Genomic DNA, 57671 nt, shown 5'->3' with positions numbered 1-57671 from the left:
TGGCGTAGAAGAACGATATTCGGGACAATATGGGCTGTATTACAGTCTGCTTGGTATATTGAAGCTATATGCAGTTTATACCCCGTTCATAACTGAGTATATTTATCAGGGTTTTTATCGGCGTCATGAAGAAATGTTGTCCATCCACCAGACGCTTTGGCAATGGAAAGAAGCCAATCAGACTTATCTGGAATTTGGGGAAGAGGTGAAGGAGCTGATCGGAACGGTTCGGAAGGAAAAGACGGAAAAGCAGCTGTCCATGAAAGATGAGATTCCTGAACTGATTATTACCAGCCCCAAAAGATTCTGGGAATTTTTTAAAGCTACAAAGCTGGATATACAGGCTTGTACCGGTGCAAAGAAGGTTATAATAAGGAGCTGAATGATTCAGAAAAAAGGTTGAGGTTGCGTGAGTCCCCCATCCGCGATATTCTTATGAAAAGGGGATTGAAACGTTGACAGGAGAGGTTAATATGGAACGGATGGAGGATTTTTTCGCAGCACGGGTTGATGAATATGAAGAGCACATGCTTTCTGGGGTAGAAGGATGTGAACAGGCTTATGCGCTGATCCCATCGCTGCTTTCTGTATCATGCAGAGATTTACTGGATCTGGGATGTGGAACAGGTCTGGAGCTAAAACAGGTTTTTAAAAGGTTGCCGGATATTTCGGTTACAGGCATTGATTTAACCAGGGAAATGCTTGATCAATTAAAACACAATTTTCCAGACAGGAAATTGCATTTAATATGCGGAAATTATTTTGATGTTGATCTGAAAAGGAATACATTTGACTGTGCCATTTCATTTCAGACAATGCATCATTTTAAGCATGAAGCAAAGATCGGGTTATATCAGAAAATTTTTGAAGCCCTAAAAGGTGACGGACGTTACATTGAATGCGACTACATGGTAGAAGATCAGGAAGAGGAAGATCTTCATTTTGCTGAGAATAAAAGGCTGAGAGATGAGCTGGGCATTCCAGAAGAGGAGTTTTACCATTATGATACACCATGTACTGTCACAAATCAGATTGCCATGTTAAAAAAAGGCGGATTTGAGAGGGTAGAAATGGTATTCCGTATTGGTAATACCACCATTCTTGCAGCCTATAAACAAGTGGTTCCTGATAACGATTGACATATATTATAATATGGGGTAATATCAGATTATTATAAAGAAAAGAGAGGTAAGTGTATGTTACGTGTGTCAGTATTGGAGATCGCAACTAACTAAATAGTTGAAAAGGAAAGACGAAGATGATTTACGTGATTAGTCTGCCCTTTTTCGGCTGCCATGCCGATAAATCTGCCTTACTGAATGCTTGACTTTTGCATTGCAAAAGCGCATACCTTCCAAATATATGTCTGTTCCAGAATGACATTTTGAAAGCATAACGGTAAAGTTATGCTTTTTTTTGTCTTTTTACCCAATCTGTCTGGATACAGGTCTTATTTGAGATCGCTAAAGCATTATGCCTGTGGGGCAGATGAACCGGCGGTCATTTTTATTGATTGAAGGGGAAAACACATGGAGATTATTAAAACGGCTGGGTTAACCAAAAATTTTAAAAGATTTAAGAAACAGGCAGGTATGATAGGAAGTATTAAGGGGCTGATCAGACGGGAATATGAAGTGAAACAGGCGGTTGGCAATCTGGATCTTACCATCCGGGAAGGGGAATTTGTAGGCCTGATCGGACCCAATGGAGCGGGGAAGACAACGCTTGTGAAGATGCTCACCGGTATTATTGCACCCACTAGTGGTTCTGTAAGTGTACTGGGGTATTATCCCAATGATCTGGAGCATGAATTTAAACAGCAGTATGCAGTCGTTATGGGCCAGAAGAGTCAGCTGTTCTTTGAACTGACCGTGGAAGATACGCTTCGCCTGTTTAAAGAAATCTATGGATTACCGGAGGGGGAGTATGAGAGTTCCAGAGATTATTTTGTGAAACTGTTTCAGGTTCAGGATCTGATGCATGTTCAGGTGAGGACGCTGTCTCTTGGAGAGAGGATGAAGATGGAGCTCATTGCTGCACTGCTTCACAATCCAAAGATTATATTCTTAGATGAACCCACCATTGGGCTGGATGCAGTTGCGTCGAAACAGATCCGGGGATTTCTGGCAGAGATTAATGAAAGAAGGGGAACCACCATTATCCTCACTTCCCACTACATGGAGGACATAAAAGCTTTGTGCAAACGGTCAATTGTCATCAATCATGGCTGCAAGATCTATGATGGTGACACTGAAAAGCTGTTTGAACGGTTTCAGAAGTTTAAAAAAATAACCTTTACCTTTTCGGAACCGACGCTGCTGCCCAATCTGGAGTTTGACGCCAGGATTCTGGAACAGACACCTTATAAAAAGGTGATTATGGTGCCGAAAGAAAATGCGGCAGGATTGCTGAGAGAACTAATGAATCTGCTTCCCACTGATATAACGGTTGAAGAAGAGGAGATTGGAACCATAGTAGAGCGAATCTATCAGGAGGGGGGAGATGGGCTTGCGTAAATATCTGGAGATACTCAAAATTTTTATTAAGACCCAGCTTGCCTGGCGGGGAGATTCGGTCATTCAGATTTTATTTTCACTAACAAAAATTCTGTTTGCCTCTTTGCTGTGGGGAACCATATTTGCAGGCAGAGATAAGGTGGCGGGGTTTACCTTAAGCAGCATGATGTCCTACTATATTATCAGCTCTTTCCTTACCCAGCTGGATATGTCTTCTAAAGTAAGCATGGAGATCAGCCAGAGAATCAGGAATGGAACCTTTTCAAAATATATGGTACTGCCGGTAAATATTCAGGGGTATTTTGTTGCCATGGAAATGGGGATTGTGCTATTTCATCTTATTATTTACTTTATTACGTCTGTTCTCTGGATTATTGTATTCCGGATCAGATTTGTTTTTGCACCAGATCCGGAGATTGTGGCAGGGATAGGTATTTTAATTTTACTAGGGCTGTTTTTCATGGCTCAGCTTAATTATTATCTGGGGCTGCTTACTTTAAAATATGAGGAAATCGGAACCTTTCTTATGATAAAAGATAATCTGGTGGCGTTTGTCACAGGCAGTATTATTCCACTTACGCTGCTGCCGGAGCGTTTCCTCTGGATTATGAAAGCATTTCCTTTTTACTATGTGACATATCTGCCCTCCATGCTGTTGATCGGGCGGCTTAATGGAGAACTGGGAATGGGACTTCTGGTTCTTTTGTGCTGGTGTGTGATACTTCAGGCAGTCATTCATGTTACATGGCAAAATTACAGGATTAAATATGACGGGGTGGGAATATGATGGGCAGAATAAAAAGAAATTTACGGATAGTAAGAGTTTTAATTAATTTGCGCCTTCAGAATTTAATGATGTTCCGGCTGGGATTTTTTGGCCCATTCTTTGTGGACAGCTGCGTTTTTCTCGTCCAGCTGTGTGTGTTTGAGGTGATTTATTCCAATGTGAACCGGATCGGCACATGGGGGAAGGGGCAGATGATTCTTTATATCGGAACATTTTCCATGATTAATGCCATTAATATGGTAATCTATTTTTTCGGGATTAACAGCATTCCGGATAAGATTAAAAATGGAGATATGGATTTGTATCTGACAAAACCGGGAAGTCCGCTGCTTCGGCTGACGTTTGAACGAATCAATCCCGGGTCTGTTCCACTGTTGTTTTTGAGTGGAGTGATTATTACCTACGGAATTAAAGCGGGGGGAATTAAGATCACCCCCATCCTGGTACTGGGTTATGTATTCTGGGTGGCTATTATGACTGTATTGTATTATCTGGTTGAAGTACTGATCCGGTCTTTTACGTTTTTTATATTGACCAGTGGAAATACAATAATTCTGGAGGAAGCAGGGCTCACCTTATGTATGCAGCTGCCTGGAATTGTGTTCTACGGAGTCTACAAAGTGATTTTTTATGTGATTCTGCCTTATGGGATCATGGCGACCATACCGGTTCAGTTTCTCACAGGGGAGCTGACGTTTGCCGGGGCTGTGTGGGGAATCCTGGTTGCAGCAGGCTTTACCCTATTGACGGCTTTTGTGTGGAAGCAGGGAATAAGACATTATAATAGTGCAAGTTCATAAAAGGAGAAAAGTTAGATGAGAGATGGTTACGAGTTAAGAAAAGGATATCAGGAGGACGAAAGGGCAAGAAATAGTTTTAACCGGCTGGCTGGGCAGATATTTGGTCTGGATTTCGAAAACTGGTATCAGAACGGTTACTGGAAGAATAATTATATCCCTTATTCCATTCTTAAGGAAGATGAGGTCCTGGCAAATGTTTCGGTAAGTCCTATGGTGTTTCGGGAAAATGGAGTACAGCGGCGATACATTCAGCTGGGGACGGTTATGACCAGCAAAGCCTGCCGCAATCAAGGGCTGATCAGGCAACTGATGGAAGAGATCCAGCGTGATTACGAAGGAAAGACGGAAGGCTGGTTTTTATTTGCCAATGAAAGTGTACTGGATTTTTATCCGAAATTTGGTTTTAAGAGGTCAGATGAATTTGAATATGCAAAGAACGTGACCATTGATCAGGAGGCAACTGCTGTTAAGATACAGATTGGAGAAAATGATGAGCTTTTCAGGCTTAAGCGGGGTATGAAAGAAAGTTGCCCTCTGAGCAGCCTGTGGTTGGAAAGCCATGAAGAGCTTACCATGTTTTATGCACTGGACTATATGAGTAAAAATATTTATTTTATTCCGGATCAGGAGGCATATGTATTTGCTGTTCTTAAGAAAGGCCAGCTGCATCTGCAGCAGGCTTTTGCCCCGGGAAAGGTGGATTTAGACCGGATTGCAGCAGCCTTTGGCAGAGAGGTAAAGAGTCTGGTTCTGGGATTTTCGCCAATTGATAAACAGGGTTTTACCTGCTCGAAGATAAAAGACAGCGATACGGTACTGCATGTAAAGGGATCAGCGTTAGACATAATTGAAGGGGATTTCTTACGGATTCCTGAGCTGGCTCATACGTAACTATTTATAAATAAACGATTTGTTATAATTACTAACCGGCTGCCATGAAAGAAATTGACGGTTTTACTGACTGGTGTTACAATTTCAGAATATAAGGAATGAAACTAGCAGGAGAAACCTATGGCAGCCGAACCAAATGAAACCGCCCAAGTGAATGAGATACAAAAGGAATATACCAGGATTGATAAAGACTGGCTCAGCCTTCATTATAAGATATCCATCGGAATGGTCCTGTTTGCTCTGGCAGTAGAATGCATTATGGGTCTCATACTGGTGAATTCAGACATGCTTAATACGACGGTTCCCAGATTTGTTTTTAAATTCATACTGGTACCAAGTGGCGTGAATGGATTGTGTGCAGTGATAGACCATATGGTGGTAAAATCAGAAAAAATTTCTCAGACCGCTAAGATTTATATTGTATCCATAATTAACACAGTCATCTGCTTTTCCCTGTTTACGGCCCACAGTGCATTCACTGTTACGTATTATGTGTTTGTAACAGCGATAATTTTAACCACAGTCTATGCAAGTTATCTGGTTACACTTTGTACATCTGTCAGTGGACTGGCGTTACTGGTGATATCTGAGCTGTTTATTACCTGGGATGTGGACAAACCCACAATTTTTCAAAGTACGCTCAGATTGGGAAATTTTCTCATTGCGTTGTTTATTATGTTTTCCGTATCAATGATCTGTATGGTGGTGATTCACTATGAGAAGCGGAAAAACCGGGCCAGTATCCGCATTGAAGAAGAACGGGTCATTTTGACAAAGCGGCTGAAGATGGACGAGCTGACGGGAATTTATAACCGGAAAGCACTCCATGATGCCATGAGAGATTTAGAAGACTGCAATCCCCAGGATAATTATATATTCGGAATTACGGATATTGATAAATTTAAAAACATCAATGACAGCTGGGGGCATCAGACCGGTGATAAATGCCTGATCGCTTTTGCGCAGCTGTTAAAAAACAGCTGTATAAAGGCAAATGTTTACCGATATGGCGGGGATGAATTCTGTATAATCTTTCACCATACTGATATAAATGAAGCATATGAGGTGGCGGTTTTAATTCAGGATCAGTTAAAGAAAGTGGAATTTACGGAGTACCCGGAATTACAGATGACAGCTAGTTTTGGACTGGCACAATATGGGAGCGGTATGAATGCTGCCCGATTGTTTATGAGTGCTGATCAGGCATTATATCAGGCTAAAATAACAAGGGATGCCATACGGATACATGAAAAAGAAATATAGTCAGAGAGAAAGAAGGGAGGTAATTGGCATGTTTGATTTTTTAAAAAAGGAAAACACAAAACATCACAAACCAAAGTTTGGACTTAAGGAATTGCTTCATTATGTAGGACCGGGGCTTTTAGTTACGGTCGGATTTATCGATCCGGGAAACTGGGCTTCCAATATCGCGGCAGGGTCAGATTATGGATACACGCTGCTTTGGATGGTCACTCTTTCAACCATTATGCTGATTATACTCCAGCACAATGTGGCACACCTTGGAATTGTAACAGGAGACTGTCTGGCAGAGGCAGCCCATAAGCATTTAAAACCCTGGCTTTCAAAGATTGTTTTATCAACCGCAGTTCTGGCGGCCGTTTCGACCGCTATGGCGGAAATTCTTGGAGCAGCCATAGCGCTTAATCTGCTGTTTCGGATTCCGGTAAAGCTGGCCTCTGTACTCATACTGGCTTTGATTTTATGGATGCTGTTTACCAATTCCTATCAGAAGCTGGAAAAATGGATCATTGGCTTTGTATCCATCATTGGTTTGTCATTTATTTATGAGCTTAGTATGGTAAATGTAGACTGGAATCAGGCAGTAAGGGGCTGGACTACCATAGAGTTTCCCAAAGGTTCCATGCTGATTATCATGTCGGTGCTGGGGGCAGTGGTTATGCCTCATAATTTATTTCTCCATTCGGAAATTATTCAGAGCAGACAATGGAATTTAGAGGATGAGTCCATTCAGAAGCTTCAACTGAAATATGAATTTGCTGATACATTACTATCTATGATAATTGGTTGGGCAATCAACAGCGCGATGATTATACTGGCAGCCACCACATTTTTCACCAAAGGCGAGCATGTCTCAGAGCTGGGGCAGGCTGCACAGATGTTAAAACCACTGGTGGGACGGGGAGCAAGTATTATTTTTGCTGTTGCGCTGCTGTTTTCCGGAATCGCATCTACTACCACAGCAGGTATGGCAGGGGGGTCCATATTTGCGGGAATGTTCGGGGAACCTTATGATCCCGATGACCCCCATACCAGGTTTGGAGTAACGTGGATTTTAGTAATTGCTGCATTTATAATCTTCCTTATCCGTGATCCATTTAAGGGGCTGGTATACAGCCAGATGCTTTTAAGTGTGCAGCTTCCGATTACCGTATTTTTGCAGATTTATCTTACGTCCTCAGAGAGAGTTATGGGTAAATATAAAAATGGACTTCGGGATAAGATTTTTCTCATTGCCATTGGTGTGATCTTAACGATTTTAAATATAATGCTTTTCATTGCTGCAGGAAAGGGCTAATTTATGAAAAACCCATTAAGCTATCAGGTGACAGAATTTGATTGCGGACCCACTACATTACTGAATGCCATGAGTTTTCTTTTCCGCAGAGAGGAAATACCGCCTGATATCATCAAGCATATCATGTTATTTTGTCTGGATTCTTACAATACAAAAGGGGAATTCGGCAAAAATGGAACCTCCCAGATGGCGATGATGTTTATGAGCAACTGGTTTAACCAGTTTGGAAAAGTAAAGAAGTTTCCCGTACAAAGTGAATACTTAACCGGGAGCGATGTGTATCTGGGAGAAAACAGTAAAATAGTTTACGGACTTCAGCAGGGGGGTGCGGTGGTCGCCAGAGTGATGTATGGCTGCTGGCACTATGTGCTGATAACGGGTTCCGATCAGGATTATGTTTATCTGTTTGATCCCTATTACAGGAAAAAACCTTTTAAGCAGAAAAACCTGGAGCTGATTACCGATATGCCATGCCTCAGAAACCGGAAGGTTCCCTGGGAATTGATGAATGGTACGGGGAAAGAACCTTATGCACTTGGCCCCGTGGAAACAAGGGAGGCGACCATCCTGTTTAACAGGGAAACCCAGAGAAAGCCGGCAGATACTATAGAGTATTTTATTTAGCAGAAATGAATCAGGGCAGCAGGTGCTGTCCTGATTTTTTGGTTTTCCCTTATTGATAAATATGATATGATAAAGCTATATTTGGATTACTTTTCCAGTGAAAGAAATCAGTCAGGAGGAATTGCGATGAATTTCCCAGGTACGGTTGTTTTAGAAACAGAAAGGTTGGTTATACGTCCGTTTTGTGAAGCGGATGCCCATGATATGTTTTATAACTGGGCAAACAGCAGTCATGTCACCAGATATTTAACATGGCCGGTTTATAAGTCAGTAACGGACTCAGAGGAGACGCTTAACGCATGGGTGAAGGATTATGAAAATCCTAAGAATTTCAACTGGTGTATTGAATGGAAGGAGAACCATCAGGCCATTGGCAGTATTGGGGTGGTACATATGAATGAAGAGATTGAAGAGGCAGAAATCGGATACTGCATTGGCGAAGCGCATTGGAAAAAAGGTATTATGACGGAAGCTTTAAAGGCGGTGATGGGATTTCTGTTTGTAGAAGTTGGCTTCAATCGGGTATGTGCAAGACATGATACCAATAATCCTAATTCCGGCAGAGTTATGAAAGCAGCGGGAATGCTGTATGAGGGAACCATGCGCCAGGCGGGTAAGAATAATATGGGAATCTGTGATCTTACGTTATATGCAATCACAAAAGACTTATATTTCAAACATTTGTCGTGATTAGGAGTTTACTGGAATAGTAAGAAAGAAAAAAGGAATGATAATAGATTATGTGATACAGAACATAAAGCATACATGCGGGAGGTAATTTATGCAGACATTTAAAGAACTTTACGAGCGTACAGTAAGTGAGGCACTGTCAGGAAATTTTGATCCGGCGGAAACAGAAAACGGCAATACTTATGATCCCTATCATCTGGACTGCCTGCTGAATCCCGAAAAGCATCCAATTGTAATTCGTACAGGTGACTGTGATTGTGGAGAAGGGGAACAAAAGGAATGTGTCAAAAGATGTCCGTTTGGAGCAATTAAGGCTGAGAAAGATGGAATAGTGGTAGAACCGGAATTATGTCTGGGCTGCGAAAAATGTATTGACGGCTGTGTCAGAGAAAAGCTGGCAGCCAGTACCGATATCATTCCCGCCCTCAAAGCAGTAAGGAGCGCAGAGGGGCCTGTTTATGCCATGATAGCTCCGGCATTTTTAGGACAGTTTTCCAGTGATGTTACCCCGGGAAAGCTTAGAAGCGCATTAAAAGAAGTGGGATTTGACGGAATGCTGGAAGTTGCCTTATTTGCGGATATCCTGACGTTAAAAGAAGCGTTGGAATTTGATAAAAACATTAAGGGCAGCGGAGATTATCAGCTGACCAGCTGCTGCTGTCCCATGTGGATTGGTATGATCCGCAAGGTATATCATCAGCTGGTTCCACACGTACCTGGTTCCGTGTCTCCCATGGTCGCCTGTGCCAAAGTGGTAAAGACACTTCATCCAGATGCACTGACTGTATTTATTGGTCCCTGTCTTGCAAAAAAGGCTGAAGCAAGGGAAAAGGATTTAGCCGGTGCAGTGGATTATGTTCTTACGTTCCAGGAAGTAAAAAATATTTTTGACGCTTTGGAAATTGATCCCGCAGTGATGGAAGAAAGTGAAAAGGATCATTCCTCCAAAGCTGGCCGCATCTATGCAAGAAAGGGCGGAGTAAGCGAAGCAGTGGAAAATACCGTGAAGGCGATCAGCCCTCAGAAGGAAATTCAGATCCGTACAAAGCAGGCAGATGGAGTTCCTGGCTGCAAAAAGATGATTCAGGATATTATGGACGGAAAGATTGATGCCAACTTTTATGAAGGAATGGGCTGTGTGGGCGGCTGCGTAGGCGGACCAAGATCGATTCTGGGGAAAGAGGAAGGAACTGAGCTGGTTAATGAATATGGAGAAAAAGCAACCTATCAGCATCCGGCTGAAAATCCCTACGTGATTGAGCTGCTACACCGTTTAAATCTTGATACCATCGAAAGCCTTTTAGAGGAGACGGATTTATTTAGCCGTAACATAACGTGATATGGGAAAATAATGACAAGATTATAGATTCCCATGTGCATATGGGCTTCTATGGTTCTTATGAGATCAAATTAGAAGAACTTTTAAAAGATATGGATCGATTCGGTGTGGATCAGGCGGTGATCTCTGATATCAGTCTCAATTCCCTTGATGAACAGGGAATTGAGAGATTTCCGGATAAGGATACCATCGCTCTAAACAGCTGTGCCCTTAAGCGCATAAACGCATATGGAGACAGGTTTTTGCTGCTTTTCTGGGTTCGTCCTCTATTTGACCGGAACAAAGAACAGCTGTCCCGTTTTCTGCTGGAAAATAAAGAGCGTATCGGAGGACTAAAGGTTCACCCCAAAACTGCAGGCGTCCCTTTTTCTTCTGCTGCTTACAAGCCATATTTAGAGCTCTGCAGAAGGCATAACATACCGTTTTGTATTCATACCCAGAGAGATGGATACAGCAATATAGAGTATGTGTATGAAGCAGCCGCTGATAATCCTGATGTCACATTTGTGGCTGTTCATATGGATTTAGGCGGTGACAGGGAAAGCGCCAGTGAATTAATCGCAAGCTGTCCAAACCTTTATGGGGATACTACTTTAGTTTCCAAAGAAGAGATGATAAAAGCCATTAAAAAATGCGGACCGGAAAAAATTCTGTTTGGAACAGACGCGTCGGTGTTTGGCAGGGACAGCTATAAACGCTATGAAGGCTTTTATGATACAGTTCTTAAAATCTTCGGCAGGGATGGGGCAGAGAGGGTATTTTATAAAAATGCCAGGAAGTTATTCTGGAAGGAGACTTATGAATAGCGGTTTAATTTATCCAAGAAAACATGATAAAGAAACGGTATACTTAAAGAATGTAGTAAAAGATCCGGCAATTACAGTTGGGGATTATACCATTTATAATGATTATGTAAATGATCCTGTGAATTTTGAAAAAAATAATGTGCTTTATCATTATCCGGTTAACAATGAGCGTTTGATTATTGGTAAGTACTGTTCGATTGCGTGCGGAGCGAAGTTTATATTTACTTCCGCCAATCACACCCAGAGATCCCTGTCGTCTTATCCTTTTGGAATCTTTTTTGATGAGTGGGATCTTCCAGTGGAGCGTATTGCGGATACATGGGACAACAAAGGTGATATTGTAATCGGAAACGATGTCTGGATTGGTTATGAAGCGGTTATTATGCAGGGAGTACATATTGGTGATGGGGCAGTGATCGGCACCAGAGCGGTTGTAACAAAGGATGTGAAACCTTATTCAATTGTAGGCGGAGTTCCTGCAAAAACAATTCGTCCCCGCTTTGAACAGCCAGTAATTGACGCACTTCTTTCTTTAAGGTGGTGGGACTGGCCCGAAGAAAAAGTAAAACGGAATGTGAAAGCAATTACTTCTGGTAATGTGAGAAAGTTGCTGGAGGAAAATAAGTAATAATTTCAGGAGGGCAGTACGAAGGTCTGCCCTCCTGCCTGTGCAGACACTATTTCAGGCAATATCTCTTACCATATCATCTGGTCTCGTTGTCAAGTTTTCTTATCAGGAGGTAACAAATGATAAAAGTGCTTTTTTGCGATTTGTTTTTTACACTGATTGTCCCACATCATCAAAGTCCAATGGAATGTGATGTGTTAAACCTTAGTCCATCAGAATGGGAGCATTATTCAGAAGAGGCAGCCCTTTATAAGAAACGGGCTCTGGGGGAGGTCAATACAGAACATAAAATTATTGAGAATATAGTGGAAACACTCCCGTTTTCTGTAACAAAAGAGCAGGAAGAATTGCTTTTGGATAGACGGGAGAAGCGGATGAGGAGGGCCCTGGGCAATGTGGATGAGGAGATACTGAAAACGTTAAAAGCCATTAGAGATCTGGGTATTAAAACATGTCTGATCAGTAATGCAGATATAATTGACTGTAAATATTGGAAAGATTCACCACTATATGAATTGTTTGATTTATCTATATTTTCATGTAATGTAAAAATGTTAAAGCCGGACATTGGGATATACCAATATGCCATGGAACAAATGGGTACTACGCCGGAAATGAGCGTATTTGCAGGCGATGGCGGTTCAGATGAGTTGCAGGGGGCAAAAAAGGCTGGAATGAAAACGGTTTTTTCTGAATATTTAGATGTAAAACCGAAGGTGGATAGAATAAAGATTTTAGAATATGCGGATTATCATATTAATAAATTCTCTGGTCTGATTGATTGTCTACAGTTTGGGGATGAAGTTTGAGGAGGGGTTGAATGATGAGAACCGAAAAAGAAATGTATGATCTGATTCTTGGTACAGCTCAGGCTGATGACAGAATCAGAGGAGTTTACATGGGCGGGTCCAGAACTAATCCAAATGCAGTGCGGGATCTGTTTCAGGATTATGATGTAGTTTACATTGTAAAAGAGACGGAGTCTTTTATCAAAGACAGGCCATGGATCGACCGGTTTGGAGAGCGGATTTTTATGCAGTATCCAGATGAAAACCCGGCTTATCCCCATAAGAAGGACGAGAACTATGGGTGGTTAATGCAGTTTTCGGACGGAAACAGGCTGGATCTTACTGTGGCGACCAGGGATTATGCATTAAAAGATATCTATGCCGACCAGCTCTGCAAAATTCTATTGGACAAAGATAACATTCTACCTGTAATCCCGGAATCATCGGACCAAAGCCATTGGGTAAAAAAGCCCTCTCAAACAGAATTTTTATGTACCTGTAATGAATTCTGGTGGTGTCTTGATAACGTAGCCAAGGGATTGTGGAGGAACGAAATCCCATATGTGCAGGATATGCTCAATCATTACATACGGCCTCAGCTGGTGACACTGTTATCCTGGAAGATCGGAATTGTGACCAGTTTTTCATGTAGTATTGGAAAAGCCGGTAAGGATATGTACCGGTGGCTGTCAGAGGGAGAATGGGAGAGGTTTTTAAAGACATATGCGGATGCGGAGGCAGAACATATCTGGGGAGCAGTAGAAATAATGTGTGACCTGTTTCATGAGACGGCAGGATTTGTATCAGGTGAGCTAGGCTTTTTCTATGACATGACGGAAGCGTCTAACTGTATGGGATATTTGAACCATGTCAGAGAACTTCCTCCGGATGCAAAACAGGTGTATTGATCGAATCGTATCACAAGCATTACGTGTGATAAAGGAAAATCCATGGATTTCTGTAAACACACAGTAGAAATCCATGGATTATAATTGATTAATTATCCTTTGAATGCCGTTCACCAATCTGGAAGTCATCTGCATGTTCAAACATATATTGAACTGTGAGCGGCTCCTGACCGGTCAGATTCTTAAAATCGTCCGTAAATATATCCATTTTACCCAGGCGAATGGCCTGAGCAAATGTCACCATACCTTCTGAAGAAAACGGTGCTTCAGAATCTTCCTTAAATTTTCCGTCGGTGGTTCGTGGTACTCCCATCGAGTCAAAAATGGCATAATTTTCTTCGTCCGTTAATTCCTCATAAGTTACATGGTTTCCAGTAGTCTGATTTCCATATTCAATAAATTCAGAAATGGTCATTAATTGAGGTCCATTGATATTTAGAATGGATTCATGATAATGTTCAGATACAAGAGAATAAGCAATTGCTTTGGCGCAGTCTTTACGGGAAATATAAGCCATTTTTCCGCTTCCCTGGCTGTTTTTTAATACGCCATCCATTTTGGCAAAGGTAAAATAGTTGGTAATCATGGCCTCTGCATATTGGGAATTGCGGAGGAATATATAATCCAGTCCGTTCTGCCTGATGTAATCCTCTGTGAAGGCATGATCGATTTTTTCAACACTGGGGTTTGATTCATCGGCCGCATTGACGAGAGAAGTATAGATGATCTGTCTGACGTTGGCTTTCTTAGCGGCATCGATTGCATTCTTGTGAGCATTCTGACGCTTTTTTCCCACAAAAGGCATGGAAATTAAAGCAATTTTGTCTGCATTGGCAAAAGCTTCGCCAAGTCCTTCCCTGTCGTTGAAGTTCGTTATATGAGTTTCAACACCCTGTTCCGCAAATTCTTTTAAGGATTCCTGGTTATAACCGCAAAAAATCAGCTTGTCCTTGTCAACTAACTCCAATAGATAGTTAGCCGCCTGCTTACCTAAATTACCATCGGCTCCAGTTAATAATAATTTACCCATGATTAATTTTCCTCCTTCTGTCTGTTTCTATTTTTATAATATGTTAAAAAATAAACGAAGTCCAATGAATTAATTATATGGGTCATTTAAAAAACTAATTCTGTATATGCTTAAGAAAATGTTTTAAAGCAATATTTTTATTATTTTTTAAATAAGCAATCTCGATACGGAATGTATGATTTGTATCATCTAAAGGGATCATTCGGATATCATTTTCTAAATAAGCAGGATTATAATTGTCCGGAAAAAATCCGATCAGGTTTTCTGTGACAATGTAAAACAGCTCAGTTTCAATATCATCTGCGAACCGGACTATTTGGGGGTGATATCCATCTAAGGCTGCATGCTGTATCATTAGTTCATAGGAACTTCCAATGGATTCGGGATTCAGCATAATCAGTGGATATTGATACAATTCGTCTTTGGAAATTATTTTATGGTGAAACAAAGGGTGGCTGCGGCTGACAACCGCACAATATTGCCCTCTATAAAGCGGATAAGTGAGAATGTCAGGCTTATCTTTAAACTCCGAATCAAATGCGATAGCAATATCATACAATCCTTTTAGCAGATATTCTGATACATCCTTTAGCAGCACTTTATCCAATTCTAATTTTATATTAGGATTCTTTTCTTTAAAAGAAGGCATTAAGCGAAGCATGCTCTGAATATCCGTTGCTGCAGCGTATTCTACGCGGATTGTCAGATCATGATTCATTTTATAATTAATCAATATGGTTTTCATATGATTGTATTGCTTCCAAAGGGTGATGGCCTCATCATAAAATAGCCATCCGGCCTGGGTAGGTTCAATAGGAATTTTTTTCCTGTCTATTAATTGAATATCGGTTTCCTCTTCCAGTGATGCAATCTGTAGACTGATCGTAGTCTGTGATACAAAGTTTTTCTTTGCAGTTTCTGTAAAGTTCCTGCATTCTACCAAGTCAATAAAATATTTTATTTTATCAAAATTCATGTTAACCTCTCTGATTACTTTCTATCCCTGCATTTCATGATATTATTATAGACCGATTGCAGGCACTCTACAAGAAAGTGTTTGCCTTTCCCCTTTTAAAAGTGCTAAAATAACAGGGGATATGTACAAAGGAACTGAAACAAGTGACAGGAAAGGATCAACGTATGGCGACAGGCAAAATGAATCAGCTGGTAGTGATGGTCAATTTATGCAGCAGTGTAGTGGAAGGAATCGAGCATCTGATTACTTCTCAGGGAAATGACCGGCTGAAAGAGGATGCTGTTTCCGGACTCCTCACGCTGGAGGAAAACTTAAAGGGACTTCAGGCGGACAAGTCTGTGATCCATGAGACAAGATGGCTGGCAGAAGTCATAAAAAACTGGCTGTTTGTTTATGACGGGGAATTCCGGGATCGTTTGTACCGCTGGTATTTTAAGGCTTTAAAAGAACTGAGAAATTTGATGTTTGCAGAGATTGAGATCTGTCCCGTCTGTGCAGGAAAAGGGACGGTGCATTACGGAGCATCCCTTTATATGGAAGGCGATGAAGAGGGGAAAGAGCTGTTAAGTCCGATCCGTATCTTTATGAAGTGCGAAGAGTGCGGAAATTACTATCTGGCAAAAGAAGAACCATGGATTGTAAAAAGGAAAAAGAGAGCAGTACATTCTCAGGCAAAATGTAAAAGAATACTGGCAGATATAGAAGGGCTGGCCACCGGCAATTCCATGTTGTTTATCGGAATTGAAAACAGTCAATTATATAAAGAGGCAGTCTGTGCTGGTTATGAGATAGAGATTCTTTATGAAACTGAGGACATCAGCCCTGTAAAAAAGGGGAGCTATTCAGTGGTTATCATCGAGCATCTCACGGACAAGCGGGACATGAATGCCATTCTCGATAAAGCGACAGAAAGCCTGGCAGATGGTGGAATTCTCTGGTTTGATGGACCTGATCTGGATAAATCCATGGATCTTCTGCAAAAGAAGGGGAATACTCTCTGGCGGCAGGCTGCATCGGAGGTTTATTTGACCAAAGAGGGAACGAAGAATCTGTTAAGGCTGTTTGGGCTGACTGTTGAGTCCAGTAAGAGTGTAGGCACCACTTTGAGGCGTATTGAGATCATTGCAAAAAAAGCATAAAGAAAGAAGGCATGAAAATGGGTCATCTGACAGCCCGTGATGCGTACTTAAATTTAAGTGACCGCATTAACTGGTTTACACAAGGGGCGCCTGAGTCGGAGACGCTTTATAAAATTCTTCAGGTTTTGTATTCGGAGAAAGAAGCAAAATGGGTGGCATTGCTGCCGGTACGGCCGTTTACGGTGAAAAAGGCAGCTAAAATCTGGGAGACTACGGAACTGAAAGCGGAACGGCTATTAAACCATCTCTGTGAAAAAGCCCTCCTGGTGGATTCTTATCATAATGGAATCCGGAAGTTTGTTATGCCGCCTCCCATGGCTGGTTTTATTGAATTTGCCCTGATGAGGACAAGAGGAGATATTGACCAGAAATACTTAAGCGAGCTTTACTATCAATACATGAATGTAGAAGAGGACTTTATAAAGGACTTATTTTTTGCTACAGAAACAAAACTGGGAAGAGTCTATGTACAGGAACCTGTGCTGATGACGGATAAAACCAACCACATTCTGGATTATGAGAGGGCTTCCCACATCGTTAAAGAGGCGGATTACATCGGACTGGGGCTGTGCTACTGCCGTCATAAGATGTCCCATGCCGGTCATCCCTGTGAAATCAATGCTCCCTGGGATGTATGCCTGACCTTTGACAATGTTGCCCGTTCTCTGGCAGAGCATGGAGATTATACAAAGCTGATTTCCAAAGAGGAAGCCATGGATGCACTGGAACGGTCCTATGCCAGCAATCTGGTACAGATCGGAGAAAATGTGCGGGAGCACCCGGCATTCATCTGCAACTGCTGTGGCTGCTGTTGTGAAGCACTTCAGGCAGCCAGAAAATTCAGTCCCATGCAGCCCGTTGCGACTACCAATTACATTCCCCATATATCCGGGGAAACCTGTGTGGGATGCGGCAAATGTGAGAAGGTATGTCCCATTCTGGCAATCTCCATGGAAACCAATGAACATGGAAAGAGAAAAGCTGTAGTGGATGAGGAAATCTGCCTTGGCTGCGGTGTATGCGCCAGAAACTGCAGTGTAAAAGCGATTAAACTGGAGAAAAGGGCAAAACAGATTATCACGCCGGTGAACAGCACCCATCGCTTTGTACTCCAGGCCATTGAAAAGGGAACTCTGCAGAATCTGATATTTGATAATCAGGCATTTGCCAGCCACCGTGCCATGGCAGCGCTTTTTGGAACAATCTTAAAGCTGCCTCCGCTAAAGCAGGCATTGGCAAGCAAACAGCTGAAATCTATTTATTTGGACAGGCTTTTGTCCCTCTATAAAAATAAACCGGTGGAGGAAAGCCCAAAAGGGGGTAAAAGCCTTTCTTAACCAGCAGGAAGAAAGGGGAAGTGGAAACGTGTTTGACAAATTGACAGAAATTGATATTGAAAAAATGAAACAGGAGATAGAACACCGTAAACTGGTAGTTCGTAAGGAAGCCCTGGAAGCGGTTAAGGAAGCAAGAGCCCATGGAGATTTAAGTGAGAACTTTGAATATCATGCAGCCAAAAAGGATAAAAATCAGAATGAAAGCAGAATCCGTTATCTGGAAAAAATGATTAAGACGGCTCAAATTATTACTGACAATTCCAAAGAAGATGAAATTGGGCTTTATAATACTGTGGATTTGTATTTTGAAGATGATGATGAGGTGGAGACCTATAAACTGGTGACAACCGTCCGCGGGAATTCCATGAAGGGTTTAATCAGTTCTGAATCACCCCTTGGCAGCGCGATTCTGGGGCATAAAGTGGGAGACCGTATTTATGTGAAGGTAAATGATAAAACAGGCTACTATGTAGAGGTGAAGTGTCTGGAAAAAACAAAGGATGATGGAAGCGATCAATTGAGAAGCTACTAATCCGTCAAAGGAAGGTTACTAGATGAAAGATATGACAAAAGGCAATATTTCCTCCCAGCTGATTCGTTTTTCCATTCCTCTGGTTTTGGGTAATTTATTTCAGCTGACTTACAATGCGGTGGATTCCATTATAGTCGGGCGTTATGCGGGAGAAGATGCCCTTGCTGCAGTGGGAACTGCAAACCCTGTTATGAGCATTGTAATTTTAGGAATTACAGGAATCTGCATCGGAGCGTCGGTGCTGATGAGTGAATTTTTCGGAGCAGGTGATGAAAAAAGGCTGAAAGAAGAGGTTTCTACCATACTTATTTTTGGGTGTTTCTTTTCTCTTATTATTGCTGCACTGGGATTTGTGGCGTCCAGGGGCATCTTAAGGCTGCTTCGGGTTCCGGATCAGATTTTAGAAGCTGCAGCCATGTATCTGCAGATTATATTTCTGGGAATGCCTTTTACGTTTTTTTATAATGCAGTGGCATCTGCACTAAGAAGTGTGGGAGATTCCAAAACTCCGGTTCGTTTTCTGGCCGCGGCTGCTGTGTTAAACGGGCTGTTAGATGTGGTGTTTGTAGCATGGTTTCATATGGATGTAATCGGAGCAGCGGTTGCTACGGTGATTGCAGAGGCGGTATCTGCCGGGCTTTGTATTATTTACATATATAGAAAGGTTCCTCTTCTTAAATTGGGCAGGAAGGAAATGCGGCTGGACAAGGAGCTTTTAAACCTGACGTTAAGGCAGGGGGCAATTACAGCGCTGCAGCAATCCTGCCAACCCATCGGGAAGCTTTTGATTCAGGGGATGATCAATCCTCTTGGAGTCAGTACCATTGCAGCATTCAATGCGGTAAACAGAGTGGATGATTTTGCATTTACGCCGGAGCAGAGTATTTCCAGCGGGATCATGACCTTTGTAGCCCAGAACAGAGGGGCAAAAAACAGCAGCCGGATCAGGAAGGGGTTTCGTACAGGACTTATGATTGAGGCAGGATACTGGGTTTTCATCTGCATCTTAATCCTTGTCATAAAAGAGCCTGTGATGAAGCTGTTTGTATCAGAGAATGATACGGGAATGGTTGGCATTGGGGTACAATATCTGGGACTGATGGCATTTTTCTACCTCATGCCTGCGTTTACCAATGGGATTCAGGGATTTTTCAGAGGGATGGGAAATATGTCCATTACCTTGATCTCAACCCTGATCCAGATCTCTGTGCGGGTGGTATTCGTATCTCTTTTCGTCCCTGTGATGGGACTGAAGGGAGTTGCATATGCCAGTCTCATCGGCTGGGCCTGTATGCTTCTTGCAGAAGTACCTTATTATTTTTGGTTTAAAAATAGAAATGAATTACTACAGGAGAGTGACAGATGATAAAGAACATAGTATTCGATATGGGAAAAGTACTGGTTGATTACGAAGGACATAAGGTTGGCGCAGTATTTATGGATGATGAAGCGGAACGAAAAGAAGTCTGCACATCGGTTTTCGATTCCCAGGAATGGCTGTTGCTTGATATGGGACTGATATCTGAGGAGGATGCCTTAAGGAGAATGCAGTCCCGTCTGTCCACAGACCACGCAAAGGAAATGGCGGAGCTTTGCCTGAAACACTGGCATGAATATAATATGTATCCCGTAAACGAGATGGGAGAACTTGTGCGGGAGCTAAAGGAACAGGGATATGGGATCTATTTATGTTCCAATGCATCTCTCCGCCTGTTGACTTATACCACTATTATACCGGGAATCGAGTATTTTGATGGAGTTCTGTTTTCTGCAGAAGTAAAATGCATGAAGCCGCAAAAGGAGATGTACGGGCATCTCTTTGAACGGTTCCATCTAAAGCCGGAGGAATGTTTTTTTATTGATGACCTGCTTATGAATGTGGAAGGGGCAAGGGAATGCGGTATGGACGGGTACTGCTTTGCTGATAGAAATATGGAAGCACTGAAGGAATGTCTGAGCAAATTGAATTAATTAGAAAAAGCCAAACGGTCAGGGAGCAGAAACTCCCTGATTTTTTTGTTAATAGCGGAATAGCGGAAAAAACAGACATAAATCCACCAAAAGTTACATGCAGACTACTATTTATTACATGATACGTCTTTTTGTGACAAAATAGGATATAATTGTTTCGATAGCGTATCCAAAAGACAAAGAAAAAACAGGGGGGATGAATAGAAATGAACAGCAGCTAGGAAAATCAATCAAAATTGAAATACTTGGGATATTATGAGTGGAAGAAGGACAGTATGAAAAAGTCTTGCGGACATCGTTACAAATTAAGACTTGAGAAACGAAAGGAATCGATATAAGAATGAATACTAAAATGAGAAAAGTTAAAACAAGAATCGGAGCGTTCTGCTTAGCACTGGGAATAGCAGCAGGTACGGCTTTTACACCAATTACAGCATATGCAGGTGATCCCACAACACAGCTGGATGGGAAGCTAAGCACATTCCATCAGGGTGATGCTAATGACTGTGGAGCAGTTTCAGCCATACAGGCATTGGATAACAGCAAATATGGGAGAAAAATCTTTAGAAAAATGATTACAGATAATTATAATGGTACCTATACACTTAATTTCGGTTCCGGAAGACAAACAGTAACGGACTGGGATGTTGAAAATGCGTACATTGAAGGGGATCTGGATGCCAGAGTCATTGAAGCCGGATTACAGAAGGCTATGAATGTATATAACAGTTGTTTTGCCTGTGATGTATTTACGACGATGACCGGATTCAAGCAGAGAACATACTGGCAGTCAAATAAAACAGAAATCATGAATATCATGGCTGCCAAGTGCCAGAACGGCGAGGGAATTACAGCAGCCTGCGATTTTAATATAGCAGACCCAGGCAGAGGAATTATTGGCGATGGCGGTCATTCCTATTCCATTAAGAGTGTAAATAAAAACACTGTAGTGGTGATCAATCCATGGGATACTTCTGTTTTGATCAGTATGCCCAGAAGTCAGTTTGAAAAATCCATACGGTATATGACGTATGTAGATGATGCGGCAAAAAATGTTGTGGTTTATTGGGAATAAGCAAGAATAAAGTCATGGCGGCTCCAGGTAAACAATCCTGGAGTCTTTTCATATGTAGCTGTCTGATTTTTAGTAAGTAATTTTATCCTTTTTTAAAGAACATCTTAAGTGAATATTGGAGTAAAATGCAAATTTTGGAACTCAACGTATATAATTTTGGCACATGGGTAGAAAATATATTAATTAAGTATATACTAATATAGTATAGAGATACATTGTTATTAATATTTTAATATAAACAAGGCGAAGTTTATGCAGGAGTGATAATATGCTAATAATTATTTCGTTATCGGTGATAATTTTTATAACGCTTTTTTGATCATCGAAAAAAAAATAAAATTAAAAAGAATTAATAATATTAAGGATGAAATTAAAAAGTCTTTTGGTAAAAAAATTGAAGATCAGTATTTTGAAATAGAATTGATTGAGAGATATTGGCAAATTAAATCAGCAAATATAAAAGCGATTGATCATATTGACGATGTTACTTGGTATGATCTGGAAATGGATAAAGTTTATTGTAAAATAAATAATTGTAAATCATTTGCAGGAGAACAAAACTTATATTCTATTTTACATGAGACTAAGATTAATGAGAGAGATTATGCAGGATTAGAAAATAAAATTAATTATTTTGAATCAGAATCAATAGAAAGAAATGAAATATGGTATATAATTTCCAGAATAGGACAGAACCGTGATAGTTATTATCTGCCAGATTATATAAAAAATTTAGAAGCGTTTAGAATAACTAATATAGAATATTTCCACTTTATGAGAATACTATTACTGATTTCATTTATACCGGCTATAGCAAATTTAAATTACACTTTTCTATTATTTCCATTCTTTGTAGCTTTAATTAATATTGTTATTTATTCTTTTCAAAAAAGTAGATATGAATCTTATCTTAATATGCTTAGTAGTGTACTTAAAATTTTAATTGCATCTAAACGTATTGTAGATCAACCAGTTATTAAATACAATAATATATTTAAAGATTTAGGTTATAATTTAGACAAATTCCGTCCACTGTTAATTAAGATTAGTAAATTGCAGCATCGATCGCCATCTAATTTATCTGGTGATGCTATGACATTATTAGAATCAATGACTTTTGGTATTACTTTATGGGATATAATTCAATATGATAAAATAATTTGCCAATTAATCGGATATCAGAAAGAATTAATGGAATTATATATAGTAATTGGTGAAATAGATTCAGCAATTTCAATTGCATCATTTAGAAAAACACTCCCATTCTATTGTACACCAATATTTTGTAAAGATAATCATATTAAAGCAGAAGATATTTATCATCCTTTAGTAAAAAATCCAATTTATAATTCCATAATTATAAAAAATGGATGTATTATTACAGGTTCGAATGCCTCAGGTAAATCTACATTTATAAAAGCTTTGGCAATTAATGCAATCTTAGCACAAAACATTTCTACATGTCTTGCCAAAAACTTTATAATTCCCTATTCTGCAATAATTACCTCAATGGCTGTTCGGGATGAAGTTTCGACAGCAGAAAGTTATTATATTAAAGAGATTAAATATATAAGAAGAATCATTCGAGCATTAAATGATAAGAAATTAGTTTTCTGTATTATCGACGAAATTTTACGAGGGACAAATACCGAAGAGCGAATTGCTGCATCAGTTGCAGTATTGAAATATCTATATGGAAAAAATTGTATTACAGTAGTTGCTACTCATGATATTGAATTAACGGATATATTGGGAAATTATTTTGAAAACTATCATTTTACGGAACATATAAGTGATAAAAAAGTAATATTTGAATATAAGATTCATCAAGGCCCCGCTATATCGCGTAATGCTATAAAATTATTAGAGTATATGGAATTTCCCGAAGAAATAACACAAGAGGCAGTGAGATTACTCCTAAGTGAAAACAAGATTATTTAAGTGTGCTTACCTATGAGGGTTTTATATACATTTTAAAAAGAGGATATAATATGGAAACACTTATTATTGTTAATGGTTGGGAATGATTAAGGCCTTTGAACTTAATGTAAGTAAATTTAGTAATGGATGGGAAACTTATATTAATGAAAACAGTATGAATATATCAGGAGGCTAGTTGCAAAAAATATTTTTAATTAGAATGTTCTCTTCCCCCAAGCAAATGTATATTCTTGATGAACCTACTTCATTTATGGATATTGAAAGTGAGAAGAAGGTATGTAGTAAAATGGAGGAATTACTTAATAATAAAACGGCAATTATAATAACTCATCGTCCACAAATACTTCATATTTATAGCAGAGTAATAGATTTAGATGCTTTGTAAATTAGCTAGAGTTATTCAATATAAATTTTCAGTACGGAACGAAGTGTAACAATGATTTAAGAAAAACTGATATTCCGCCTCGCTACACCGGAAAAACAGATCTGCTTCAACAAAATGTTTATTGCCGATACTATATTGAATTTGGCTGTAATAACAGATTTTACTTTGCCGATAGTAAAAAATCACTCTTCTGAATACGATTCCAAGTTTTTATTCGTTTATGGTCGTGCTACATATCAAACCGGGAGAATTTTTTAATTCTCCCGGTTTCTAACTTTATTTTATGATTTGGAAGCCATTTTATAAATTTCCAGAACATCCTGCCAGTACAGCTTTTTTAGCCCGCCAAGTGGGTGTTCGGCGCCGTAGGCCTCCCCAGTTGATTTTTTCGCCATCAGCTCTAAATTGGTGCTGTCAATACCCAGTTCCTCAAGTGTTGTGGGAAGACCCATTTTCACAAAGAACCGGGACAGGCGGTTGATTCCTTCCAGTACGATGGAATCAGGATCCCGGAAGCTTCCTTCCACACCCATAACATTAACAGCAAACTGGACAAACATGTTGATGTTTGTTTTATAAACATATTTCATCCAGGCAGGAGTAAGGACAGCCAGTCCGGCGCCGTGAGCTACATCGTATATTGCACTCAGTTCATGTTCCATACCGTGGCAAGCCCAGTCCTGTCTGCGGCCCAGACCCAGTAAATCGTTGTGGGCAATGGTGCCTCCCAGACCCACCTGACACCAGGCGTCGTAGTCCCTGGGATTTTCCGAAACCAGAAGAGCATGTCTCATAATTGATTTTAACGTGGTTTCACAAAGACCGTCTGTCAGATCTGTATTCAGGGTATTGGTAAAATAACGCTCAAATATATGACTCATCATATCAGCCACACCATTGGCAATCTGGTTTTTCGGAAGAGTAAAGAAAAACTCGGGATTCATTACACTTAAGACCGGACGGACCAGATCGCTTCCATATCCCAGTTTCATCTGCTTATCTTCGTTGGTAATGACCGTACTGTTGCTGGATTCGCTTCCTGCAGCCGGAATGGTCAAAATCGTAGCAACCGGAAGGGCAGCAGTAATGGCTTTTCCCTGTTCATATACGTCCCAGACATCTCCCTCATAGCAAACCCCAATGGCAATGGCCTTTGCAGAGTCAATCACGCTTCCGCCGCCAACTGCCAGAATTAAGTCAATACCCTGGTCTTTGCAAAGTCTGATGCCTTCATAAACAAGTGACAGCCGTGGATTGGGTACGACTCCTCCCAGCTCCGCAAATTCAATTCCATTATCTTTTAAAGACTGGGCAACGGTATCATACAGACCGTTCTTTTTGATTCTGTCCCCGCTGTAATGCAAAAGTACCTTTTTTGCATAAGGAGCAAGAAGGCTTCCGATTTCCTTATGAGAGTCTTTTCCAAAGCAGATGCGGGTAGGAATGTGAAAATCAAAATTTAACATGGTAATACCCCTCTTTTCTATCCATTATTTAAAAATCTGTGGTATCCGGGTTGGTGGAATATCCGCAGCAGCCCTTTAAGCCGGCAATGATGGATACATCCTCGGCTGTAAGCTCAAAATCAAATACATGGGCATTTTCTTCAATCCGCTCTTTTGTGACGGACTTGGGCAAAGGAAGAAAGCCCATCTGTAAGCTCCATCTGACACAAATCTGTGCAATGGATTTACCATATTTCTCTGACAGTGCAATCATTTCCGGAACTTCAAATATTTTTCCCGATCCCAGAGGACTGTAAGCTTCTGCCAGTATATTGTGTTCCTTTAAGTAAGAAACCAGTTCATCCTGGGTATCACCCGGGCAAAGTCTGATCTGGTTTACCATAGGTGCAATTTTTGCTGTCTTCATAAGTTCTTCTAAGTGATGAATCCGGAAATTGCTGACACCGATGGAACGGATACGGCCCGCCTCATACAGTTCTTCAAATGCTTTCCATGTGCCTGCATTGGCCTCCTGCCAGTTGGCACGGGACTTAATGGGATTGGGCCAATGAATTAAGTACAGGTCTAAGTAATCCAGATCTAAGTTTTTCATGGTCGCCTCAAAGGCATTCAGTGTTTCCTCATATCCATGCTCTGGGTTTTGAAGCTTGCTGGTAACAAAGATCTCTTCTCTTGGAACGCCGCTTTCCTTAATTCCGGTTCCAACGCTTTCTTCATTGTAATAGAGTGCAGCAGTATCGATATGACGGTAGCCAGTCTTAAGCGCCTGCTTTACCGCATTGACTGCGGTTTCTCCATTTTGTGCTTTCCAGGTGCCAAAGCCGATGCAGGGGATTTTCACACCATTAGCCAGTATATAGTTGTCAGATAAAGATTTCATTCAGGAACCTCCTTATTGATTTTGCTTGATCGACGGATCAAACTATTGTATAGTAAGTATTGTAAACCTTAACGTTAACTTTAAGTCAAGAGACAGATTGGAAAATCTGCCGGAAAAGGATAAAAATGAATTACACCATAAAACAGGTATCAGAAAAGACACATTTAAAGCCACACGTTCTCCGGTATTATGAACGGGAAGGGCTTCTTCCATTCGTAGACAGAAGTGAAAGCGGAATCCGCCGTTATTCCGAGGGGGACTTAGAGTGGCTGTCTTTAATCTGCTGTCTGAAAAATACAGGGATGGCGATCAAACAGATCAGGGAATTTGTGGAGCTGAGCTTACAGGGAAAAGAGACGTTAAAAGAACGATGTTCCATGCTGATAGCCCACAAAAAAGAGGTAGAGGATCAGATTGCCGGGCTGCAGAAGTACTTATGCAAAGTGGATCATAAAATCACTTATTTCACGGATCAGTATGAGAAATATATGGATCTGAATAGTGAGAATGGAGCAGTCAGTCATGGTTCGGATTAAGATTAATGATATGGATCTGGGACAGATTGCGAAGTCAGGACAGTGTTTTCGCATGAAAGAACTGGAGCAGGGGATCTGGTCTGTTACGGCTGGAGCACAATACATAGAAGCAGTGAAAGTAGGGGAAGAGTTTCTTTTCTCCTGTGAAGAGGAAGAGTTTCAACGGGTATGGTCCCATTATTTTGATCTGGAAGGGGATTACTGCGGATATAAAAGACAGGTGCCGGAAGAGGACTCTTATTTACGGGAAGCCATCCGGTGCGGCTGGGGAGTTAGAATCCTTCGCCAGGATCTATGGGAGATGCTGGTTACTTTTCTGATATCCCAGAATAATAATATTCCCCGGATTAAGGGGAGCGTGCGGGGTTTATGTAATCGGTTTGGGACGGAAAAGAAGGGCAGAGGACTGGTAATGTCTTCTGCTGGAATGTGGGAAGAGGTTACGAGAAGCTTTATGACGTTTCCGACGCCTGAATCCATTGTTTCCGCCGGCCTTCCCGGTCTGTCCGATCTGGGGCTGGGATATCGGGATAAGTATATTCTTCATATCGTTCAGCGCTGCAGCGGGCCGGAGGGAGAGAATTGGTTGTCTGATTTAAAGGAAGCGGATTACGAGAATGCTCATGCCACACTCTTAAAACAGTATGGGATTGGAAAGAAGGTGGCAGATTGTGTCTGCCTGTTCGGACTTCACCATGTAGGCGCTTTCCCCGTTGATACCCATGTGAAACAGATAATAACCACATATTATCCCAATGGTTTCCCACTTAAGCGGTATGAGGGGTATGCAGGAATCTTGCAGCAATATATGTTTTACCATAAAATCAACCGGTTGGCGGCGGAATAAATCACCTCTTTATGACGGACAGTCTGGGCATGGGATGCTCCAGGCTGTTCTTGTCTTTTCTTTTGTCGAAATAATTCATACTTTTATCACACAATAAACAAAGTTAAATCACACAATATTCACAATTCCCTTTTACCCTAAGTAAGGACACGATTATGAAAATAGAACAGGAGGAGAGAGAGTTGATTGAAGTCAAAAATCTGGTAAAAGATTACGGCGGGCATCTGGCTGTGGATCATTTAAACTTTACCATTCAGGATGGCAAGATCTATGGTTTTCTGGGGCCTAACGGAGCAGGAAAATCCACTACAATGAATATTATAACCGGTTACATAGGTGCGACCGAGGGTGATGTGTGGATTAATGGCCATAACATTTTAGAAGATCCGGAGGAGGCAAAAAGGTGCATTGGTTATCTGCCGGAGCTACCCCCTCTTTACGTCGATATGACAGTAAAGGAACAGCTTGATTTTGCTGCTGAATTAAAGAAAATACCGAAAAAAGACAGGGAAGAGGAAGTCCTTAAAGTAATGAACTTAGCGAAGCTTACCGATGTAAGCGGACGCCTGATTCGTAACCTCTCAAAAGGCTACAGACAAAGAGTAGGGCTCGCCCAGGCAGTTCTGGGATTCCCTCCGGTTATTATATTAGATGAACCAACCGTGGGATTAGATCCGAAACAGATCATTGAAATACGGGACACCATAAGAGAACTGGGACAGAAACATACGGTTATTTTAAGTTCCCATATTCTTTCCGAAGTAAGCGCGGTCTGCGATCATGTGCTGATTATAGACCGGGGACGGCTGATTGCCAGCGATACACCGGAAAACTTAGAGCGCCAGATGGCAGATGCTTCCGGTATGGAACTGCTGATAAAGGGAGAAGAAGTTCAGATCCGTGATATTCTTGACACCATTCCCCAGGCAGCTGACGTAAACGTGAAAGAAGGCGGAGAAGAGGCAGTAAAAAAGGTGACGTTCCGTTTAGCCAGTACAGGGGAAGAAGGAGTGGATATCCGGGAAGTTATTTTCTTTGCTTTTGCCGATAACCGACTGCCAATCCTTTCCATGCATGTAAACAAGGCTTCGTTGGAAGAAGTTTTCTTAGAGCTGACGGCAGATGCAGAATCTGAAGATAGAGAACTGAATGCAGATGAGGAAACAGAAAAAACAGATACAGAAAATAAAAATAGTGATGGAGAGGAGGAATTATAATGGCTGCTGTTTATAGAAGAGAGCTGAAATCTTACTTCCAGTCCATGACCGGATATGTATTTATAGCATTTATGGTGCTTTTTATTGGTATTTACTTCATGGCGTACAACATGATGAGCGGATATCCGTATTTTTCTTATACCTTATCGGGAATGGTAACAATCATTATGATCGGGATTCCGGTTTTGACCATGAGAAGTTTTGCAGATGACAGAAAGACTAAGACCGATCAGCTATTGTTAACTTCTCCGGTCTCTGTGGGAAAAATAGTCCTGGGGAAATATCTTTCCATGGTTACCATATTTGCAGTTCCAGTTGTTTTATCCTGTCTTTGCCCGCTGATTATAAAGATGAATGGAACTGCCCATTTAAAGGCAGATTATGCGGCAATTCTGGCGTTTTTCTTACTGGGCTGTGTTTATATTGCCATAGGAATGTTTATTTCTTCCCTTACAGAGAGTCAGATCATAGCTGCAGTAGGAACCTTTGGTATTATTCTTCTCCTGCTTTTGTGGCCTAATCTGGTGGGATTTTTACCAACTACTGCACTGGGTTCTCTGATTGGATTTTTCCTGCTCTGGTCTCTGGCAGTACTGATTGTTAACCGGATCACCAGCCATACCGGTCTTGCAGTAATTTTAGAAGCAGCTGGGATCATCGTAATGGTTGGATTATACTTAATCAAAAAAGGTTTGTTTGACCGGGCACTGACAAATGTGATGGAAAAGGTTGCAATCACCGGTGTATTCCAGAACTTTGCTACTCATTATATTTTTGATTTGGGCGGTTTGGTTACCTATATCAGCATTATATTCCTGCTGGTATTCCTGACTGTGCAGTCCATAGAGAAACGCAGATGGAGTTAGGAGGATGGAAATGACCAGAAAATTAAAAAAAGGCGGCTATACTGCAATCCTTTCCGTGATTGTCATAGCTGCGGTAATTATACTCAATTTGATTGTGGGACGTCTTCCCGAAAAGGTGCGGCAATGGGATATGAGCAGCAGCCAGATCTATACCCTGGGAGGAACCACCAGTGACTTAATCAAAGCACTGGATAAGGATGTAACGATTTATGTGGTAGGAGATCCGGCAAGTGTGGATAAACGGATTACCAGCTTTTTAAAACGTTACGAGGATTTATCCAGCCATGTAAAAGTGGAAACAGTGGATTCGGTACTTCACCCGGAACAGGTTAAAAAGCTGAATGCCACAGATGGCACGATTCTTGTAAGCTGCGAATCTACCAATAAAACCCAGTCCATTCCATTTACTGATATTATAAAAATGGATGAGTCCTCTTATTACTATTACGGGCAGGCAAAAGAGACCGCATTTGACGGAGAAGGTCAGGTGACAGGAGCAATTTCCCATGTGACCAGCAATGTTTCCAAAACCATCTATGTCACAGAGGGACATGGAGAGGCGGCATTTGGAGCGACGGTAACCGATATGCTGGGTAAATCCAATTTAACGGTTAACAGCATTAATCTTTTAAAAGACGGAAAGATTCCTGAGGACTGCGAACTTCTTCTTATGAATGCTCCCGCTTCCGATCTTGCCAATGATGAGAAAACCATGATCTCCGATTATCTGGACAAAGGCGGCCACGTGTTAATCATTGCCGGATATTCAGAAAAAGAGCGTCCAAACCTGACATCTGTCATGAGCGCATATGGACTGAACCTGGAAAATGGTATGGCTGCGGATACCAAGAACTTTTATCAGAACAATCCTTACTACATTTTCCCGACCATTGAGTCTGGCAGTGAAGTGACTAATGGTGTTGATATAAAGAGTGCAGCACTGGTACTCCAGTCAGGTGCATTTACTCAGGCTGAAAATCTGCCGGAGGGAGTCAACGTAACTCCGTTTATGCAGACCAGTGAAGCAGGAATGCTTGTTACTCCGGATGCTCAGAAGAAAGGAACCTACATTCTGGGAGCTGTTTCAGAAAAGAAGCTGGATACGGGATCAGCCCGTCTGACTGTATTTTCTACCCCTTCTCTAATTGATGAAAGTTTAAATACCAGTTTTACCAACTTAAGTAACCTGACTCTGTTTATGAACGCAGTGACTTCTAATTTTGAAGACGTAGCCAATGTTTCCATCCCCTCCAAGAGTCTTGACGTGACCTATAATACGGTGACACACGGCGGTATGTGGGGAATCCTGTTTATCTTAATTATTCCTGCGGCGTCCCTTGGCTGCGGACTTATGATCTGGTTAAAGCGCAGACGTCTGTAGAAGGAGGCGGGACTTATGAAGAAAAAAAACGGACTGATATTTGGGGCTGCCGCGTTAGTGGTACTCTGTGCAGTGTATGTGGGAGTGGGGCAGTACATGGACCGCTCCCAGAAAAAAACGGAAAATCAGAAGGAGGCCTCCAAGGTTTATATGACCGACTTTTCTGAAATTCAGTCAGTTTCTTATGACCGGGATGGCAATGAGATCTCCTTTACAAAAAAGGACGGAAAATGGGTCTATGATCAGGATGAGAAATTTCCGGTGATGCAGACCAAAATGGACGGGATTGCTTCCACTGTCTCTAATCTGGAAGCAGTGAGAAAACTGGAAGACGGAGATGGATTTGGGGCATATGGACTGGATCAGCCCATCCGTACCATTACAGTCACTGGTGCAGACAATAAAAAGTCAGTGATTCTCCTTGGAAATGCTACTCCGGACGGAGATTACTATGCTGCAATCCAGGGAGAGGATGCCCCTTATCTCATCGGTTCTTCCCTTTATACGGAGACAGACAGCAGTCTGAATGACTTTATGGCTCTGGAAGAATTCCCGGCAATTGCCGGAACCGATATCACAGGAATTACTGTGACCAAGGCAGACCGCAGGAAACAGTTCGTAAAGAAAAAGCTGGACGATGAGAAAGGAACCATTGAGTGGTATAAGGACTCAGCAGACAACGCAGAAAATAAGGTGGATGACAATTCTCCATTAAATGTGCTGGCTGATTCTCTTGCAGGCCTGAAGGTAAAGAGCTGTCCAAACTATAATGTAACGGATTCCCAGTTAAAGGATTACGGTCTTGATCAGCCTTCTTCTGTTATTTCCTATACTTATAACAAAAATGGAACGGATGAGACATTCCAGCTTTCAGTAGGAAGTCTTAATGAGGATTCCAGCTGCTATTATACAAGAACAGAAAATTCTCCCTTTGTAAATGAAATAGATAAGGCGTCGGTTGATAAATGTCTGACTGTCAATGAGGAAATCAGTAAATAAACAATTGACAAAACAGGAAAAGAGCAGTTTCGGTTTAAAATTCCGGGACTGCTTTTTTCCTGTTTTCTCTTCTTTTATAACCGTTAATTATAGTATCAATTCCTTTCTCATATATGTTTTCCAGTAAAAATATTTTATTTTAGTTGAAAAATCCTGACAAATGTTCTATTATGAGAAGAAATATATCAGCAGATTACAGTGACACAGAGGGAGAGTACAAATGAACTATAACATTGCAGTAATCCCTGGCGACGGGATAGGGCCTGAAATCATTGGAGAGGCGAGAAAGATATTAGATAAGGTTGGGGCAGTTTATCACCACCTGTTTGAGTATACAGAAGTCTTAATGGGAGGGATATCCATTGATACATATGGCGTCCCATTAACGGACGAAGCATTGGAAACAGCAAAAAAAAGCGACTCCGTTCTCCTTGGTGCAGTCGGGGGGAATGTGGGAAATTCAAAATGGTACGATGTGGCACCGAATCTGAGACCTGAAGCGGGGCTGCTAGCCATCCGCAAAGGTCTTAATTTATTTGCAAATATCCGCCCCGCCTATCTTTATAAAGAACTTGCTGATGCCTGTCCTTTAAAAAAAGAGATTATCGGTGACGGTTTTGATATGGTCATCATGAGAGAACTCACTGGCGGACTCTACTTCGGAGACCGTTACACCAAAGAGGTGGACGGTGTGATGACTGCCGTGGATACTCTTACCTATAATGAGAATGAAATCCGCAGAATCGCAGTAAAGGCGTTTGATATTGCCATGAAGCGGAAAAAGCAGGTCATCAGTGTAGATAAGGCCAATGTACTGGACTCCTCCAGACTTTGGAGAAAAGTGGTGGAAGAGGTGGCTCAGGACTATCCTGAAGTGACACTGAACCATATGCTGGTAGACAACTGTGCCATGCAGCTGGTGATGAATCCGGGACAGTTTGATGTAATTCTCACGGAGAACATGTTCGGGGATATATTATCTGATGAAGCCAGCATGATTACAGGATCCATCGGAATGCTCTCCTCGGCCAGTATGAATGAAAGCAAATTTGGTATGTATGAACCAAGCCACGGTTCTGCACCAGATATCGCAGGAAAAAATATTGCAAATCCAATTGCAACCATTCTCTCCGCAGCCATGATGCTTCGGTATTCCTTTGATTTAGACAGGGAAGCAGATGCAGTGGAAGCAGCCGTGGAGCAGGTTTTAAAAGAAGGATACCGGACCGGAGACATTTACTCTGATGGGTTTAAAAAGGTGTCTACAACAGAAATGGGTGACTTAATCGCAGAGCGGATTAATTAGCTCTTCTGGCACCAAACAATTTAAAATTTATAAATTGCCGGAAGCGGATAAAACATCAGATTTTATACGCTCCCGGATTTCCATATAATCAGAAAGTTATGAAAAAAGAAAAGGAGTGTGCAGCAGATGAAAAGTGATTCAGTTAAAAAAGGTATGCAGCAGGCACCTCATCGTTCCCTTTTTAATGCTCTGGGAATGACAGAGGAAGAGATGGAAAGGCCTTTAATTGGTATTGTCAGTTCTTATAATGAAATTGTACCAGGCCATATGAATCTGGATAAAATAGTCGATGCCGTCAAAATGGGAGTTGCCATGGCAGGCGGAACACCAGTCATGGTTCCGGCCATTGCAGTCTGTGACGGAATTGCCATGGGACATATTGGTATGAAGTATTCACTGGTCACCAGGGATTTGGTTGCAGACTCCACGGAATGTCTTGCAAGAGCCCATGCCTTTGATGCTCTGGTTATGGTACCCAATTGTGATAAAAATGTTCCCGGACTTTTAATGGCAGCAGCGCGCATTAACATACCTACAGTGTTCGTCAGTGGCGGACCAATGTTGGCTGGACGTGTGCAGGGCCATAAGACCAGTCTTTCCAGCATGTTTGAAGCAGTGGGAGCTTATACTGCCGGTAAGATGACGGAAGAGGATGTAAAGGAATATGAGCAGAAGGCATGTCCGACCTGCGGTTCCTGTTCCGGTATGTATACGGCTAACAGTATGAACAGTTTAACGGAAGTTCTTGGAATGGGCTTAAAGGGAAATGGAACCATTCCGGCGGTTTACTCCGAGCGTTTAAAGCTTGCAAAACATGCAGGTATGGCGGTTATGGAGCTGTTAAAGAAAAATATATGTCCCCGTGACATTATGAGTGAGAAGGCATTTAGAAATGCTCTTACCATGGATATGGCTCTTGGATGCAGCACCAACAGTATGCTTCATCTTCCGGCTATTGCCCATGAAGCAGGCGTGGACTTAAATCTGGAGCTTGCCAATGAGATCAGTGCAAAAACTCCAAACCTTTGTCACCTTGCTCCGGCTGGCCCTACTTATATAGAAGATTTAAACGAGGCAGGCGGCATTTATGCAGTCATGAATGAGATCAGCAAGCTGGGACTTTTAGAACTGGACTGTATTACGGCAACTGGAAAAACAGTGGGAGAAAACATTAAGGGATGTGTAAATAAAGATCCCGAAGTTATTCGCCCGGTGGAAAATCCCTATAGCAGCACCGGCGGTATCGCCATATTGAAAGGAAATTTAGCACCGGACAGTGCAGTTGTAAAACGTTCTGCCGTTGCTCCGGAGATGTTAAAACACGAAGGTCCCGCAAGAGTCTTTGACTGTGAAGAGGATGCCATTGAAGCAATCAAGGGCGGAAAGATCGTTGCAGGAGACGTGGTAGTAATCCGTTATGAAGGTCCAAAAGGCGGCCCTGGAATGAGAGAGATGTTAAACCCAACCTCAGCCATTGCTGGTATGGGACTTGGCTCCACCGTAGCCCTCATCACAGACGGACGGTTCAGCGGGGCTTCCAGAGGAGCTTCCATCGGCCATACCTGTCCGGAGGCAGCCGTGGGCGGCCCCATCGCACTGGTGGAGGAAGGCGATATCATATCCATAGATATTGACAATCACAGACTGGATGTAAACGTATCTGACGAAGAGATGGCAGCCAGAAAGGAAAAATGGCAGCCAAGGAAGCCATTAGTTACTTCCGGATATCTGGCAAGATATGCGGCTATGGCAGCCCCGGCAAGCCGTGGGGCAATCCTGGAAATATAAAGAAAAGGAGCAGCTTATGAAGACAATAACTGGAGCAGAGATCGTAATCGAGTGCTTGAAGGAACAGGGCGTGGATACCGTTTTCGGATATCCGGGCGGCACCATTTTAAATATATATGATGCTCTTTATAAGCATCAGGATGAGATCACCCATATACTTACCTCCCATGAACAGGGAGCTGCTCATGCAGCGGACGGTTATGCCAGAGCAACCGGAAGAGTAGGGGTATGTCTGGCGACCTCGGGTCCGGGGGCAACCAACTTAGTGACTGGAATCGCTACTGCATTTATGGATTCCGTGCCCATGGTAGCCATTACCTGCAACGTAGCAGTGGGCCTCCTTGGCAGAGATTCCTTTCAGGAAATTGACATTGCCGGCGTTACCATGCCTATAACAAAATATAATTTCATTGTAAAAGACATCAGTAAACTGGCGGATACCATCCGCAGGGCATTTAAGATTGCCCAGACCGGCAGACCAGGCCCTGTGTTAATTGATATAACGAAGGATGTGACTGCCAGCAATTATGAATATGAAGAGAAGGAACCGGAGCCAATTATCCGCCAGGAAGATACCATATTGGAAGAGGATTTAGAGCAGGCGCTGCAGTTAATTCGCAAATCACAAAAGCCTTACATTTTTGTAGGCGGAGGCGCAATCATTGCCAATGCTTCTGATGAGCTTGCAGCATTTGCCCATAAGATTCAGGCACCGGTTGCAGACAGTCTGATGGGCAAAGGAGCTTTTGACGGAACAGATGAGCTCTATACCGGAATGGTTGGTATGCATGGAACCAAGACATCTAATTTTGGTATTACAGAATGCGATCTTTTAATCGTAATTGGAGCCAGATTCAGTGACCGGGTGACCGGCAATGCATCCCGCTTTGCCAGAAATGCAAAGATTCTGCATTTTGATGTGGATCCGGCTGAGATCAATAAAAATGTAAAGGCTTATGCCAGTGTAATTGGTGATGTGAAATCCATTTTAAGAAAATTAAACGCAAGACTGGATCCCATTAATCATGAGGAATGGGTTGCTCATATTGACCGCTTAAAGGATATGTATCCCATGCGCTATGAAAAGAGTATTCTGACCGGCCCCTATATTATAGAAAAGATCTATGAGGTAACAAAAGGAGATGCCATTATCACCACAGAGGTAGGACAGCACCAGATGTGGGCGGCACAGTACTATCAGTATAAAAAGCCCAGAAGCTTTATTACCTCAGGGGGGCTTGGTACCATGGGATATGGTCTTGGTGCTTCCCTTGGTGCGAAGATGGGCTGTAAGGACAAAACCGTCATTAATGTGGCAGGAGACGGGTGTTTCCGTATGAATCTAAACGAGATTGCAACAGCAACCCGCTATAACATCCCGATTATCCAGGTTGTATTAAACAATCACGTACTGGGTATGGTTCGTCAGTGGCAGACCCTGTTCTATGGAAAGAGGTATTCACATACAGTTCTTAATGACCAGGTTGATTTTGTTAAGATAGCAGAAGGAATGGGAGCAAAGGCTTACCGGGTTACCGGTAAAGAAGAGTTTGAAGAAGTCTTAAAAGAAGCCATTGCCCTGAATGTTCCTGTTGTTATAGATTGTCAGATTCATTGCGATGACAAGGTATTCCCTATGGTTTCACCGGGAGCCCCCATCGAGGATGCATTTGACGAAGAAGATTTAAAGATCTGACATTAGTAAGGAAAGGGATAAGAGTCCCGAATTTGAGGAGGAAGAGATATGAGCAGAGTGTACAATTTTTCTGCAGGACCTGCAGTCCTGCCGGAAGAAGTCTTAAAAGAAGCAGCAGATGAGATGATGGATTATAAGGGAACCGGAATGTCGGTGATGGAAATGAGTCACCGATCCAAGGCTTATGAAACCATCATCAATGAAGCTGAAGCTGATTTAAGAGACTTATTGTCAATTCCGGATCATTACAAGGTGCTGTTTTTACAGGGCGGAGCGTCCCAGCAGTTTGCCATGGTTCCCATGAATTTATTTCAGAATGGGGTTGGAGATTATATCATCACCGGACAGTGGGCAAAGAAAGCGTACCAGGAGGCAAAACTTTATGGTACAGCCAATGCAGTAGCTTCCAGTGCTGATAAAACATTCAGTTATATACCGGATGTTTCCGATCTTTCTATCTCAGAAGAGGCGGATTACGTATATATCTGTGAAAATAACACCATTTATGGAACCAAATTTAAAACACTGCCTGACACGAAAGGTAAAACACTGGTAGCAGACCTCTCCTCCTGCTTCTTATCGGAACCTGTCGATGTGAGTAAGTATGGACTTATTTTCGCCGGAGCTCAGAAAAATGTGGGGCCGGCCGGTGTTGTGATTGTCATTGTCCGGGAAGATTTAATCCGGGAGGATGTTCTAAAAGAGACACCTACCATGCTGCGTTATAAGACTCATGCAGATGCAAAATCCCTTTATAATACACCGCCTGCCTATGGAATCTATATCTGCGGCAAGGTATTTAAGTGGTTAAAGAACTTAGGCGGACTGGAAGCAATGAAAAAGATTAATGAAAAGAAAGCAGCAATTCTTTATGATTTTCTGGATCAGAGTAAGATGTTTCACGGCACTGTGGTTGAGAAGGACCGTTCTCTTATGAACGTACCTTTTGTTACCGGCAATGAAGAACTGGATGCCTTATTTGTGAAAGAGTCAAAAGCTGCGGGATTTGAGAATTTAAAAGGTCACAGATCCGTAGGTGGTATGCGTGCCAGCATTTATAACGCCATGCCTTTAGAAGGAGTGGAGAAGCTGGTTTCCTTTATGAGAGACTTTGAAGAAAAAAATACAGCACAGGCAGACTGAAAGGAGATCACAGCCATGAAAAAAATTCATTGCCTTAATGCGATTTCTACATACGGAACCGCATTATTAACAGAAGAATACGAGCTTACAAATCAGATGGAAGGTGCAGATGGCGTGCTTGTCAGAAGTGCTTCCATGCATGAGATGGCACTTCCAGACGGGCTTCTTGCAATCGCAAGAGCAGGAGCAGGTGTCAATAACATTCCTTTAGAGGCATGTGCTGCAGAGGGAATCGTGGTATTTAATACACCAGGAGCCAATGCAAACGGAGTAAAGGAGCTGGTGATCGCTGGTCTGATGCTGGCTTCCCGTGATATTGAAGGCGGAATTCGCTGGTGTAAGGAGAATCAGGAAGATGAAAACATCTCCAAATCTGCGGAGAAAGCAAAAAGTGCATTTGCCGGATGCGAAATCAGAGGCAAGAAGCTTGGAGTCATTGGTCTTGGCGCCATCGGTGCAGAGGTTGCCAATGCCTGTTCTTCCCTTGGAATGGATGTGTACGGATATGACCCCTTCATCTCAGTGAACGCTGCATGGAGACTCTCAAGAAATGTAAAACATATTACTGCCGTGGAAACGATTTATAAAGAGTGTGATTACATTACCCTTCATGTGCCGTTAGTGGATGCAACAAAGGGAATGATCAATAAAGCAGCCTTCGATAATATGAAGGATGGAGCAGTCATTCTTAATTTTGCCAGAGACATTCTGGTGAATGAGGCGGATATGGCTGAAGCATTAAAGTCTGGTAAGATTAAAAAATACGTAACTGATTTCCCAAATCCAACTTCCGTGCATATGGAAGGCGCCATCGTCATTCCACATCTTGGGGCTTCTACAGAGGAATCAGAAGATAACTGTGCGAAGATGGCAGTGGAAGAGATCATGGATTATATCGACAATGGTAATATCCGTAATTCAGTCAATTTCCCTGCCTGTGATATGGGAATCTGCAACGCTGCAAGCCGTATCGCAGTCCTGCATTTAAATATCCCCAACATGATCGGTCAGATTACAGGAACGCTGGCAGCCGGTAATGTAAATATCTCCGACATGACCAATAAGAGCCGTGAAAAGTATGCATATACTCTCCTTGATCTGGAAAATGTGCCGGATGCCGTAAGCATTCAGAAACTGAATGCTATCAAAGGCATAATACGGGTCAGAGTAATCAAATAGGGGAGAAATTATGGCAATCGTAAAACCATTTCAATGTGTAAGACCGAATAAGGAAGAGGCCAGCCTGGTGGCGGCCCTTCCTTACGACGTATATAACCGGAAGGAAGCCTGTGAGGTAACGGCTGAGAATCCAAAATCATTTTTAAATATTGACCGCCCGGAAACACAATTTTCACAGGATACAGATATATACGATGACCGCGTTTATGATAAGGCGGCGGCCATGCTGAAGGATTGGATGGAAGATGGAACCTTTGAGCTGGACGGGACAAATGCGTATTATATTTATGAACTGATGATGGAAGGAAGAAGCCAGACCGGAATTGTGGCCTGTTCATCCATTGATGATTATGTAAATGGTGTGATTAAAAAGCACGAGAATACCAGGGAGGAAAAGGAACTGGATAGAATCCGTCATGTGGATACCACAGATGCCCAGACTGGCCCCATCTTCCTGGCGTACCGTTCCGTTTTAGACATTAACCGGCTGGTGGAAGAAAAAAAGAAGACAGAACCTCTTTATGATTTTACCGCAGAAGACGGAATCTGTCATAAAGTATGGAAAATTGCAGATCCCCAAACCGTGGGAATGATAGAAGAGAGCTTTCTGCACATTCCCTCTACCTATATTGCCGACGGTCATCACCGTGCTGCTTCTGCTGTAAAAGTAGGCTTAAAGAGACGGGAAGAGACCGCAGGATATACGGGAGATGAGGAATTTAATTTCTTTCTGTCCGTACTCTTTCCCGATGACCAGCTGATGATTCTTCCTTATAACCGTGTGGTAAAGGATTTAAACGGATTATCCCAGGAAGCATTCCTTGCGGAACTCTCCAATGGATTTACCGTTACTTCTGTAGGAGAAGAAGCTTATGGCCCATCTGAAAAGGGAACCTTCGGAATGTATTTCAATAAAACCTGGTATTGCTTAAAGGCAAAGGCAGGGTTAATGAGCGAGGATCCGGTAAAAGGACTTGACGTATCTATTTTACAGGACAATCTCTTAGGTCCCATTTTGGGAATCGGAGATCCGAGAATTGATAAGCGGGTTGATTTTATCGGAGGAATCCGTGGATTAAAGGAACTGGAAAAACGCTGTGAAGAAGATATGACAGTGGCGTTTTCCATGTATCCAACCTCAATTGGAGAACTCTTCACAGTTGCGGATGCAGGACTTTTAATGCCTCCAAAATCAACCTGGTTTGAACCGAAATTAAGAAGTGGGCTGTTTATTCATATGCTGAAATAAAAAACACCGTTTCCGAAGCCAACAGGCTACGGGGACGGTGTTTCATTTTCCGGCTTTGCATTCAGCTGATCTTTCCGGAAGGTGTCGTAGATACTCAGAAGCTGTGGACGTTTTACAACGCCTATTTTCTGAAAGATGTTATGGACGTGGGTTTTGGCTGTTCCAAGAGAGATAAATAAATCATCGCTGATCTCCTGATTGGTTTTATCTAAGAGCAGTACTTTTAAAATTTCACGTTCTCTGATTGTTAAATGGTAATTCTCACAGAACCGATGCAGAATGCTTTCTTCAATATCAGAAGGCAGACTGGAGTGAGTATGGCTGTTTACAGAATTCACAATTGTAATGTTCCGCAGTGAAGTTTTTAAATAATACATTAAATAACAAGCGGAAAATGCAGCGTGAGTCAGATACATAATATCGGAGGTGATACTTCTGTTATTCATATTAATATAGTATTTGGAATACACATCAAAATGAAAAATTACAATGGAATCTTCCGCAATAATACACAGGTTCATAATTATAGTGAAACAAAAAAGTAATCTGCACCATTGATAGAAGGAGCCCTGATAAAATTCAGGGTTCTTTTTTATTGTCCATAAAACCTCCCCACCTACATAGGCATTATAGAGCTGGCTTGGCAGGTAATAGAGAAAGATTTTCCATGCACTGTTATCCAAAGCAGGGATGAAAAACATGTAGGTTACATAGATGCCAAGAATACTAAAGTCATACCAGGTTATTTTTTTGTTGATCAGGTTTTTAAAAATGATCAGATAACCAAGTGACATCGTTAAATAAATTAATGTCTTATGAGTTGGTACGATCATAAAAATCCGATTATAGTTTTCTGCAAAACTCTGAAACTGTTCTGATGCGAAAGTCACAATATCATCTATTATAATTGCCGAGTAAATAATCCCGATCCAAAGCAGAATCTTATCTTTTCCATTTAGAAACAGAAAAAATGACATCCACATAATTCCGGAATAGACAATGATGATAAACAAATTGTAGAGAAAGCTAACACCCTTTTCCATATGTGCCTCCAGTTCGTAAACCGCTTTTTGTAAGTTATTATCAGTATAACAAAATAAAAACTTTTTTCAACTGCGAAATTACAAAAATCGACAAATATATAGTGCATATTATACAAAAGTTTAGAAAAGTTTATGTGTAAAATAGTGTAAAGTGTTATAAAATTCCACCCATTAGCTACATTCTCAACCGGTCCGAAAACTGCTATTTTCGTCTTGTGAGAGCGATTCACACCGGCAATCACAGCAAAAACAAAATAAAGGAGGTTTCACCAGTGGCTGTAAAAATAGTTCTTGCCTTAGGCGGTAATGCCCTTCAGTCAGGAAAAGGAGAAGCAACAGCGCAGGCTCAGCTTTCAGTCGTTCATAAGACTTGTGAGTATATTGCAGAAATGAACGAACGCGGGTATGAAATGGCCATTGTACATGGAAATGGACCCCAGGTTGGAAGAATTCTTATGGCATCCGAAGCAGCAAAGGATGTAACACCGCCAATGCCGTTTGATGTATGCGGAGCCATGTCACAGGGATATATCGGATATCATCTGCAACAGGCGCTGAAGTATGCACTAAATAAGAGAAATCAGAATTTCCCCGTAGTCACCATTGCGACTCAGGTTGTAGTTAATGAGAAGGATCCTGCATTTCTAAATTCAACCAAACCAATTGGTCCTTTTTATTCAAAAGAAGAAGCCGAGGAGCTGACAGCATCAAAAGGATACGTAATGAAGGAAGATGCGGGGCGGGGATACAGAAGAGTTGTTGCATCACCCCTTCCTCAGAAAATTGTGGAAATTGATGCAGTAAAAGAGCTTTGGCCAAAAGCAATCGTAATTACCTGTGGTGGCGGCGGAATTCCGGTTATTGAACATCCGACTGGCTGCCTTTGCGGTACTGCAGCAGTGATTGATAAAGACTTTGCAGCAGAGCTTCTGGCTGAACAGGTAGAAGCGGACATCCTTATGATTCTGACTGAAGTAGAGAAGGTTGCGGTTAATTACAATAAACCGGATCAGAAGAATCTGGATCATTTAAGTATTTATGAAGCAAATAAATATTGCGAAGAGGGACAGTTTGCTCCCGGAAGTATGCTTCCAAAGGTGCAGGCAGCCATGAAGTTTGTAAGATCCAATCCCTCCAAGAAAGCAATTATCACTTCTCTGGATAAGGCGATTGAAGCTTTGGACGGGAAAACCGGAACTGTATTCACTTTTAATTAAATAAAAAACAGGAGGATTTACCATGAGAGCAAATGGAATTCGTCATTTTATTGACACCAATGATTTTACAAAGGAAGAACTGTTAGACATCATTCATCTTTCCTTAGAGATTAAAAAAAGCATTAAGGCAGGATACAATCCACCCCTTATGAAGGGAAAGACACTTGGAATGATCTTTCAGCAGTCATCCACAAGAACCCGTGTATCCTTTGAAACAGCAATGGAGCAGCTTGGCGGACATGCCCAGTACTTAGGACCTGGCATGATTCAGCTTGGCGGTCATGAGACCATCGGCGATACAGGAAGGGTTTTATCCCAGATGATCGATGTGGTTATGGCACGAGTCATTGAGCATAAGAGCGTAGTGGAACTGGCAAGTGCAAGCTCTATTCCAGTATTAAATGCAATGAGTGATTATAATCATCCAACTCAGGAAATCGGCGATCTGTGCACAATCGTTGAGCATCTTCCAAGAGGGAAGAAACTGGAAGACTGCAAGGTGGTATTCGTAGGAGACGGCACTCAGGTATGTGCTTCCCTTGGTTTCATCACAACAAAGCTTGGCATGCACTTTGTACATTATGGTCCCAAAAAGAATCAGCTTTTAGAAGAACACAAAAAGATCATGGAAGAGAACTGCAAGATATCAGGCGGCACATGGGAAGTGACCGACAACCGTGACAGCGTAAAAGGCGCAGACTTCATTTACACAGATGTATGGTATGGCCTCTATGAAAACGAGACTCCAAAAGAAGAGAGAGTTGCTACATTTAAAGATTACCAGGTAAACAAAGATTTGATGTCTCTTGGAAATATCGGATGCAAATTTATGCACTGTCTGCCGGCTACAAGAGGAGAAGACGTGACCGATGAGGTACTTGACAGCGAAAGTTCCATTGCATTTTTAGAGGCGGGTAACCGTCTGACTGCAATGAGAGGTCTGCTGGTTTATTTCACTCAGTATCAGAGAGATCAGGCAGCAAGCGAACTGCAGATCGCAGCAGCAAAAGAGCAGTTAGAAAAATTCATGGATGAGAGACATATCAGATAAGGGGGAGTCACCATGTCAGAAGCGCCAAAGAAAAAATTTCGTTTAATCGATGCCATAATGACCGTAATCTGTGTGGTATTTGTGGCAGAAGCAGCAGCACCGGTAGCAGCAATCGGTAATTCCCAGTATTTCTGGTGGATCTTTCTGCTTATTACATTCTTGCTGCCTTATGGCCTGATTTCATCAGAACTTGGTACAACCTATGAAGGGGACGGTGGAATGTATGACTGGGTATCAAAGGCTTTTGGAAATAAGTGGGGAGGAAGAGTATCGTGGTATTACTGGATTAATTTTCCTCTCTGGATGGCTTCTTTGGCGCTGATGTTCCCTAATATTATCAGTTTGCTGACAGGAACCGAAATGGGACTGGTTCCATCTTTACTAATCGAGCTGGCTTTTGTATGGATTATCGTATTAATCAGTTTTAATTCAATTTGTGACAGTGCGTGGATTTTAAATGGGGCTGCTGCAATTAAAATTTTAATTGCCGTTACGTTAGGGATACTTGGTATTTACGGAGCTGTAACTCATGGTGTAGCCAATGAATATACCTTATCCTCCATGCTTCCTAAATTTGATTTAAACAGCTTATCCTATATATCCGTAATTTTGTTTAACTGTCTTGGATTTGAAGTAGTCTGTACCTTTGCGGGAGATATGGAAAATCCGAAAAAGCAGATTCCCCAGTCAATCGTTGCAGGAGGTCTGGTAATAGCGGCTATTTATATCTTTATGGCATTTGGAATTGGAGTTGCAATTCCTGCCGATCAGATCAGCACCAGTACAGGACTTGTTGCAAGTGTTCAGATTTTAACTGGTTCAACCAGAGGTGTGATCGTAATTGCTGTAGCAATTGGATTTTTGCTTACGCTTTTTGGAAATATGATTTCCTGGTCACTGGGAGTAAACAATGTGGCCGCTTATTCCGCGGAAAATGGAGATATGCCCGGAGTATTTAAAATACGCAGCAAAAAAACAAATATGCCAACCGGTGCAGCAGTTATGAACGGCCTGGTTGCCAGCCTGGTTCTTATTATCGCTCCGTTTATGCCAAATGAGGATTTATTCTGGAGTTTCTTCGCACTGAACCTGGTTATGTTTCTCCTTTCTTACCTGCCTGTATTTCCTGCATTTATTAAGCTGAGAAAGACGGATGCAGATACAGAACGGCCGTTTCGGGTTCCAGGCAGTCCTTTATTTTTAAAGATATTAGCAGGTCTGCCTATGTTACTGATTGTGGTTGCACTGATTTTTACGGCAATCCCATTAAGTTTTGATACAGAGACTCTGACATCAAAGCTCCCCATCACCATAGGTGCAGTAATATTTATTATAATCGGTGAAGTAATTGTTAACAGAAAAAGAGATAAATAAGAGAGAAGGTAACTATTATGGCAAAGAGAATTGAAAATACAACCCCAAAGCAGGACGGTTACCGTATGCCTGCAGAATTTGAAGAACAGGAAAGAGTCTGGATGCTTTGGCCGGAAAGACCGGATAACTGGAGAAACGGTGCAAAGCCTGCACAGACCGTATTCGCCCAGGTTGCAAAAGCAATCCGTCAGTTTGAGCCGGTTACCGTATGCGCGTCACCTGCCCAGTTTCAGAACTGCCGTGCCCATCTGCCATCTGACATTCGTGTGGTAGAAGTAACCAGCAACGACGCCTGGATTCGTGACTGCGGACCAACCTTTGTAATCAATGACAAAGGCGGAATCAGAGGATGTGACTGGACCTTTAATGCGTGGGGCGGACTTGTTGACGGACTGTACTTCCCATGGGATCAGGATGATCTGGTAGCGCAGAAAGTATGTGATCTGGAAGGAATTGATTCCTACCGGACAGAAGGATTTGTACTGGAGGGCGGATCCTTCCATGTAGACGGTGAGGGAACTGTAGTTACAACTAAGATGTGCCTGTTAAGCGAGGGACGCAACCCTCTTATGACAAAAGAAGAGATAGAGGAAATGCTCTGTCAGTACTTAAACTGTGAAAAAGTGATCTGGATTAAAGACGGAATTGATCCAAATGAAACCAACGGTCATATTGATGACGTTGTCCAGTATGTAAAACCGGGTGAGGTTGCCTGTATCTGGACAGAGGATGAAGAAAATCCGTTCTATGAAGAAGCACAGGCTGCTTATAAAACTCTTTCTGAAGCAGCTGATGCAAAGGGACGCAGGCTGAAGGTTCACAAGCTTTGTCTCACAAAAGAGCCAGTACGGTTAAACGGTGCAGACTCCATTGATATGGTAGAGGGCACTCTTCCAAGAGAAGATGGGGAAATCTCCATTGCTTCCTATATGAACTTCCTCATCGTAAACGGCGGTGTAATTGTTCCCCAGTATGGTGATGAAAACGACGCCTTAGCACTAGAGCAGATTCGGGAAATGTTCCCGGAGCGGAAAGTAGTAGGAGTACGTACCGAAGAGGTAGCATTTGGAGGCGGAAATATCCACTGTATTACTCAACAGCAGCCAAAAGTAAAATAATCAGATAAAATATTGAAAGCGTATCAGACTTATTTTGTACCGTCTGATACGCTTTTTTGTATTTCAGCCACATAATGAAACTTTGTCTGGATAGTATATATAGTTTGTCAGGAGGATAGAAAAAGTTTATCCCGTATAATTAGTAGAAAGAGGTATAATGGGATAGTACAAGAGTTAACAGGGGGGACCAGGGATGAGACATATTTTAAAAAGAATCAGCAGCAGATTAGATGATTTTAAATTGAAGAAAAAGCTTAGGATACTTTACATATACAGCGTTCTTCTGCCAATTTTTATAACAGATAGTGTAATTGTTGCCATATTTATAGCATCGGAAAGTGCTTCTATGAAAAAGGGCATGGAGAATATCGCAAGTGCGGTAAAATACAATTTTTTCTATGATATAGAAGAAGCAGCCGGTACAACAAAAAAAATATATATGAATAAATATGTGAACCAGTTCATGGATAAACAGTTTGAGTCGGAGCTGGACTTTTTTTTAAGTTATCAGGCTTTTATGAAAGACTCTTTATTTGAAAGCAGCATCGGAACGACAGCGTCTTCCATCACCATGTATGCGGACAATCCCACCATTGTAAGCGGAGGGGAATTTAAACAGCTTTCCACAGTAAAAGACCAGGAGTGGTACCAGTATTTAAAAGGCTCAAGCCGGGATGGGGTGCTTTATATGTACTATGATGAGAGCAGAATTCCCACTGTAGATTCCAAGCGAAAAATATCCTTTATCAGGAGGTTGAATTTTTACAAAAGAGATGGATGCGAAAAGCTTGTAAAAATGGATATAGACTATAGCACCATGGCGCGTAGCTTTGTAAAAATGAATTATGAGGCCCCGGTTTATGTATGCTGGAATGATAAAATCATTCTGTCCAATCAGGGTAATTACGGACAATGGAAGGATTTTGAGACCTTTGATCTGCAGGAAAAAGTAGGCTATCAGATGAATTTTTCTTCCTACGGGGCTGAGCTGACAATTTATGTTCTAAAGCCCCAGACAGTAATCGTAAAGCAGATGTTAAAGAATATTCCCCTGTTCATCCTGCTGGTTTTTATAAACATCCTGCTGCCATTGGGATTTATGATAGCCATCAACCAGTCCTTTACCGAACGGCTGAAGGAGCTAAGCCAGGCCTTTAAGCGCATTGATGATGAAAAGCTTATGAAGATTGAGAACATAAGGGGAGAGGATGAAATTGGAATTGTAATGCGCAATTATAATCGCATGGTGGCTACTATTAATGAGTTAATCCAGACTGTTTATATTAACCGATTAAAAGAACAGGAGATGGATATTGAACGGCAGAAAGCGGAACTTTTAGCGCTTCACAGCCAGATTAACCCCCATTTCCTATTTAACGCACTGGAGAGCATCCGTATGCACAGTCTTCTTAAAAATGAAACAGAAACCGCCAGCATGGTGGAACAGCTGGCAATAATGGAGCGTCAGAACTTTGACTGGGGTACGGATTTTATCACAGTAAGGGAAGAGATTTCATTTGTAGAAGCATATTTGCAGCTGCAGAAGTACCGTTTTGGAGATCGGCTGTCTTACCGGCTGGATATTATGGAAGAATGTATGGACTACCAGATTCCAAAGCTGACCATTGTTACATTTGCTGAAAATGCCTGTATTCATGGCATTGAGAGTAAAACAGCAGATGGGTGGATTTTTGTCCATGTATATATAAAAGATGAAATGTTTTATATTGAAATCGAAGACACCGGGGACGGAATGGAAGAGTCATTTTTGGATGAATTAAAATACAAGATGAATCATGCCAGTATTGAGATGCTAAAAGCTAAGAAAGGAGTAGGCATACTAAATGCCTGCCTGCGGCTTAAGATGGCAACGAATAATATGGTACGCTTTGAGCTGGAAAGTGAAGCCGGAATTTCAACCATGGTAACAATTAAAGTTCCGGTATCAAATATATAGAAATAATGGGGGGTAACTATGATACGTGTCTTATTAGTGGATGATGAACCGTTTATTGTTCAGGGATTGAAGGTACTGATTAATTGGGAGGAAGAAGGCTATGAAATTGTCAAAACGGCTGCAAATGGAATGGAGGTTCTTGATTACCTGAAAAATAATCAGGTGGATTTAATCATTGCAGATATTAAAATGCCTGTGATGTCAGGAATGGAGCTGTTGGAGATATTGAGAAGAGATAAGGTTTCCCATGCAGATTTTATCATATTAAGCGGTTTCAGTGATTTTTCCTATGCTCAGCAGGCAATTCGATTTGATTGTTTTGACTATATTTTAAAACCGGTTGTGAAAGAAGAACTGATCCGGGTGCTGCACCGGCTGAATTATCAGAGACAGGGCAGTAAAAAGCAACAGCTTAACAAAATCAAAATGGAGAAGGCATATCTTGCCAGAAATATGATATCTCTTATCTTTGGGAAATACGACCAGATTAATCTGAATTATATCAGAGAACAGATGCAATGGTCGGAAGGAATCTGTTACGTGGACATCGAAATTGACAATATTGAGCAGATGGAAGAGCTGATGGATGAGGAAAAGCGCAACCAGCAGAGAGAACTTTACCGTGCCTGCCTTGCATTTTTAAAAGGGGATGGGGATCATTGTATTTTTGATGTTTCAAGCCATGAAAAAAGCTATGATATTGGTTTTATATATTGTGATTATATGGCAGTAAATGCACGGGAAACTCAGAAAGCCTATCTGGAGCGGTTCAGAAAGTACTTAAATGATGCCATGAGCCTGCCGGTTGTCATGCTGGTAGGAAAAAAGGTAAATGATATTTCAAAAATCTCAAATTCCTATGGGTCAGCCAGAATTCTCCGCTCTTTTCAGGCCTTTCGCAAAAAGCAGCCCATCTATTATTATGAAAAAGAGGTACAGGTAAATAACAATGGGATTGTATTATGTAAACAATATCTGGATGATCTGCTGTTTGCAGTGGAGCAGAATGAACGGGGAAGAATTGAGGAAAGCGTAGAGCGGCTGTATGAAGAAATGAATCATTTAAGATTTGCCATGGACACGGTTAATTTGAATATTAACTATCTTTTATTCCAGCTGATCCATCTGGCATCCGAGCAGGACGGATATGTAAACCAGGAAGAAATCATGCTCTATATCAGTGAAAATGTCTTTGAAGGAGATATGCTCAGAGGCGGAAAAGAGCATTTAATCCGGTTATCCTGTGAGTATGCGGCTTACTTGGAACAGCTGCGAAAGCATGTGTCAAAGGATATTCTTCATGAGGTAGAGAAGAATATCAGAAAAAATTACGCTAAAAATCTTTCATTAAGAGAATACAGCAATCAATATTATTTAAACAGCGCCTATTTAGGTCAGCTGTTTAGGAAAAAGTACGGAATGTCCTTTAAGGATTATTTAAATAACTGCCGTATTGAGCAGGCGGCAGTCAGGCTGTTAAGAACCGATCTAAAAATATACCAGATTGCGGAGGAGGTTGGGTACCGGGACTTAGACTACTTTGTGAACCGTTTTATTTCCGTTAAGGGCTGTACACCGTCAAAGTTTAGAAAGGGTGGGGAAAATAGAGAGAAATAGGGCAGATTTTGGATACTGCTTCTATAATTTCCCCTGTGTTTTTATTCGCTTTCTCCAGTTGTGAAAACACAGCTTTGAAGTAAACTATTAATATAAAAGAAAAGGGAGGGTATGACGTTGAGAAAGAAACAGTTTACAGCTCTGCTTGTGATCGGTGCCATGGTATTGCAAACTCTGACCGGCTGCTCTAAGGGGACAGCAGCTACCGGCAGCAGTACAGCCAAAGAAGAGGGGGGTATCAAAGAATTTACCGCTTTTTTTGCGGTACCGGGAGACGAAATCAATGATGACAATGAAATTCAACAGCACATTGCAGAGATTACAGGAGCCAAAGTAAAGGAAACCTGGCTGACCGGACAAACAGCAGAAGAAGCTGTGGGAACCTTAATAGCAGGAGGAGAATATCCTGATTTTATCTGCGGCAGTGACGGAACCAGCCAGCTTTATGATGCAGGAGCACTGGTCGCACTTGATGATTATATTGATGATTATCCCAATATCAAGAATTTCTTTACCAAGCTGGAATGGGAACAGCTGCGTCAGGCTGATGGCCATATCTACTGGATTCCTCAGTTCAACAACAGCTATGAAAAGGATATGCAGACCACTCACAACGATGAGGCCTTCTGGATTCAGACCCGTGTACTAAAATGGGCCGGATATCCAAAGATCACCACCATGGACGAATATTTTGACTTAATCGAGCGTTATCAGGAAGCCAACCCCACCATGGAGGATGGAACAAAGAACATTCCATACACGATATTATGCGATGACTGGAGATATTTCTGCCTTGAGAATGCTCCGCTGTTCCTGGACGGATATCCCAATGATGGAAGCTGTATTGTAGATCCTGAGACGAAGAAAGTAATTGATTACAATACTACTCCTACGGCAAAACGCTATTTCCAGAAGCTGAATGAAGAATTTAAAAAGGGCATCGTTGATCCGGAATCCTTTACTCAGATCTATGATGAATATATTACAAAGCTTTCCACAGGACGTGTACTTGGAATGATTGACCAGTGGTGGGATTTTTATGTGCACGTTAATGATGCTTTAAAGCAGCAGGGGCTGGAAGACCAGGGCTGTAATTATGTACCCCTTCCGGTTACCATTGACAAGGGAGTAAAAAACAAATGGCATACCTCAGGGGATACGTTAAATGTAGGTTCTGGTCTGTCCATTTCCGTAAGCTGTAAAGATGTCAGAGGAGCTTTAAAATTCGTAGATGATCTGTTAAGTGAGGAAGCGATCACTCTCAGAAACTGGGGAGAAAAGGATGTGGATTATCTGGTGGATCAGGATGGATTATTCTACCGCACACCTGAGATTCGTATGAAAGTCAGCAATACTGCATACAAAGCCTCTCATTTATGCCCTTATTCCTATTTCCCGGTCTGGGGCGGAATGAGCCAGGATGGAATCAATGCAGCAAAACCGGAGCTGCAGCCCAATGAGTTCCTGGATAGTCTTCCAAAGAATGTACAGGAATGCCTTCAGGCATATGGCTGCAAAACCTATGTAGACATGGTAGGAGAAAATGAGATTCCTGGACCCTGGTATCCGATTTATACGTTTGTTGGAACCATGACCACGGCAACCCCTGGCGGAACCGCATGGATTAAGATGAGAGAATTAAAACATGAGTATTTACCAAAAGTTGTCATGTCGCCTGATTTTGAAGCTGGCTGGGAGGAATACTTATCTGCTTATGAGACCTGCAATCCAAAGGCATTTCTTGATGAGGTACAGCCGGAGGTAGACAGGAGAATTAAAATCGCAGAAGAAGCGGCAGCAAATTAAATAGTAGAAAACAGGCGGTGCAATCATAGATATCTGCACCAGCCTGTTTTTTAGCAAAGGAGTGATACTATGGCATCCATTGGAAAGGTTAAAAAAGAACGTATCAATTGGAAAGAAATAAAAAAACAGAAAGTGCTCCTGCTGTTGTCTGCAGGCTATGTGATTTATGGATTTATATTCTGTTATCTGCCTCTTGCAGGCTGGCTCATGGCTTTTGAGAACTATAAGCCGAAGGCTGGCTTTTTCCACTCGAAATTTATAGGGCTTGCAAAATTCCGGCAGCTGTTTCTTGATGATGGATTTATCCGTGTCATCAGAAATACGCTGGCAATGGGAGTCATTAATTTAGTTACTACCATGGTTGCAGCTATTGTGTTTGCAATTCTCTTAAACGAAGTAAAGTCACAGGGTGGAAAAAAGGTTGTGCAGACAATTTCATATCTTCCCCATTTCTTATCCTGGATTATTGTTACCGGCATTTTGCACGATGCTCTGTCTGGGACGGGGATCGTCAATGATCTTCTGGTTCGATTTCAACTGTTCAAGGAACCTCTTAATTTTTTTGCATATCCTAAATATTTCTGGTGGATTGTCGCCTTTGCCAATGTCTGGAAGGAAACGGGGTGGAATGCCATTATCTACCTGGCTTCCATCACAGCCATAGACACATCTCTCTATGAAGCGGCAGCCATAGACGGAGCAGGAAGGTGGGCCAGAATCAAATATATCACCCTGCCCGGTATTAAGCCTACGATGATTATTCTTCTTTTAATGAATGCAGGTAATGTTTTAAATGCCGGTTTCGAAGTCCAGTATCTGTTAGGAAACGGACTTGTGCAGAGTGTATCCCAGACGATTGATATATATGTTTTGAAATGGGGTATCAGTCAGGGAGATTATTCCCTGGGTACTGCAGCAGGAATATTTAAAAGTGTGGTAAGTATTTCCATCGTATTATTGGCAAATGAGATGGCAAAGCGGGCCGGCGAAGAACGCTTATTTTAAGGGGGGCAGATATGACTAATCATAGAATGTTACATAAAAGGAAAAGTTCACTGGGTAATAAGATATTTGTTTTCCTTAATACCATATTCATGGTTCTGTTTGTGATCATTACCCTTTATCCAGTTTGGAATACACTGGTCCTGGCCTTTAATGACGGGACCGATGCTCTGAGAGGAGGGCTGTATTTATGGCCCAGAAAATGGACACTTCAGAATTATATTACAGTACTTCATAAGAAAAATCTGCTAGTGGGAGCTTATGTAACCGTTGCAAGGACGGTGATCGGCACCATTACTGCACTGGCCGCCAATGCTCTTCTTGCTTATATAGTAAGCCGGAAACGCTTTATTTTTAAGAGACAGCTCTCCTTATTCTGGGTTATTACCATGTACGTAAACGGTGGAATGATTCCTGTTTTTCTTTTATATAAGGGCTTAGGCCTTACCAACAGCTTTCTGGTCTATATAGTTCCCGGAATGGTAGGAGCCTTTAATATGCTGGTGATCCGGACATATATGGTAGGGATTCCTGATAGCCTGGAAGAGTCGGCTCAGTTAGACGGAGCCGGAGACCTGGTTATATTTACAAAAATCATCTCACCTTTATGCAAACCGGTATATGCAACCATTGCATTATTCTGTGCAGTAGGACATTGGAATTCCTGGTTTGATGCCATGCTCTACAATCGGATGAATTCCAATCTGACCACACTGCAGTATGAGCTGATGAAGTTATTGTCATCTGTAAGTAATCAGAGTAATTCTGTAGAATCCATGAAGAATGCGGTGGCAGCCGTGACGCCCACTTCGGTCCGCTCTGCTGCCACCATACTTACCATGCTGCCCATTGTCTGCCTTTATCCGTTCTTACAACGGTATTTCGTCACAGGTCTTACAATCGGAGGCGTTAAAGGATAAAAATTATTGATTTTTGGCACCTGCCGCGGGGGTTTCTCCGCGGCAGTAATCATAGCCCCGGTCCCCGTTTCTTTTGATTTTCTTTAGCTGAAACCACATAACTGCCCATGGCTGCAGTGAAATAGAAATGGAAATAACATTAGCAGAAGCACTGACTGATTCTGTATGAATCAATGGCTGTGCACTATCTTTTAGTATCTCTGTTTCTTCTTTTGAGAGCCAGGAAGGTTCTCCCATATCATGCCAGATTTTTCTCGGATTTCCATGAGTTTCATCAACAGTCTTTGTAAGCAGACAATATTCTCCGTCTTCATTCACCGGTAATGTGAAAGAAAGACGCAGACATTCCCTTTGCCCAAGGCATAGATTCCAGGCGGCTGCGCAGTAGCTTCCATCCTCTTTTTCCATAACAATCAGTTCGTCGGAACGGTGGATGCATTTGCCCTGAAGCTTTTTAAAGAATGCAAAGGTCCAGAATGTGGGTTTTGGAATTGTTCCGTTTGCCACCAATCCAAATCCCCCGTGAAATGGAGTAAATGGAACCCCCTTTTCCTCAAAAATATCACCAAAGGTCCAGTAAGAGTAGGATTCACACAGATCACCCATCTTAGATAAAAGCCATGCCACATAAGCCGCATTGACTGTGGTGTCGTGAATCGGGCTGTCAGGGCTGTAGGAAGTGTTAAACTCCGTTATATGCATGGGAACCCCGTGAAATGATTCAAAGCTGTCAATTATTTCCCGGGATACCTTAAGCTCCTCCATGGCAGTTTCGGGATCTCTTAAGGATCCGTAGCTGTAATGGCCGCATTGCTCCGGTTTTTCCCACATGTAATGATGCCGTGTGATAAAATCCGGTTTTAACTCCTTTGCTCTGCAAAATTCCAGAAATTGCTTCAGCCAGATAACGTCGTCAACCCCGCAGATTGCCGGGCCTCCAATCAGAAATCGGCTGTCAGTCTTTTTAACAGTATAATAGGTCTTCTGAAACAACGTAAAATATTCCTCTTTGTCAGCCCCTTTCCAGAATCCGGGAAGATTTGGCTCGTTCCATACCTCAACCGGCCAGGTTACCACCTCTTCTTTCCCGTAGCGGTCCATAAGATGTAAAAGAACTGCCTGTACCAGATCTGACCACACCTCATAGCTTTTTGGGGGTGTAACATTTCCCTTCCAGTAAAACACGGTCTGATCGCCGGAAGCCATTTTCTGAGGCATAAATCCTAGCTCTAAAAAAGGCTTAATCCCAAGATTCTGATAGGCATCCATGACCATATCCAAATAGGTAAAGTTATATTCTGCCCTGATGTTACCTGACTCATCCGTATATTCCTGATAAATAGCCATATCGTCACAAAAGATTCCGTGTCCTCTGATATGGCGAAAACCAATCTGCTCCTGCACCAGTTTTAACTGCTCCTGATACTGCTGCTGCAGAGTTAATCCCATTCTGCCGGTTCCTACACAAAAATCTGCATGATTCTTAAAACTGTACTCTGTTTCATTTTGAATTTCATAGCTGATTTGCTTTTCCATATGAATCCCCTTCCCCATAATTTGTCCTTAATTATACCATTTTTTAACCTGGAAATAAATAAATCTGCTATAAAAAGCAGCCTGCTTACGGGAATGATTTTAAGGTCCCGTAAATAAGCTGCTTTCATTTTTATTGCTCCTCTTCAAGAGGTGGCGGCGGTGCCACGAAATTCTCCGGAATGCCAGGATCTTTCATATTATAAACCCGGCTGTATTCCTTGGTTTCCTGATTTTTTACTGTCTCAGACCGGTTCATAGACAAAAATTTGGTCAGTTCATAGCAATCCACCCAGATCTCATTGTTTCCATCTTTCTGGGACTCATCAAAGATCAGCTGAAGCCCGAAATGAAGGTGAGGCTCGTTAATGTTATTGGTGTTTTCTGTCCGGCTGTATCCCGTCCGGCCCAGATATCCGATGACATCTCCGGCGTTTACGATACCGCCCTGTTTTAATGATTTATGATAGGGATAATTTTTTCTTAAATGAGCGTAATAATAGTAGCGTTTTCCATCAAAACTTCGAATGCCTAATCGCCAGCCACCGTATTGATTCCAGCCGATCGCTTCCACATAGCCGCTTTCCACAGCAATAACAGGGGTACCGACCTGGCCCATCATATCATGACCCAGGTGCTGGCGTTTAAATCCGTAGGATCTTGCAGTCCCGAAATCGTCAAAATCGTTGTAGGGAAATCCTTTGGCAATGGGAGAAAATCCTTTCAAACCGTATTTTGTCACCCAGACTTTATCGGGATTGACCGAACCGTCCGGCAATAAGTCCGGCGTAGCGTAAAGCGGTGCATTGGCGGAAGGGATCTGAATCTCATATTGCCCAACCAGACCGTCTAACACGGCTCCATAGGCTTCCCGGTAATACGTGTAGTATTTCATTTTGCCGGTCAGTTCTTCCATGGTTTTTCCGGAGAGAAGCTGTTCGGCAAGTGAATCTAAATCTTTGCTGGAATATCTGGAGAAGTCTCCTCCGTATCTGGCACCCAGATAGGCAAGCAAATCCACCCAGTTTAAATGAACCTGGGACTGGCAGGTATTGACATCATAACGAAAGGCTTCCTGCATGGCTCTTGCAGTAACATTAAAATCCACCCATTTAACGTATTTTTTCGCTTCCGAAGAGCTGGCCTTCCCTTCCTGGTTTACAACTGGAAAAGAGAATCTGCCGCCGGGAGAAATAAAAAAAAGGGAGACTAAAAGAAACATAAGAATGACTACTTCTATGTATATAATCAGATGATGCCTTGCCACTGGGAAAGATGTAAAACTCTTTTTGAATGGGTTCATAAGAATTCTCCTTGTCGTTCCATGTTAGATGCATGTGAAAAGGGAAAGCAGCTTTCTTTGGCTTTCCCATATAAGATATGCAAAAAGGACAGAATTTATGACGGAAAAGGTGGAAACAGAGTCAGTCTTGGAAAAAAGAAGGGTTCATGCTATAATTTCAGCTAAGAATGAATTTGATGGAGAAAGAGAGGCTTCTAAATGAATAATTTTGAATATTGCGTACCAACAAGGGTGATTTTTGGCCGTGACACCCATAAAAATATTGGAGAATTGATTGCCGGATATGGATTTAAAAAGATTCTGGTTCATTTTGGCGGAGGAAGTGTAAAGGAAAGCGGTCTTTTGGATCAGGTCGAAGATTCCTTAAAGAGTCATGGAATTGAATACGTACTGCTTGGAGGAGTAAGGCCCAATCCCGTTCTTTCACTGGCAATGGAAGGAATAAACCTGTGCAGAAAGGAAAACGCCCAGTTTATTCTTGCTGTGGGGGGCGGCAGTGTGATTGATTCTGCAAAATGCATGGCTGACGGAGTCTTAAATCCGGATATTGATCCATGGGATTATTTTATGAAAAAAGCTGTTCCTGGCAAGGCACTTCCTCATGGAAATATTCTGACACTGTCTGCTTCCGGAAGCGAAACCAGCTTGTCCTGTGTCATTACCAAAGAAGAGGAAGGCTTAAAAAGAGGATTTAACAGCCCCACACACCGCCCATTGTTTGCAGTGCTAAATCCTGAGCTGACCTTTACTGTGAATAAGTTTCAGACTGGCTGCGGAACGGTGGATATTATGATGCATACACTGGAACGGTATCTGGGAGGAACTACGAAAGATACACCTCTTACAGACCGGATCGCCGAAGGACTTTTGACCTCTGTAATGGAAGCAGGAGAGAAGGCGGATAAAAATCCGGCAGACTATGAGGCACGCGCCACTCTTATGTGGGCTGGAAGTCTTTCTCATGACGGACTGACTGGTCTTGGGAGAGATTATCTCATGCAGGTGCATCAGCTGGAACACGAACTGTCCGGGTTATATCCTGATATCGCACACGGTGCCGGTTTATCCGCTCTGTTTTGTTCCTGGGCCAGATACGTATGTAAGGATGCACCGATGAGATTTGCCCAACTGGCTGTAAGGGTGTTCAACCAGGAGATGGATTTTGAAAATCCGGTTTATACAGCATTAAAGGGAATCGATGGGCTGGAAGCATATTTTAAAAGTCTTGGTATGCCGGTTTCTTTGCGGGAATTAAATTCCGGCATGACTGAGGAGGATTTCCTCCTTATGGCGAATAAATGCTCTTCTAATGGAGAAAAGACCCTGGCAGGAATCCGTGAGTTGGGAAGAGAAGATATGATAGAGATTTACCGTATGGCATTTTAAAAATACTGGTACTAATAAAAAAGGGGCTGTGAAATAAGTCTCTACGAAAAAGGAGGATCTTCTTCTGAGCG

52 protein-coding genes (1 of these 52 running past the window's edge) are annotated in these 57671 nt (G+C 41.9%); 45 read left to right on the top strand and 7 right to left on the bottom strand.

The features are described 5' to 3' along the window. From ABS301_RS22245 to ABS301_RS22175, 15 genes are all read left to right on the top strand, one after another. On the top strand, positions 1 to 382 hold the end of the coding sequence (locus ABS301_RS22245; protein ID WP_349674292.1) for a valine--tRNA ligase. The gene continues 1991 nt to the left of window position 1, outside the view; the window shows 382 of its 2373 coding nt (coding positions 1992-2373); its start codon lies beyond the left edge, outside the window; its stop codon occupies positions 380 to 382. Between the two features lie 91 nt (positions 383 to 473). After that, the gene (locus ABS301_RS22240) at positions 474 to 1139 is read left to right on the top strand and encodes a class I SAM-dependent methyltransferase (RefSeq protein WP_349674291.1); all 666 of its coding nucleotides are present in this window, start codon (positions 474 to 476) and stop codon (positions 1137 to 1139) included. Positions 1140 to 1529: 390 nt separating this feature from the next. Further along, positions 1530 to 2516: an ABC transporter ATP-binding protein gene (locus tag ABS301_RS22235; RefSeq protein ID WP_349674290.1), complete on the top strand. Its 987-nt coding sequence runs from the start codon at positions 1530 to 1532 to the stop codon at positions 2514 to 2516. After that, positions 2503 to 3303, top strand: a complete 801-nt coding sequence (locus ABS301_RS22230; protein ID WP_349674289.1) for an ABC transporter permease — start codon at positions 2503 to 2505, stop codon at positions 3301 to 3303. The genes ABS301_RS22235 and ABS301_RS22230 overlap by 14 nt, the downstream gene beginning before the upstream one ends. Then, positions 3300 to 4103, top strand: a complete 804-nt coding sequence (locus tag ABS301_RS22225; protein ID WP_349674288.1) for an ABC transporter permease — start codon at positions 3300 to 3302, stop codon at positions 4101 to 4103. The genes ABS301_RS22230 and ABS301_RS22225 overlap by 4 nt, the downstream gene beginning before the upstream one ends. A 15-nt stretch (positions 4104 to 4118) precedes the next feature. After that, entirely contained in the window at positions 4119 to 4994 is an 876-nt protein-coding gene (locus tag ABS301_RS22220) for a GNAT family N-acetyltransferase (RefSeq protein ID WP_349674287.1), read from the top strand. Between the two features lie 120 nt (positions 4995 to 5114). Beyond that, positions 5115 to 6257: a GGDEF domain-containing protein gene (locus tag ABS301_RS22215; RefSeq protein WP_349674286.1), complete on the top strand. Its 1143-nt coding sequence runs from the start codon at positions 5115 to 5117 to the stop codon at positions 6255 to 6257. A gap of 28 nt (positions 6258 to 6285) precedes the next feature. Next, complete coding sequence (locus tag ABS301_RS22210) at positions 6286 to 7551, top strand: Nramp family divalent metal transporter (RefSeq protein WP_349674285.1); 1266 nt, start codon at positions 6286 to 6288, stop codon at positions 7549 to 7551. 3 nt (positions 7552 to 7554) lie between these two features. Continuing rightward, complete coding sequence (locus ABS301_RS22205; protein ID WP_170820936.1) at positions 7555 to 8175, top strand: C39 family peptidase; 621 nt, start codon at positions 7555 to 7557, stop codon at positions 8173 to 8175. Positions 8176 to 8301: 126 nt separating this feature from the next. Continuing rightward, on the top strand, positions 8302 to 8865 hold the full coding sequence (locus ABS301_RS22200; protein WP_349674284.1) for a GNAT family N-acetyltransferase: 564 nt from the start codon (positions 8302 to 8304) through the stop codon (positions 8863 to 8865). Positions 8866 to 8956: 91 nt separating this feature from the next. Beyond that, positions 8957 to 10204, top strand: a complete 1248-nt coding sequence (locus ABS301_RS22195) for a [Fe-Fe] hydrogenase large subunit C-terminal domain-containing protein (RefSeq protein WP_349674283.1) — start codon at positions 8957 to 8959, stop codon at positions 10202 to 10204. Next, the gene (locus ABS301_RS22190; protein WP_349674282.1) at positions 10201 to 11010 is read left to right on the top strand and encodes an amidohydrolase family protein; all 810 of its coding nucleotides are present in this window, start codon (positions 10201 to 10203) and stop codon (positions 11008 to 11010) included. The genes ABS301_RS22195 and ABS301_RS22190 overlap by 4 nt, the downstream gene beginning before the upstream one ends. After that, complete coding sequence (locus ABS301_RS22185; protein ID WP_349674281.1) at positions 11003 to 11638, top strand: CatB-related O-acetyltransferase; 636 nt, start codon at positions 11003 to 11005, stop codon at positions 11636 to 11638. Before ABS301_RS22190 ends, ABS301_RS22185 begins: the two co-directional genes overlap by 8 nt. 119 nt (positions 11639 to 11757) lie before the next feature. Then, positions 11758 to 12447: an HAD family hydrolase gene (locus tag ABS301_RS22180; RefSeq protein ID WP_349674280.1), complete on the top strand. Its 690-nt coding sequence runs from the start codon at positions 11758 to 11760 to the stop codon at positions 12445 to 12447. Between the two features lie 11 nt (positions 12448 to 12458). Beyond that, positions 12459 to 13334, top strand: coding sequence for an aminoglycoside 6-adenylyltransferase (locus ABS301_RS22175; RefSeq protein WP_349674279.1), 876 nt, complete (start codon positions 12459 to 12461; stop codon positions 13332 to 13334). An 88-nt stretch (positions 13335 to 13422) separates the two neighbouring features. On the opposite strand, the gene ABS301_RS22170 is transcribed toward ABS301_RS22175, so the two are convergent. Together ABS301_RS22170 and ABS301_RS22165 are read right to left on the bottom strand one after the other, a co-directional pair. Next, the gene (locus ABS301_RS22170; RefSeq protein WP_349674278.1) at positions 13423 to 14364 is read right to left on the bottom strand and encodes an NAD(P)H-binding protein; all 942 of its coding nucleotides are present in this window, start codon (positions 14362 to 14364) and stop codon (positions 13423 to 13425) included. Positions 14365 to 14458: 94 nt separating this feature from the next. Then, complete coding sequence (locus ABS301_RS22165) at positions 14459 to 15340, bottom strand: LysR family transcriptional regulator (protein WP_349674277.1); 882 nt, start codon at positions 15338 to 15340, stop codon at positions 14459 to 14461. A gap of 164 nt (positions 15341 to 15504) precedes the next feature. Here ABS301_RS22165 and ABS301_RS22160 point away from each other — a divergent pair, with 164 nt between their 5' ends. The 8 genes from ABS301_RS22160 to ABS301_RS22125 all read left to right on the top strand — a co-directional run bounded on the left by ABS301_RS22160 (position 15505) and on the right by ABS301_RS22125 (position 23720). Beyond that, on the top strand, positions 15505 to 16479 hold the full coding sequence (locus ABS301_RS22160) for a hypothetical protein (RefSeq protein ID WP_349674276.1): 975 nt from the start codon (positions 15505 to 15507) through the stop codon (positions 16477 to 16479). Positions 16480 to 16496: 17 nt separating this feature from the next. Then, positions 16497 to 17816, top strand: coding sequence for a 4Fe-4S dicluster domain-containing protein (locus tag ABS301_RS22155; protein WP_349674275.1), 1320 nt, complete (start codon positions 16497 to 16499; stop codon positions 17814 to 17816). Between the two features lie 28 nt (positions 17817 to 17844). Then, entirely contained in the window at positions 17845 to 18348 is a 504-nt protein-coding gene (locus tag ABS301_RS22150; protein ID WP_349674274.1) for a GreA/GreB family elongation factor, read from the top strand. 22 nt (positions 18349 to 18370) lie between these two features. Further along, complete coding sequence (locus ABS301_RS22145; protein ID WP_349674273.1) at positions 18371 to 19714, top strand: MATE family efflux transporter; 1344 nt, start codon at positions 18371 to 18373, stop codon at positions 19712 to 19714. Beyond that, positions 19711 to 20319 carry an HAD family hydrolase gene (locus ABS301_RS22140; RefSeq protein ID WP_349674272.1) on the top strand — a complete coding sequence of 203 codons (609 nt, stop codon included), beginning with the start codon at positions 19711 to 19713 and terminating at the stop codon, positions 20317 to 20319. Before ABS301_RS22145 ends, ABS301_RS22140 begins: the two co-directional genes overlap by 4 nt. Positions 20320 to 20659: 340 nt before the next feature. Further along, a complete protein-coding gene (locus ABS301_RS22135; protein WP_349674271.1) occupies positions 20660 to 21394 on the top strand; it encodes a hypothetical protein in 735 nt (244 codons plus the stop codon). 315 nt (positions 21395 to 21709) lie between these two features. After that, positions 21710 to 23335 carry a MutS-related protein gene (locus ABS301_RS22130; protein WP_349674270.1) on the top strand — a complete coding sequence of 542 codons (1626 nt, stop codon included), beginning with the start codon at positions 21710 to 21712 and terminating at the stop codon, positions 23333 to 23335. Positions 23336 to 23510: 175 nt separating this feature from the next. Then, positions 23511 to 23720, top strand: coding sequence for a hypothetical protein (locus ABS301_RS22125; RefSeq protein WP_349674269.1), 210 nt, complete (start codon positions 23511 to 23513; stop codon positions 23718 to 23720). Positions 23721 to 24001: 281 nt separating this feature from the next. Here ABS301_RS22125 and ABS301_RS22120 read toward each other — a convergent pair whose 3' ends face one another. Beyond that, entirely contained in the window at positions 24002 to 25186 is a 1185-nt protein-coding gene (locus tag ABS301_RS22120; protein WP_349674268.1) for an iron-containing alcohol dehydrogenase, read from the bottom strand. Positions 25187 to 25214: 28 nt separating this feature from the next. Next, positions 25215 to 26066 (bottom strand): aldo/keto reductase, encoded by an 852-nt coding sequence (locus ABS301_RS22115; protein WP_349674267.1) that lies wholly within the window; start codon positions 26064 to 26066, stop codon positions 25215 to 25217. 125 nt (positions 26067 to 26191) lie between these two features. Here ABS301_RS22115 and ABS301_RS22110 point away from each other — a divergent pair, with 125 nt between their 5' ends. From ABS301_RS22110 to ABS301_RS22055, 12 genes are all read left to right on the top strand, one after another. Next, complete coding sequence (locus tag ABS301_RS22110; RefSeq protein ID WP_349674266.1) at positions 26192 to 26602, top strand: MerR family transcriptional regulator; 411 nt, start codon at positions 26192 to 26194, stop codon at positions 26600 to 26602. Further along, positions 26589 to 27449 carry a DNA-3-methyladenine glycosylase family protein gene (locus tag ABS301_RS22105; protein WP_349674265.1) on the top strand — a complete coding sequence of 287 codons (861 nt, stop codon included), beginning with the start codon at positions 26589 to 26591 and terminating at the stop codon, positions 27447 to 27449. The genes ABS301_RS22110 and ABS301_RS22105 overlap by 14 nt, the downstream gene beginning before the upstream one ends. A 182-nt stretch (positions 27450 to 27631) precedes the next feature. Continuing rightward, positions 27632 to 28666 (top strand): ABC transporter ATP-binding protein, encoded by a 1035-nt coding sequence (locus tag ABS301_RS22100; RefSeq protein ID WP_349674264.1) that lies wholly within the window; start codon positions 27632 to 27634, stop codon positions 28664 to 28666. Continuing rightward, a complete protein-coding gene (locus tag ABS301_RS22095; protein WP_349674263.1) occupies positions 28666 to 29532 on the top strand; it encodes an ABC transporter permease subunit in 867 nt (288 codons plus the stop codon). The genes ABS301_RS22100 and ABS301_RS22095 overlap by 1 nt, the downstream gene beginning before the upstream one ends. Before the next feature lie 10 nt (positions 29533 to 29542). Beyond that, positions 29543 to 30913, top strand: a complete 1371-nt coding sequence (locus ABS301_RS22090) for a Gldg family protein (RefSeq protein ID WP_349674262.1) — start codon at positions 29543 to 29545, stop codon at positions 30911 to 30913. Between the two features lie 15 nt (positions 30914 to 30928). After that, entirely contained in the window at positions 30929 to 31912 is a 984-nt protein-coding gene (locus ABS301_RS22085; RefSeq protein ID WP_349674261.1) for a DUF4340 domain-containing protein, read from the top strand. Between the two features lie 220 nt (positions 31913 to 32132). Next, positions 32133 to 33218 (top strand): 3-isopropylmalate dehydrogenase, encoded by a 1086-nt coding sequence (gene leuB / locus ABS301_RS22080; RefSeq protein ID WP_349674260.1) that lies wholly within the window; start codon positions 32133 to 32135, stop codon positions 33216 to 33218. Between the two features lie 126 nt (positions 33219 to 33344). Continuing rightward, entirely contained in the window at positions 33345 to 35006 is a 1662-nt protein-coding gene (gene ilvD, locus ABS301_RS22075) for a dihydroxy-acid dehydratase (protein WP_349674259.1), read from the top strand. Positions 35007 to 35022: 16 nt separating this feature from the next. After that, a complete protein-coding gene (ilvB, locus tag ABS301_RS22070) occupies positions 35023 to 36702 on the top strand; it encodes a biosynthetic-type acetolactate synthase large subunit (RefSeq protein WP_349674258.1) in 1680 nt (559 codons plus the stop codon). Positions 36703 to 36750: 48 nt separating this feature from the next. Further along, positions 36751 to 37845 carry a 3-phosphoserine/phosphohydroxythreonine transaminase gene (serC, locus tag ABS301_RS22065; protein ID WP_349674257.1) on the top strand — a complete coding sequence of 365 codons (1095 nt, stop codon included), beginning with the start codon at positions 36751 to 36753 and terminating at the stop codon, positions 37843 to 37845. A gap of 15 nt (positions 37846 to 37860) precedes the next feature. Further along, positions 37861 to 39024 (top strand): phosphoglycerate dehydrogenase, encoded by a 1164-nt coding sequence (locus tag ABS301_RS22060; RefSeq protein WP_349674256.1) that lies wholly within the window; start codon positions 37861 to 37863, stop codon positions 39022 to 39024. Between the two features lie 10 nt (positions 39025 to 39034). Next, a complete protein-coding gene (locus ABS301_RS22055; protein ID WP_349674255.1) occupies positions 39035 to 40273 on the top strand; it encodes a DUF1015 domain-containing protein in 1239 nt (412 codons plus the stop codon). Positions 40274 to 40299: 26 nt separating this feature from the next. Here the strand turns inward: ABS301_RS22055 and ABS301_RS22050 are convergent, their stop codons facing one another. Then, entirely contained in the window at positions 40300 to 41316 is a 1017-nt protein-coding gene (locus tag ABS301_RS22050) for a LuxR C-terminal-related transcriptional regulator (protein ID WP_349674254.1), read from the bottom strand. A gap of 272 nt (positions 41317 to 41588) precedes the next feature. On the opposite strand from ABS301_RS22050, the gene arcC reads away from it, so the two are divergent. The 9 genes from arcC to ABS301_RS22005 all read left to right on the top strand — a co-directional run bounded on the left by arcC (position 41589) and on the right by ABS301_RS22005 (position 53378). After that, the gene (arcC, locus tag ABS301_RS22045) at positions 41589 to 42533 is read left to right on the top strand and encodes a carbamate kinase (RefSeq protein ID WP_349674253.1); all 945 of its coding nucleotides are present in this window, start codon (positions 41589 to 41591) and stop codon (positions 42531 to 42533) included. 22 nt (positions 42534 to 42555) lie between these two features. Then, positions 42556 to 43584, top strand: coding sequence for a putrescine carbamoyltransferase (gene ptcA / locus ABS301_RS22040; protein WP_349674252.1), 1029 nt, complete (start codon positions 42556 to 42558; stop codon positions 43582 to 43584). Positions 43585 to 43596: 12 nt separating this feature from the next. Continuing rightward, complete coding sequence (locus ABS301_RS22035) at positions 43597 to 44958, top strand: APC family permease (RefSeq protein WP_349674251.1); 1362 nt, start codon at positions 43597 to 43599, stop codon at positions 44956 to 44958. Positions 44959 to 44975: 17 nt separating this feature from the next. After that, positions 44976 to 46076, top strand: a complete 1101-nt coding sequence (gene aguA / locus ABS301_RS22030; RefSeq protein WP_349674250.1) for an agmatine deiminase — start codon at positions 44976 to 44978, stop codon at positions 46074 to 46076. A gap of 193 nt (positions 46077 to 46269) precedes the next feature. Further along, positions 46270 to 48033 carry a sensor histidine kinase gene (locus ABS301_RS22025; RefSeq protein ID WP_349674249.1) on the top strand — a complete coding sequence of 588 codons (1764 nt, stop codon included), beginning with the start codon at positions 46270 to 46272 and terminating at the stop codon, positions 48031 to 48033. An 18-nt stretch (positions 48034 to 48051) separates the two neighbouring features. Continuing rightward, entirely contained in the window at positions 48052 to 49650 is a 1599-nt protein-coding gene (locus tag ABS301_RS22020; protein WP_349674248.1) for a response regulator transcription factor, read from the top strand. 117 nt (positions 49651 to 49767) lie between these two features. Continuing rightward, complete coding sequence (locus ABS301_RS22015; protein WP_349674247.1) at positions 49768 to 51456, top strand: type 2 periplasmic-binding domain-containing protein; 1689 nt, start codon at positions 49768 to 49770, stop codon at positions 51454 to 51456. Positions 51457 to 51525: 69 nt separating this feature from the next. Further along, positions 51526 to 52461, top strand: a complete 936-nt coding sequence (locus ABS301_RS22010; RefSeq protein WP_349674246.1) for an ABC transporter permease — start codon at positions 51526 to 51528, stop codon at positions 52459 to 52461. Positions 52462 to 52472: 11 nt separating this feature from the next. Further along, entirely contained in the window at positions 52473 to 53378 is a 906-nt protein-coding gene (locus tag ABS301_RS22005; RefSeq protein WP_349674245.1) for a carbohydrate ABC transporter permease, read from the top strand. 3 nt (positions 53379 to 53381) lie between these two features. Here the strand turns inward: ABS301_RS22005 and ABS301_RS22000 are convergent, their stop codons facing one another. Both ABS301_RS22000 and ABS301_RS21995 read right to left on the bottom strand, forming a co-directional pair. Beyond that, positions 53382 to 54914 (bottom strand): GH39 family glycosyl hydrolase, encoded by a 1533-nt coding sequence (locus tag ABS301_RS22000; protein WP_349674244.1) that lies wholly within the window; start codon positions 54912 to 54914, stop codon positions 53382 to 53384. A 130-nt stretch (positions 54915 to 55044) separates the two neighbouring features. Beyond that, a complete protein-coding gene (locus ABS301_RS21995; protein WP_349674243.1) occupies positions 55045 to 56214 on the bottom strand; it encodes a M23 family metallopeptidase in 1170 nt (389 codons plus the stop codon). Positions 56215 to 56412: 198 nt separating this feature from the next. Between ABS301_RS21995 and ABS301_RS21990 the strand changes: the two genes are divergently transcribed. After that, positions 56413 to 57600, top strand: a complete 1188-nt coding sequence (locus ABS301_RS21990; protein ID WP_349674242.1) for an iron-containing alcohol dehydrogenase — start codon at positions 56413 to 56415, stop codon at positions 57598 to 57600. The last annotated feature ends 71 nt before the right edge of the window (positions 57601 to 57671 follow it).

The sequence above is a fragment of the Lacrimispora sp. genome (assembly GCF_031982545.1).
In the GTDB taxonomy this organism is placed as follows: Bacteria; Bacillota; Clostridia; order Lachnospirales; family Lachnospiraceae; genus Lacrimispora.
This window is presented reverse-complemented; position numbering and strand designations above follow the sequence as displayed.

Coding starts and splice junctions, on each gene's coding strand:
- ABS301_RS22095 (WP_349674263.1), top strand. CDS start 28,666: ATGGCTGCTGTTTATAGAAGAGAGCTGAAATCTTACTTCCAGTCCATG.
- ABS301_RS22085 (WP_349674261.1), top strand. CDS start 30,929: ATGAAGAAAAAAAACGGACTGATATTTGGGGCTGCCGCGTTAGTGGTA.
- ABS301_RS22135 (WP_349674271.1), top strand. CDS start 20,660: ATGAATACTAAAATGAGAAAAGTTAAAACAAGAATCGGAGCGTTCTGC.
- ABS301_RS22145 (WP_349674273.1), top strand. CDS start 18,371: ATGAAAGATATGACAAAAGGCAATATTTCCTCCCAGCTGATTCGTTTT.
- ABS301_RS22005 (WP_349674245.1), top strand. CDS start 52,473: ATGACTAATCATAGAATGTTACATAAAAGGAAAAGTTCACTGGGTAAT.
- ptcA (WP_349674252.1), top strand. CDS start 42,556: ATGAGAGCAAATGGAATTCGTCATTTTATTGACACCAATGATTTTACA.
- ABS301_RS22210 (WP_349674285.1), top strand. CDS start 6,286: ATGTTTGATTTTTTAAAAAAGGAAAACACAAAACATCACAAACCAAAG.
- ABS301_RS22090 (WP_349674262.1), top strand. CDS start 29,543: ATGACCAGAAAATTAAAAAAAGGCGGCTATACTGCAATCCTTTCCGTG.
- ABS301_RS22230 (WP_349674289.1), top strand. CDS start 2,503: ATGGGCTTGCGTAAATATCTGGAGATACTCAAAATTTTTATTAAGACC.
- serC (WP_349674257.1), top strand. CDS start 36,751: ATGAGCAGAGTGTACAATTTTTCTGCAGGACCTGCAGTCCTGCCGGAA.
- ABS301_RS22175 (WP_349674279.1), top strand. CDS start 12,459: ATGATGAGAACCGAAAAAGAAATGTATGATCTGATTCTTGGTACAGCT.
- ABS301_RS22215 (WP_349674286.1), top strand. CDS start 5,115: ATGGCAGCCGAACCAAATGAAACCGCCCAAGTGAATGAGATACAAAAG.
- ABS301_RS22240 (WP_349674291.1), top strand. CDS start 474: ATGGAACGGATGGAGGATTTTTTCGCAGCACGGGTTGATGAATATGAA.
- ABS301_RS21990 (WP_349674242.1), top strand. CDS start 56,413: ATGAATAATTTTGAATATTGCGTACCAACAAGGGTGATTTTTGGCCGT.
- ABS301_RS22060 (WP_349674256.1), top strand. CDS start 37,861: ATGAAAAAAATTCATTGCCTTAATGCGATTTCTACATACGGAACCGCA.
- ABS301_RS22195 (WP_349674283.1), top strand. CDS start 8,957: ATGCAGACATTTAAAGAACTTTACGAGCGTACAGTAAGTGAGGCACTG.
- ABS301_RS22110 (WP_349674266.1), top strand. CDS start 26,192: ATGAATTACACCATAAAACAGGTATCAGAAAAGACACATTTAAAGCCA.
- ABS301_RS22120 (WP_349674268.1), bottom strand. CDS start 25,186: ATGTTAAATTTTGATTTTCACATTCCTACCCGCATCTGCTTTGGAAAA.
- ABS301_RS22220 (WP_349674287.1), top strand. CDS start 4,119: ATGAGAGATGGTTACGAGTTAAGAAAAGGATATCAGGAGGACGAAAGG.
- ilvD (WP_349674259.1), top strand. CDS start 33,345: ATGAAAAGTGATTCAGTTAAAAAAGGTATGCAGCAGGCACCTCATCGT.
- ABS301_RS22140 (WP_349674272.1), top strand. CDS start 19,711: ATGATAAAGAACATAGTATTCGATATGGGAAAAGTACTGGTTGATTAC.
- ABS301_RS22180 (WP_349674280.1), top strand. CDS start 11,758: ATGATAAAAGTGCTTTTTTGCGATTTGTTTTTTACACTGATTGTCCCA.
- ABS301_RS22165 (WP_349674277.1), bottom strand. CDS start 15,340: ATGAATTTTGATAAAATAAAATATTTTATTGACTTGGTAGAATGCAGG.
- ABS301_RS22115 (WP_349674267.1), bottom strand. CDS start 26,066: ATGAAATCTTTATCTGACAACTATATACTGGCTAATGGTGTGAAAATC.
- ABS301_RS22170 (WP_349674278.1), bottom strand. CDS start 14,364: ATGGGTAAATTATTATTAACTGGAGCCGATGGTAATTTAGGTAAGCAG.
- ABS301_RS22235 (WP_349674290.1), top strand. CDS start 1,530: ATGGAGATTATTAAAACGGCTGGGTTAACCAAAAATTTTAAAAGATTT.
- aguA (WP_349674250.1), top strand. CDS start 44,976: ATGGCAAAGAGAATTGAAAATACAACCCCAAAGCAGGACGGTTACCGT.
- ABS301_RS22050 (WP_349674254.1), bottom strand. CDS start 41,316: ATGGAAAAGGGTGTTAGCTTTCTCTACAATTTGTTTATCATCATTGTC.
- ABS301_RS22000 (WP_349674244.1), bottom strand. CDS start 54,914: ATGGAAAAGCAAATCAGCTATGAAATTCAAAATGAAACAGAGTACAGT.
- ilvB (WP_349674258.1), top strand. CDS start 35,023: ATGAAGACAATAACTGGAGCAGAGATCGTAATCGAGTGCTTGAAGGAA.
- ABS301_RS22225 (WP_349674288.1), top strand. CDS start 3,300: ATGATGGGCAGAATAAAAAGAAATTTACGGATAGTAAGAGTTTTAATT.
- ABS301_RS22160 (WP_349674276.1), top strand. CDS start 15,505: ATGGCGACAGGCAAAATGAATCAGCTGGTAGTGATGGTCAATTTATGC.
- leuB (WP_349674260.1), top strand. CDS start 32,133: ATGAACTATAACATTGCAGTAATCCCTGGCGACGGGATAGGGCCTGAA.
- ABS301_RS22155 (WP_349674275.1), top strand. CDS start 16,497: ATGGGTCATCTGACAGCCCGTGATGCGTACTTAAATTTAAGTGACCGC.
- ABS301_RS22035 (WP_349674251.1), top strand. CDS start 43,597: ATGTCAGAAGCGCCAAAGAAAAAATTTCGTTTAATCGATGCCATAATG.
- ABS301_RS21995 (WP_349674243.1), bottom strand. CDS start 56,214: ATGAACCCATTCAAAAAGAGTTTTACATCTTTCCCAGTGGCAAGGCAT.
- ABS301_RS22185 (WP_349674281.1), top strand. CDS start 11,003: ATGAATAGCGGTTTAATTTATCCAAGAAAACATGATAAAGAAACGGTA.
- ABS301_RS22200 (WP_349674284.1), top strand. CDS start 8,302: ATGAATTTCCCAGGTACGGTTGTTTTAGAAACAGAAAGGTTGGTTATA.
- ABS301_RS22010 (WP_349674246.1), top strand. CDS start 51,526: ATGGCATCCATTGGAAAGGTTAAAAAAGAACGTATCAATTGGAAAGAA.
- ABS301_RS22020 (WP_349674248.1), top strand. CDS start 48,052: ATGATACGTGTCTTATTAGTGGATGATGAACCGTTTATTGTTCAGGGA.
- ABS301_RS22055 (WP_349674255.1), top strand. CDS start 39,035: ATGGCAATCGTAAAACCATTTCAATGTGTAAGACCGAATAAGGAAGAG.
- ABS301_RS22205 (WP_170820936.1), top strand. CDS start 7,555: ATGAAAAACCCATTAAGCTATCAGGTGACAGAATTTGATTGCGGACCC.
- ABS301_RS22105 (WP_349674265.1), top strand. CDS start 26,589: ATGGTTCGGATTAAGATTAATGATATGGATCTGGGACAGATTGCGAAG.
- ABS301_RS22025 (WP_349674249.1), top strand. CDS start 46,270: ATGAGACATATTTTAAAAAGAATCAGCAGCAGATTAGATGATTTTAAA.